Origin of the sequence: Streptomyces albidoflavus, assembly GCF_000719955.1 — a bacterium.
Lineage (GTDB): Bacteria > Actinomycetota > Actinomycetes > Streptomycetales > Streptomycetaceae > Streptomyces > Streptomyces albidoflavus.
The window spans coordinates 226,721-281,214 of the sequence record NZ_JOII01000002.1 but is presented as its reverse complement, the minus strand read 5'-3'; the positions used below and the strand labels follow the sequence as shown (position 1 = coordinate 281,214).

Sequence of the window (54,494 nt, the reverse complement as noted above, 5' to 3'; positions counted from 1 at the left end):
GTCAGCGTCTACGCCCTGGTCGGCGTGGTCATCGGCCTGGAGAGCCTCGGCATCCCGCTGCCCGGCGAGATCGTCCTGGTCTCCTCCGCCCTGCTCGCCTCCCAGCACGGCGACATCAACCCCTACGTCCTGGGCGCCTGCGCCTCTGCCGGCGCGATCATCGGCGACTCCATCGGGTACGCCATCGGCCGCAAGGGCGGCCGCCCGCTGCTGGCCCGGCTCGGCCGCAGGTTCCCGCGCCACTTCGGCGAGGCCAACATCGCCCTGGCCGAACGCTCCTTCCAGAAGTGGGGCATGTGGGCCGTCTTCTTCGGCCGCTTCGTCGCCCTGCTGCGGATCTTCGCGGGCCCCCTCGCCGGCGTCCTGCGCATGCCGTACTGGAAGTTCCTGATCGCCAACATCACCGGCGGCATCGTCTGGGCGGGCGGGACCACCGCCGTCATCTACTCGCTGGGGATCGTCGCCGAGGCGTGGCTCAAGCGGTTCTCCTGGCTGGGCCTGGTCCTCGCCGTGGTCGTCGGCGTCACCACCACCCTCGTCCTCCGGCGCCGCGCGCAGAAGGCGTCCGCCGCCCTGCCCGACTCCCCGGCCCTGGCCACGGAGTGACCCGGGCCGTCGCGTACGGTGCTCCCGGCGCGGGACGCGTCACGGCGTACGGAGTGAAGGAGTCGGCATGGCGGACGGCACCACGGTCCTCGCGATCGGCGGCAAGGAACCGGAGATCGACCCGGGGGCCTTCACGGCACCGGGCTCCGTGGTGATCGGGGACGTCGTCATGGCCGAGGGCTCCAGCCTCTGGTACAACGCCGTGCTGCGCGCCGACTGCGGGCCCGTCCGGCTCGGCGCCGGCAGCAACATCCAGGACAACGCCACCGTCCACGTCGACCCCGGCTTCACCGTCACCATCGGCACCGGCGTCTCCGTCGGCCACAACGCCGTGCTGCACGGCTGCGTCATCGAGGACGACGTCCTCGTCGGCATGGGCGCCACCGTGCTCAACGGCGCCCACATCGGCGCCGGTTCGCTCATCGCCGCCCAGGCCCTCGTCCCGCAGGGGATGCGGGTGCCGCCCGGTTCGCTGGTCGCCGGGGTGCCCGCCAAGGTCCGCCGCGAGCTGACCGAGGAGGAGCGCGAGGGCATCCGCTTCAACGCCGACGGCTACCGCGCCCTCGCCGAGGCCCACGCGAAGGCCGTCGCCGGGGAGTGACGGCGGGCCTGGGCGGGTGCCGCTGGGGTGAAGATCACAGGTCCGGGCGGGTCCCGGCGGCCCTACCGGTGAGTACGGTGGCCGGGTGCCGAAGAACCCCCTGACCCCGCTCACCCGCGGCCTCGCCCGCGGCGGCGCCCGCCTCGCGCACGCCGCCGTGCAGACCGGCCGCCGCTGGGTCCGCCGGGCGGGCACCGTCACCGCCGAGCACCCGGGACGGCTGCGGTTCGGCGCGCTCGGCGACGGCACCCGCATCGCCTACCCGCAGGGCACCATCTTCGGCGAGCCCTGGATACGCGTCGGCGCCTTCTGCATCATCGCCGAACAGGTCACCCTCACCGCCGGGCTCATGCCCGACCTCGACCTCGGCCCCGACCCGATCCTGCACATCGGCGACGGCGTCGTCCTGGGCCGCGGCAGCCACGTCATCGCCGACACCACCGTCACCATCGGCGACAACTGCTACTTCGGCCCGTACGTCTACGTGACCTCCACCAACCACAGCTACGACGACCCGCACGAGCCCATCGGCCGCCAGTGGCCCCGTACCGACCCGGTGTCCATAGGTCCCGGCTGCTGGATCGGGACGGGCGCCGTGATCCTGCCCGGCGCCCGGATCGGCCGGAACGTCGTGGTGGGCGCGGGCTCCGTGGTGCGCGGCACCGTCCCCGACCACGCGGTGGTCGCCGGCGCCCCGGCCCGCGTGGTCCGCCGCTGGACCGAGGAGGAGGGCTGGCAGCCGCCGCTGCGCACCCCGCCCCCGGTGCCGCTGCCCGAGGACGTGACCCCCGCTCAGCTGCGGGCGCTGGCCGCCTGGGAGGCGGAGAGCAGCGGCTGAGGGAGGCGAGCGGACCGTCCCCGCACCCCCCGGCCGGGAACCCCTGGTGCAGTAGATTGACCGCCTGCTCACCTCTCCCTGGACGGAATGTGTCGGATCTCGATCTGCTGACCCGGTCGCTCGCCCGCAACGTCAGACACTGGCGGGCCGAGCGCGGCTTCACCCTCGACGCGCTGGCCACCCGCTCCGGGGTGAGCCGGAACATGCTGATCCAGATCGAGCAGGCCCGCACCAACCCGAGCATCGCCACCGTCGTCAAGATCGGCGACGCCCTCGGCGTCAGCGTCACCAGCCTCCTCGACTACGCACGCGGGCCGCGCGTACGGGTCGTCCCGCCCGAGGCGACCGCGACCGTCTGGGACACCACCGCCGGCAGCCACGGCCGCCTCCTGGCCGGCGCCGAGGCACCCGGCCCCCTCGAACTCTGGGAGTGGCGGCTCATGCCCGGCGAGGGCAACAGCTCCGACCCGCACCCCCAGGGCACCTGGGAGATCCTGCACGTCACCGCCGGCACCCTCACCCTGACCGTCGACGGCGCGGCCCACCGGGTCCCGGCCGGCTCCAGCGTCGCCTTCGCCGCCGACGCCCCGCACGCCTACCGCAACGAGGACGGGGAGGCGGCGGAGTTCACCATGGCGGTGTCGGTGCCGGGCGTGCGCTGAGCCTCACCCCAGCGCCGGGATCTCGATCGCCGGACACCGGTCCATGACCATCTCCAGGCCCGCCGCCCGGGTCCGCTCGTAGGCGGCCTCGTCGACGACGCCGAGCTGGAACCAGACCGCCTTCGCGCCGGCCGCCACCGCCTGGTCGGCGACCTGTCCGGCGAGGGCGGAGTTGACGAAGACGTCCACCACGTCGACCGGGAACGGCACCGCCTCCAGCGACGGGTACCCCTGCTCGCCGTGGACCGTCTCGGCCTTCGGGTGCACCGGCACGATCCGCTTGCCGTACCGCTGCAGGACCCGGGCCACGCCGTACGCGGCCCGCTCCTCGTTGGCGGAGAGGCCGACGACCGCCCAGGTGTCGCCGCTCTCCCGCAGGATGCGGCGGACGGTCTCGCTGTCTCCGTAAGGCTCCGGCATGACGCTCTCCTCACTTCGTACGACGGCCGCCGGCCATGCGGCCTGTCCGGGCAACCCCGCACGCGGCGGAGCCATTCCCCGCCCTGCGGCCCGTCCCGGGTGCCACATAGGCTGGCCCGATGCAGGACGAGTACCGCACCGTGGCCCGTGAGGGCGTGCACGAGACCGAGATCAACCGTTCGCGTTTCCTGTGCACCCTGGCCCCGGCGGCCACCGAGGAGGAGGCCCAGGCGGTGATCGCCCGGGTCCGCCGCGCCCACGCCGACGCCACCCACAACTGCTACGCCTACGTCATCGGCGCCGACGCCTCCGTGCAGAAGGCCGCCGACGACGGCGAACCGGGCGGCACGGCCGGCGTCCCCATGCTCCAGATGCTGCTGCGCCGCGACATCCGGTACGCCGTCGCCGTCGTCACCCGCTACTACGGCGGGGTCAAGCTCGGCGCGGGCGGCCTCATCCGCGCCTACGGCGGCAGCGTCGGCGAGGCCCTGGACGCGCTCGGCACCCGGACCCGGCGCCGGTTCCGGCTCGCCTCGGTCACCGTCGGCCACGAGCGCGCCGGGCGCCTCCAGAACGACCTGCGGGCCGCCGGACGCACCATCCGGGACGTCCACTACGGCGAACGCGTCACCCTCGACATCGGGCTGCCCGACGCCGAGGTCGACGCCTTCCGTAGCTGGCTCGCGGACGCCACCGCGGGCGAGGCGGAGTTTCGGGCCGGCGGCGAGGCGTACGGCGACGCCTGAGCGCGTCCGGCGCCTCACACCCGGGGCAGCTCGGCGAGGAACGCCTCCGGGCTGACGGCGTACCCCATCGGGTTGATCACCGGCAGCGGCGTGCCGTCGAGCAGGACCGTCGGGGTGCCGCTCACCTCGCCGGCCTCGAACGCCGCCGAGACCTCCCGGGCCCACGGCAGGTACGTGCCCTCGCGGACCTTGCGGTCGAACTCCTCGCCGCGCAGCCCGTCCACCTCTCCGGCCAGGGTGAGCAGGGTGCCGGTGTCGGCGAAGGCGTCCACCTCCTCGGCGGGCTGCTCGGCGAAGAGCACGTGGAGGTACTGGGCGAACTGCCGCTGCCCCTCGTCGGCTGCGGCGCCGAGCGCGCTCAGCCCGGTGAGCGAGCCGCTGCCGCCCACTCCGTCGTCGATGACCGTCGCGAACCGGTAGTGCAGGGTGAACCGCCCCTGGTCGGCGGCGTCGGTCATGATCGTGCCCAGCCCGTTCTCCATCCGCTTGCAGAACGGGCAGCGCAGGTCGAGGTGGACCGTGAGCCGGTGCCGGTGGTCCGGCTCCCCGTAGACGACGACGGTGCTGCCGGGACCGGTGGTGTGCGAAGGAGCCATGGCTTCAGGCTGGGCAGCCGGGGCGCGGGGCGCAACGCGGCGGAGGGGCCGACCGGGTGAGCGCGCGCCGCTACCCGGCCCACCTGCCGGAGAGGAAGGTGACCGCGAGGATCGTCGTCAGCGGCCCGGCCAGGCAGAGGTAGACCGCCTTCGCCCGGGGTCTGCGCAGGCTCAGGGTGCCGAGCCCGATCCACAGCGGCCACCACAGGAGGGTGGACCGGGGCAGGGACATGTACCAGTACGAGGTGCCGAGGGCCGCCAGGGTGAGGGCCAGGTACACGGCCTCGGGCCACAGGCGCCGCCGCGCGAGGACGCAGAGGAGGACGATCCCCACCACCATGGCCAGCAGTTCGGCCTGGAACATGAGGGCGTAGCCGGTGGGGTGCCGGTCGCCGAAGGCCGCCTCCCAGGTGGCCGACCAGGCGTCCCAGGGCAGGTGGAAGCTCCGGTACCAGCCGCGTTCCTGGGCGCGTTGCCACGCCGCCCAGTCGCCGGTGTGCGCCGCCAGGTAACCGGCGTACGACACGAGGGGGACGGCCGGCAGCGCCAGCCAGGGAAGGGCGCGCAGCCGCCCGGCGCCGCGGGTGGCGATGACGAGGTGGACGGCGAGGGCGGCGGCGAGGAAGAGGCCGCTGACGCGCACGGTGGTCGCCAGCGCGGTCAGCAGGGCGGCGAGCGCCCAGTGGTGCCGCAGGGCCGCGAGCCACGCCGGGAGGGCCAGCGCGAGGAAGAGCGCCTCCGTGTAGCCGGCGGCCAGGAAGACCGCGCACGGCGACACCAGGAAGAAGAGCACCGCGCGCCGCCCGGCCTCCGCGTGGGCGGTGTACCGGCGCGCGGTCCGCCCCAGCGCCACCACGGCCACCGCCCCGGCCGCCAGCGAGATCAGCAGCCCCGCCGCGGTCCAGTGCGGGACGAGGGTGTGCACCGCGCGCAGCAGCATCGGGAAGCCGGGGAAGAACGCCTCCCGGTTGTCCCCGTACGTGGTGCCGCTCCCCGCCGGTCCCGGGAAGTAGCCGTCACGGGCGATGTGCAGGTAGTGGTGCCAGTCCCACCGCTCGAACGCGGTGAGCAGCGGGGCCGGTTCGCGGGCGCCGGGCCGGTCGGGGAAGAGCAGGCGGGTGCAGTAGGCCGTCCCCCACAGGGAGATCCGGGTCAGCAGGTAGAGCCAGAGCGCCTCGCGGTCGCCCCGGTCCAGCAGGCCCGCGCCGCGCCTCCGGCACCGCGCGGCCCACCCGGGGGAGAGCCCGGGCTCCGGCGCCGGTGCGTGCTCGCGCGTCGCGGGCGCGGGGTCGAGGGTCACCAGGGACATGCGGTCGCCTTTCAGGCAGCGCCGGGAGTGGTACGCGTCGGCGTCGGCGGCGAGGTCGTGGGAGTGCCGGGAGGCGTGGAGCCGTCGGTCGTCGCGGGCGGCGAGGTCCGCCCAGGGACCGGCGCGTCCGTGGGGCCCTGCGAGGGGCTCCGGTCCTGCGGCAGGGGAACGGGCGGAGCCGGCGACGGGACGACGGCCGGCGGTACGGGCGCCGGGGCCTGGGACCGCAGCGAGAGCGCGGCGGCGCCGCCGGTGCCGGCGGCCAGGCAGAGGCCGGCCACCGCCACCGCGAGCCGGCGCCGGTGCCTGTGCCGGCCGCGCTCGGCGATGTGGGCCACGGGAGCGGGCCGGGCCCGGCGTACGCCGTCCTGTCCGGCTTGCTGGAACAGGGACCGCAAGGGGTCCGGGGCGTCAGACAACGGGGCCCTCCTCGAAGTGGAAGTCGCGCAGGTGGCGGGCGAGCGCGGTCCGCCCGCGCGCCAGGTGCGTCTTGACGGTGCTGAGGGAGAGCCCCGCCTCGTGGGCGATCTGCTCGACGGTCAGGTCGCAGAGGTAGTGCAGCGTCAGGGTGCGCCGCTGCTGGGCGGGCAGCTCCCGCAGGGCGTCGACCAGCACCACCTGTTCCGGTCCTGGCTCGGGCACCTGGGCCGGCGGCGCGCCCCGGCGTCGCCAGGCGTCGGCCGTCCGGCGGCGCCCGCGCCAGCGGCTCACCGCCAGCCGCCAGGCGACCGTCCGTATCCATGCCTCGGGGTGGCCGTCGTGGTCCAGCTGCCTGCGGCGTGACCAGCCTTTGACGAACGCCTCCTGCACGACGTCCTGCGCCTCCTGGAGGTCACCGAGCATGACGTACAACTGGCCGGTGAGGGCGGCCGCCTTCTGGGCGTAGAAATCCTCGAACTCCTCGACGGTCAACGTGCTCTCCCGGGTCTCTTGCTTCACGGGGCATACGCCCGCCGAGGGGCGTTCGGGCGACAGCCGGACCGGGACTCCCGCGTGACGGTGATCACATGACGGGTCAGGCGCGGGGCGCGGGCCCCGCGAACCGGGACGGCGGTGTGCCGAAGCTCCGGGTGAAGGCCGCGGTGAACGCGGCGGGCGAGGCGTAGCCAGCGCGGCCCGACACCTCGGTGACCGACCGTTCGCGCAGCAGCGGTACGGCGGCCAGCAGGCGGGCCCGCCCGCGCCAGAGGGCGGGGCTGTCCCCGGTCTCGGCCCGGAACCGCCTGGTGAAGGCGCGTTCGCTCATGGCCACCCGGGCCGCCCAGGCGGCGTTGGTGGCACCGGCGTCGGGAGCCGCCAGGTAGGCGCGGCAGAGCCCGGCGAGATCGGCGGAGGCGGGGACGCGCAGGTGGAAGGGGAGCGGCGACCCGGCGTTGATCTCGTGCAGGAGCAGGGTGGCGACGGCGCCCTCCCGCCCCGCCAGGCTGTAGCCGGCCTCGAAGCCGACCGCCACGGCGAGGAGTTCCCGCAGCAGCGGGGAGACGTCGACCACCGTGCAGACGGCGGGCCACCAGGGCACGGCGTCCGGTTCGACGTACAGGCTGCGGGTGCTCACCCCCAGCATCCGCACCCGGTGCCGGGTGGCCGCCGGGATGAGGACGGCCCGTTCGGGCGGGACGGTCCAGGTGCCGTCGGCGGTGTCGACGACCATGACGCCGGTGGCGCCGTAGAGGAACTGCGCCCGCCGGTGCGCGTGCCAGTCCAGCAGGTGCCCGGGCGGGTAGTCGGTGCCGATCGGCAGGACGGCCCGCCCGACGTGGTCCACCTCGTCCAGGGGGATGTTCCTCACCGGGCCACCGTACCCGTGCTGGCCGGGTCGCGAAGGAATCGTGCCGGGCATCGCATGCGGGCACCCCCGCGTGGTTGGTGGGGTGGGGCCATGGATCTGCTGGTGCTGCTCGGTGTCGGGCTGCTGACGGGAACGACCACGGTGCTCTTCGGCTTCGGCGGGGGGTTCGTCACCGTGCCGGTCGTGGTCTGGGCCGACTCCGCGCTGGGCGGGGAGGCGACGCGGGTGGCGGTGGCCACCTCGGTGGTGGTGATGGTGGTGAACGCCGGATTCGCCACCGCCGTCACCCCGCGCCGGACCCTCGCCGCGCTCCGGGGCGGCGGCCCGCTCCTCCTCCTGCTGGCCGCCGGCGGCGCGGCCGGCGCCTTCGCGACCCGCCTCGCCCCGCCCGTCCTCACCCACTGGGCGTTCGTCGCCTACACCGCCGTCACCCTCGCCGACGTCCTCCTGCGGCCCGGCTTCCTGCGCCCACGCGGACAGGCCGCCTCGTCCGTGCCGCCCCGCGCCCTCCCGGCCCTCGTCGGCGCCCCCGTGGGCGCGCTCGCCGCCTTCCTCGGTGTGGGCGGCAGCGTCATGACCGTCCCCGCCATGCGACGGGCCGGCCACCCGATGCGCGTCGCCGCCGCCCTCGCCAACCCGCTCACCCTGGCCCTCTCCCTCCCCGCCGCCACCGTCCACCTCGCCACCGCCGCCGCCCCCGCCGTGGCCGACGGCACCCCGGTCGGTCTCGTCGGCCTCGTCGACCTCCGTGCCGCCACGGCCCTCCTCCTCGGCGCCCTGCCGGTCATCGCCCTGCTGCGCCGCCACCCGCCCCACATCCCGGACCGCGTCCACGCCTGGGCCTACGCGGGGCTGCTGGGGGTCGTCGTGGCCGCGATGGCCCTTTCGGGCCCGTAGCCGTCCCGCCGGATCAAAGGCGGCGGCGACTCTCACCGGAACCGGGCATTCCGCCCGGGTCCGTGACCGGGCTGTCGGTGGGCGGCGTTAGCGTGGTGCGTGCCGGTGGTCAGGCCGGTGAGGGCGGGACGGTTCGGGAGGCAGGGGTGCGGGTGGGCATGTGGGGCGGTGGGGCGCGGTGAGGATGCTGCACACCTCGGACTGGCATCTGGGGCGCTCCTTCCACCGGGCGAGCATGCTCGGCGCGCAGGCCGGCTTCATCGGCCACCTCGTCGAGACCGCCCGCGAGCGCGAGGCCGACGTGGTGGTGGTCGCGGGGGACGTCTACGACCGGGCGGTCCCGCCGCTCGCCGCCGTCGAACTCTTCGACTCCGCCCTGCACCAGCTCGCCGAGGCCGGCATCCCCACCGTGATGATCTCCGGCAACCACGACTCCGCCCGCCGCCTCGGTGTGGGCGCCGGGCTCATCGGCCGCGCCGGTATCCACCTGCGCACCTCGCCCGCCGCCTGCGGCGAGCCCGTCGTGATGGCCGACCGCCACGGCGACGTCGCCTTCTACGGACTCCCGTACCTCGAACCGGCCCTGGTCAAGGACGTGCTCGGGGTCGAGCGGGCCGGCCACGAGGCCGTGCTGCGCGCCGCCATGGACCAGGTCCGCGCCGACCTCGCCGGGCGCGCGCCGGGCACCCGCTCCGTCGTCCTCGCCCACGCCTTCGTGACCGGCGCCGCCGTCAGCGACAGCGAACGGGACATCACCGTCGGCGGGGTGGCCGCCGTCCCCCTGGAGGTCTTCGACGGCGTCGACTACGCCGCCCTCGGCCACCTGCACGGCTGCCAGACCCTCACCCCGCGCATCCGCTACGCCGGTTCCCCGCTCCCGTACTCCTTCTCCGAGGCGGACCACCGCAAGAGCATGTGGCTCGTCGACCTGGACGCCGAGGGGGAGGTGAGCGCCGAGCGGCTGGACTGCCCGGTGCCGCGCCCGCTCGCCCGGCTGCGGGGCGCCCTGGAGGAGCTGCTCGCCGACGAGAGCCTCGCCCGGCACGCGGAGTCCTGGGTGGAGGTGACGCTCACCGACGCCGTGCGGCCCGCCGACCCGATGGCCCGCCTCCAGGAGCGGTTCCCGCACACCCTCAGCCTCGTCTTCGCCCCCGACCGGAGCGAGGAGGAGGCCCTCGACTCGTACGCCCGGCGGCTCAGCGGCCGTGACGACCGGCAGATCGCCGAGGACTTCGTCGGCCACGTTCGCGGCGGCGTCGGCCCCGACACCGCCGAACGGGCCCTGCTGCACGAGGCCCTGGACGCCGTCCGCACCGCCGACCACCTGGGCGAGGTCCACCGATGAGGCTGCACCGGCTGGGCATCACCGCCTTCGGCCCCTTCGGAGGCGCCCACGAGATCGACTTCGACGCGCTCAGCGCCGCCGGACTCTTCCTCCTCCACGGCCCGACCGGCTCCGGCAAGACCTCCGTCCTGGACGCCGTCTGCTACGCCCTCTACGGCTCCCTGCCCGGCGAACGCGCCACCGGGGCCCAGGGCACCGGGCTGCGCAGCGACCACGCCGCACCCCACGCCCGCGCCGAGGTCGTCCTCGACCTCACCGTCGCCGGACGCCGCCTGGAGGTCACCCGGCAGCCGGCCTGGGAACGCCCCAAGAAGCGCGCCGCCGGCACCACGGTCGACAAGGCACAGACCTGGCTGCGCGAGTACGACCCCGCCACCGGCACCTGGCGCGACCTCAGCCGCTCCCACCAGGAGACCGGCGAGGAGATCACCCAGCTGCTCGGTATGAGCAAGGAGCAGTTCTGCCAGGTCGTCCTGTTGCCGCAGGGGGACTTCGCCCGGTTCCTGCGCGCCGACGCCGAGGCTCGGGGGCGGCTGCTGGGACGGCTCTTCGACACCCGCCGGTTCGCCGCCGTCGAGCAGCACCTCGCCGAGCTGCGCCGGGCCGCCGCCGACCGCGTCCAGGAGGGCGACCGGGTGCTGCTCGCCGCCCTCCAGCGGATGCGGCAGGTCGCGGGGGAGGCCACCGGCGTGCCGGTCCCCGAGGCCGAACCGGGCGAGCCGGGGCTCGCCGCCGACGTGCTCGGCTGGGCCGCCACCGCCCGCGCCGACCTGCGCGAACGCCGGACCGTCGCCCGCCTCGCCCTCACCGCCGCCGAACAGGAACAGACCGCCGCCCGGCGCGCCCTGGACGAGGCCCGCGAACTCCACCGCCTCCAGCAGCGCGCCGGACAGCTGCACGCGCGCCGCGAGCGGCTGGCCGCCACCGCCGAGGCCCACGAGGAACGGCTCACCCGCCTCGCCCACGCCCGCAAGGCCGCCGCCGTGCAGGGGGCGCTCGACCTCAGGCACGCCGCCGAGCGGGCCCACGCACGCGCCCGCCGCGCCGAGGAGGCGGCCCGCGCCGCGCTCCCCGCCGAACACACCGTCCCCGCCTCCCGGCTGGCCGCGCTCGCCCGCACCGCCGTCGAGGAGCTGGGCGCCCTCGCCTCCGCCCGCCGGGCCGAGCGGCGCCACGCCGAGCTGACCGGCGAACTGGACCGCGTCGACCGCGACGAGCACGCCGACGAGACGCTGCTGGCCGAGACCGCGGAGTGGCTGGAGCGCTGGGACACCGCCCGCTCCGGGCTCCAGCGCGAGGAGACCGAGGCCCGCGACGCCGCCGCCGACGCCGACCGGCTCGCAGCCCTCCTCGGCCCCGCCCGCGAACGGCTCGCCGCCGCCCGCCGCCGGGACACCCTGGCCGCCGACGCCGACCGGGCCCGCGCCGCCGCGCTCACCGCCCGGGAGGAAGCGACCGCCGCGCAACGCCACTGGCTGGAGCTGAAGGAGACCCGGCTCGCCCACATCGCCGCCGAACTCGCCGACCGCCTCACCGACGGCGAGCCCTGCGAGGTCTGCGGCGCCACCGCCCACCCGCACCCGGCCACCCGCGCCGACGGCCATGTCGACCAGCGCGCCGAGGACGCGGCGCACGCCGCCTACCGCCGGAGCGATGCCGGGCGGGCCGAGGCCGAACGCGCCCTGGGCGTCGTACGGGAGGAGCTGGCCGCCGCGACGGCCGCCGCCACCACCGCCGAGGTGGCCGGGCTGGCGGCCGAGGCGGCGCGGCTCGCCGGGGAGTACGAGCGGGCGAGGGCGGCCGCCGAAGGGCTGCACGCCGTCCGGCACCGGCTCGACGCCGCCGGGCGGGAACACGAGCGCCGCCTCGCCGAACGCCACGCGGCCGAGCGCCGGGCCGCCGCCCGCGCCACCCTCCGCGACAGCCTGGTACGGGAACAGGCCACCCTCGACGAGGAGTTGGCGCAGGCGCGCGGCGGCGCCACCGGGGTGGCCGCACGCGCTCGCCAGCTGGAGGAGCGGGCCGCGCTGCTCACCGAGGCCGCCGAGGCGTCCCGCGCGGCCGAGGAGAGCGCCGGCCGGCTCAAGGAGGCCGACGCGCGCCTCGCCGACGCCGCCTACCGGGCCGGTTTCGACACCCCGGAGCAGGCGGCCGCCGCCGTCCTGGACGACGCGGACCACCGTGAACTCCAGCACGCGGTCGACGCCCGCCGGCTGGAGGAGGCCGAGGTGCGCTCCGCCCTCGCCGACCCGGCCACCGCCGACGCCGCGGCCCTGCCGCCCGCCGACCCGGACGCGGCCACCGACCGGGCCCGCCGCGCCGACCTGCGCCTGCGCGCCGCCGCCGCCACCGACGAGGCGGCCGGCCGCGACACCGCCGCGCTCGACGCCCTCTCCCGGCAGGCCACCGCCGAGGCCCGGCGCCTGGGACCGCTGCGCGCACAGTACGAGCGGGTGGCCCGGCTGGCGCAGCTGGCCGCCGGGACCTCCACCGAGAACGAACGCCGGATGCGGCTGGAGTCGTACGTGCTGGCCGCCCGGCTCGAACAGGTGGCGGCGGCCGCGACCGTGCGGCTGCACCGCATGTCCGGCGGCCGCTACACCCTGGTGCACACCGCCGACCGCTCCGGACGCGGCCGTTCCGGGCTCGGGCTGCGCGTCGTGGACGCCTGGACCGGCCGCGAGCGGGACACCGCGACGCTCTCCGGCGGCGAGACCTTCTTCGCCTCCCTCGCCCTCGCGCTCGGCCTCGCCGACGTGGTCACCGACGAGGCGGGCGGGGTGCGGCTGGACACCCTCTTCATCGACGAGGGCTTCGGCAGCCTCGACGACCAGACCCTCGACGACGTCCTCGACGTCCTGGACACGCTGCGCGAGCGGGACCGCAGCGTCGGCATCGTCAGCCACGTCGCCGACCTGCGCCGCCGCGTCCACACCCAGCTGGAGGTGGTGAAGGGCCGGGACGGCTCCGCGCTGCGCGTCCACGGCACCGGCGGCTGACGGGTCAGGGGCCGATCGCCCGCCGGGCCAGCGGCGAGGAGTAGACGATGCTGGTCGTCACCGAACCCAGCCCGGCGATCCGGCCCGTCACCTCCTCCAGGTGGCGCATCGACCGGGCCGCGACCTTGAGCAGGAAGCAGTCGTCCCCGGTCACGTGGTGCGCCTCCAGGATCTGCGGGGTGGCCGCCACCAGGTCGTGGAAGGGCTTGTAGTTGCCGTTCGGGTAGCGCAGCCGGACGAAGGCCAGGATGGCGTACCCGAGCCGCTCCGGATCGACCACCGCCGTGTAGCCGCGCACGATCCCCGCTTCCTCCAGCCGCCGCACCCGCTCGGTCACCGCGCTCGCCGACATCGACACGGCCCGCGCCAGCTCGGCGAAACTCGCCCGCCCGTCCCGCTGGAGGGCCTCCAGGATGCGCCAGTCGGTGGCGTCCGGGGAAAACTCGGTCATGCGGCATCTCTAGCAGGCGCATCCCCGGCGGATCAACCAGTTCGCCGGGGATCACTCCTTCAGGGTGCGGTCGCCCGAATCTAGATTCGACCCCATGAACCAGCAGTTCAGCGCCGCCCCGCAGCCCACCTCGTCCGTACCGGCGGCCACCGGGGATTCCCCCTCCGCCGTCCTCGCCGTGCCGCCCGCCCCGCCCGCCGAGGCGGCGGCCCTCCTGCGTGCCGCCCTCGCCCGCCACACCGACGTCTCGGACGTCGCCGCCGACCTGGCCACCGGCACCCCCGGCTTCACCCTGGTCGACTCCCGCTCCACCGCCGCCTGGGACCAGGGCCACGTCCCCGGCGCCGTCCACCTGCCCACCGCCTCCGTCCCCGCCCTCGCCGGCCGGCTCCTGGACCCGGCCCGCCCCGTCGTCACCTACTGCTGGGGCCCCGGCTGCGACGGCGCCACCCGCGCCGCCCTCGCCCTGGCCGAACAGGGCTTCCGCGTCAAGGAGATGCTCGGCGGCTTCGAGTACTGGGTCCGCGAGGGATTCCCCTACGACACGGCCGACGGCCCGCGCACCAGCGCCCCCGACCCGCTGACCGCACCCCTCCGCGCCGCGGACGACTGCGGCTGCTGAAGCCCCCGGAACCTTCGGCCCGCCCCCGGGCCGGAAATCCTCCTGGACCCGGGGGAGTCCGGCCGCGATCATGGCGCCCATGCCCGAACTTCCCGTGCCCACCCCCGCCGACCTCGCCCGCGACCCGCTGCCGCTGCGCGGCCGTACCGCGCTCGTCACCGGTGCCGGCCGGCGGAGCGGCATCGGCCACGCCGTCGCCCGCAGGCTGGCCGCGTACGGTGCGAGCGTCCACCTCCACCACCACGTCCCGCACGACGCCGCCCAGCCCTGGGGCGCCGACGACCCCGAGGACGTCGCCGCATCCGTACGCGAGGCCCTCGCGGCGCCCGGCGCCCGCGTCACCCACGGGCCCGCCGACCTCGCCGGCCCCGAAGCCCCGGCCCGGCTCCTCGCCGACGCCGTGGAAGCCCTCGGCGGGCGGCTCGACATCCTCGTCGCCAACCACGCCCGCAGCGGCGACGACGGCCCGCTCGACGCGATCGACGCCCGTGCCCTGGACGCCCACTGGGCGGTCGACACCCGCTCGGTGATCCTGCTGATCCAGGCGTACGCCCGGCACCGCGCCGCGCTCGACGACGAGGCCCCGCCCGGCCGCGTCCTGATGATGACCTCCGGCCAGGACCACGGGGGCGGCATGCCCGAGGAGATCGCCTACAGCCTCCAGAAGGGCGCCCTGGCCTCCGCCACCCGCTCCCTCGCCACCACGCTCGCCCCGCTCGGCGTCACCGTCAACACGGTCAACCCCGGCCCGGTCGACACCGGCTACCTCACCGGCGAGGCACATGCGCACATCGCCGCGCTCTTCCCCGCCGGACGGTGGGGGAGGCCCGACGACCCGGCCCGGCTGCTCTCCTGGCTCGCCACCGACGAGGCGGCGTGGATCACCGGCCAGGTCATCGACTCCGAGGGCGGCTTCCGGCGCTGACCGGGACCGGCGCGCCCCGGGGCCGGGCGCACGCGCCCGGCCCCGTACGCGTCAGAGCTTCGACAACTCGTCCACCAGGTCGTCCAGGCCCAGCGAACCCAGCGACAGCGCCGCCATGTGCCACGCCTTGGCGTCGAAGGACTCGCCGTGGGCCGCACGGGCGTTGGCGCGGCCCAGCAGCCAGGCGCGCTCGCCCAGCTTGTAGCCGATCGCCTGGCCGGGCATGGAGAGGTAGCGGGTCAGCTCGCTCTCCACGAACTCCGCCGGGCGGCCGCTGTGCATCCCGAAGAACTCCTGGGCCAGCTCCGGCGTCCACCGCTCGCCCGGGTGGAACGGCGAGTCGTCCGGAATGGCCAGCTCCAGGTGCATGCCGATGTCGACGATGACCCGCGCGGCCCGCATCATCTGCGCGTCCAGGTACCCGAGCCGCCGCTCGGCGTCGGTCAGGAAGCCCAGCTCGTCCATGAGCCGCTCCGCGTAGAGCGCCCAGCCCTCGCAGTTGGCGCTGACCATGCCGACCGTCGCCTGGTAGCGCGAGAGGCTCTCCGCCACGTGCGTCCACTGCGCCAGCTGGAGGTGGTGGCCGGGAACGCCCTCGTGGTACCAGGTCGACACCAGGTCGTAGACCGGGAAGCGGGTCTCGCCCATGGTCGGCAGCCAGGTCCGGCCCGGCCGCGAGAAGTCCTCGGAGGGACCGGTGTAGTACGGCGCGGCGGCCCCGCCGGGCGGCGCGATCCGCGACTCGACCCGGCGCACCCGCTCCGCCAGCTCGAAGTGGGTCCCGTCCAGCGCCTCGATCGCCTCGTCCATCACGCTCTGGAGCCAGTCGCGGACCTCGTCCACGCCCTCGATGTGCGCCCCGTGCTCGTCCAGGTGCTTCAGCGCCTCCCAGGGCGTCGCCGCCCCCGGCAGTACCTTCTCCGCCTCGGTGCGCATCTCGCCGAGCAGCCGGTGGTACTCCGACCAGCCGTACGCGTACGCCTCGTCCAGGTCCAGGTCGGTGCCGTTGAAGTAACGGGACCAGCGCTGGTAGCGCTCGCGGCCCACGGTGTCCGGCTGACCCTCGACGGCCGGCGCGTACACGTCGCGCATCCAGTCCCGCAGCGCCGCCACGGCCGCGCTCGCCCCGGCCGCCGCCGCGTCCAGCTCGGCGCGGAGCGCCTCGGGGCCGTCCGCCGCGAAGGTCTCGAACCAGCCCGGCCGGCCCTCCCCGCCCGCCCACTCGGTGAGCTGCCCGACGAAGGTGGCCGTCGGCCGCGGGCCGCCGTACAGCTTGCGCTCCAGGCCCAGTTCCAGGGACTGCCGGTACCCCTCCAGCGTCGCGGGCACGGCACGCAGCCGCTCCGCCACGGCCGCCCACTCCTCCTCGGTGCCGGTCGGGGTCACCGTGAAGACCTCGCGGACCGAGTGCGCGGGGGAGTGGATGTTGCTGACCGCCCGCAGGTCCTCGTCGGCCTCGTGGACCGCCAGCTCGGCGGTGAGCCGCTCACGCAGCAGCCGCGCGCAGCGCCGCTCCTCCTCGCTGTCACCGCCGGGGCGCCGCTCCGCCTCGTCCAGCGCGGCCAGCGTCGCGGACGCCAGGCCGGCCGCGGCCTGCCGTCCGGCCGGGGAGAAGTCGGGCAGCTTCCCGGAACTCTCCGCCACTCCGAGGTACGTACCGGTGATCGGGTCGAGGGCGATGAGGTCGTCGACGTAGGCGTCGGCGACCTGACGGGGCAACGGGTTCTTCAACTCTGACATGAGGCCCATCCTCGTACGATCGGGCCCCCGGCGTCACTACCTTCCCGTCCCGGCCGTCCCGGGCGGCAGCATCGGCCCGCACTCCCACTGCTGGAAGATCAGCCGCGTCTCCACCCGCGCCACCTCCCGCCGCGAGGTGAACTCGTCCAGCACCAGCCGCTGGAGATCGGTCATGTCCGCCACCGCGACGTGGACCAGGTAGTCGTCCGGGCCCGTCAGGTGGAAGACCGCCCGCGACTCCGGCAGCGCCCGGATGCGGTCCACGAACGGCCCGACCAGCTCCCGCCGGTGCGGCCGCACCTGCACCGACAGCAGCGCCTGCAGCCCGCGCCCCAGCTTCGCCGGGTCCAGCTCCAGCCGGTGCCCGAGGATCACCCCGGACCGGCGCAGCCGCGTCACCCGGTCCAGACAGGTGGAGGCGGCCACCCCGGTCGCCTCGGCCAGCTCGCGGTAGGTCGCCCGTGCGTCGTTCTGCAACAGCCGCAGAATCCGCAGATCCACCGTGTCCAGTACGACAGATTCGGTCATCCGGCGAACGTAACACGGGACTTGGCCGCCGCCGCCGGACGGCCCCGCACCCTCGGGCCATGACCACCGACGCCGCGCACACCCCCGCCACGCCGCCGCCCGCATCCCGGGCCCTGGCCACGGAAGCCGTCCACGCGGGCCGCGACGACCTCGCCGCCCTCGGCCTGCACGCGCCGCCGCTCGACCTCTCCACCACCTACCCCTCGTACGACAGCCGCGCCGAGGCCGCCCGCCTCGACGCTTTCGCCGCCACCGGCGCCGAGCTGGAGGGCCCGCCCGTCTACGCCCGCCTCGGCAACCCCACCGTCGGCCGCTTCGAGACCGCCCTCGCCCGGCTGGAGGGGACCGAGGCCGCCGTCGCCTTCGCCAGCGGCATGGCCGCCCTCACCGCCGTCCTGCTGGCCCGCGCCTCCCTCGGCCTGCGCCACGTCGTCGCCGTCCGCCCGCTGTACGGGTGCAGCGACCACCTGCTGAACACCGGGCTGCTCGGCACCGAGGTCACCTGGGTCGACCCGGCCGGCATCGCCGACGCCATCCGGCCGGACACCGGCCTGGTCCTCGTCGAGACCCCCGCCAACCCCACCCTCGCCGAGATCGACCTGCGCGCCGTCGCCCACGCGTGCGGCACCGTGCCGCTGCTGGCCGACAACACCTTCGCCACCCCCGTCCTGCAGCGGCCCGCCCAGTCCGGCGCCCGCATCGTGCTGCACAGCGCCACCAAGTACCTCGGCGGCCACGGGGACGTGCTCGGCGGCGTCGTCGCCTGCGACGAGGAGTTCGCCCGCACCCTGCGCCAGGTCCGCTTCACCACCGGCGGCGTCCTGCACCCGCTCGCCGGCTACCTGCTGCTGCGGGGCCTGGCCACCCTGCCCGTCCGGATGCGCGCCGCCTCCGCCACCGCCGCCACCCTGGTCGAACGGCTCCGCGCCGACCCGCGTGTCACCCGCGTCCACTACCCTGCCGTCGGCGGCGCCATGATCGCCTTCGAGACCGCGGGCGACCCGCACCAGGTCATCGCCGGCGTCCGGCTGATCACCCCGGCCGTCAGCCTCGGCAGCGTCGACACCCTCATCCAGCACCCCGCCTCCATCAGCCACCGCGTGGTCGACGCCCACGACCGCCACGCCCACGGCGTCAGCGACCGGCTGCTGCGCCTCTCGGTCGGCCTGGAGGACGCCGACGACCTCTGGAACGACCTCGACTCCGCCCTCGGCGCGGAGGCCGGGAACGGAGCCGGGGAGGCGGAGCCGGTCAGCGCCCGGAACGGGCACTCCCGGGACGCAGGTCGTACGCGGGCCGGGAGCACACCGGAGTGACGTCCAGGCGGGCGGTGATCACCAGGGTGCCCTCCTCGATCTGGTAGTCGAGGGGGAGACCCAGGCCGCGCATGGCGGCGACCATCGCGGTGTTCGACGCCTGCGTCACGGCGTAGACGCTCTCACCGCCCGCCTCCACGGCCATCGCGACCAGCCGGCCGAGGAGTTCGCCGCCGATGCCCCGGCGCTGCCAGGCGTCCTCCACCAGCAGCGCGATCTCCGTCTCGTCGCCGTCCCACAGCAGGTGCCCGAGGGCCACGATGCGGCCCTCGGCGTCCCGCGCGGCCAGCGTCCGGCCGAACCGCGGGCTCAGCAGGTGGTCCAGGTAGCGGTCGGCGTCGCGGACCGGGCCGTGGTAGCGCCTGGCCAGGGTCTCGGGCGAGCAGCGCTCGTGCAGGGCGCGGGCCTCGGCCAGGTCGTCGGCGTCGGCGCGCTGCACCGTCACCGCCTCGCCCCGGTCCAGCGTCATCACGTGCCGGGTCCGCGGCAGCCGCGCCCCCAGCCGGCTGTCCAGCTCCACCAGCGCCCGCGCCCGCGCGAACTCGGTCGGGGTGAAGGCGAGATGGGGCCGCTCGATGGTGACCACCCCGTCCCCGGGGGCGCGCAGCCGCAGCACCGTTCCGTCCAGCACACCCTCCACCGGCACCGCCTGCCCGTCCGCCTGCGCCCGGGCCGCGGGCACCGACCGGATCGTGCAGCGGCCCAGCAACTGACGCAGGGCCAGCGGCAGTTCGGCCGGGTCCAGCGCGGTACGGGTGGCGAGGCCCAGGACCCGCGTCGGGGCGTCGACCAGGTCGTGGGTGTCGGCCCGCTCGACCCAGGTGGAGCTGCCGCCCGCCCCGGCGACCGTACGGGTCAGCGTGACGGCGGCCAGCCCCTCGGGCGCCCGCAGCAGGAACTCGTCGACCGTCCCCTCCGCCAGCGGATGCGTCTGCAGGCTCAGGATGTCGACCTTCCGCTGGGCCAGGGCTCCGCACAGCTGCGCCAGCGAGCCCGGCTCGTCCCGCACGGTGGTCCGCATCCGCCACAGCGTCGTCGCGCCCGGCGCCCCCTGCGAGGCGGCGGCCAGCTCACCGGCGGTGCCCGCCGCGGGCCCGGTATCCGCCGGGGGCGGGGCGTGCGGATGGCGCCGCGCCCACCAGCAGTGCACCGCCGCCGTGACGAGCAGGGCCACCGCCGAGGCGAGCAGCATCACCGGACCCCTGGGGCCGTTCACCACGGTCTTGGCGATGGCGTCCGCCACCGCGACGGCCGTGAAGAGGCCGGCCAGCTCCACCAGGTCCCGCCGCCAGTGGTGGGTCCCGGGCGCCGGGGCGCGGCGGCCGGAGCGCCGGGCCCAGCGGGAGCGGCCCCGCACAGCGCTCCTGGCGGGCGCCGCGGAGCCGGCTCCCGCCTCCGTCCCCGTCTCGGCCGCGGGCGTCGTGTCAGTCGTCTCCATCGTCATGCCTCCACTGTGGAGGAGCGGTGTTGCCTGATCACGAACGTGTTGTGACCGACTGGTTAAGCGTGCTTAGGTCCCTTTCGCCGGGACTGCGCCCGCCGCCCCGGGCGGCTCACTGGCCCACCAGCCCCGGCTGGAGCGTCTTGCGGAACAGCGTCCGGCCGCCCTCCGCGCGCAGCCGCACGGTCAGCTCCCCACTCCCGGCGTCGATGCCGACCTCGCCGAAGTACTGCGGGGACTCGGCCGGGGAGACGTTGGCCCGGTCCGGCGCCTGGACGAAGACCTGGTCGGGCCCGAAGGTCGCGTCCAGCCCGACCGCCGGGAAGCCGCCGGCCGCCAGCGGGCCCGTGACGAACTCCCAGAACGGCGCGAAGTCCCGGAAGGCCGCCCGCTCGGGCCGGTAGTGCTGGGCCGAGGTGTAGTGCACGTCGGCGGTGAGCCAGAGGGTGCCGGTGATCCGCCGGTCCTTGATGTGCCGCAGCAGCTCCGCGATCTGGAGTTCCCGGCCCAGCGGCGCCCCCGGGTCGCCCTGAGCCACCGCCTCCACGTGCTTGTCGGCGTCGAGGACGACCAGGCCGAGCGGCATGTCGGAGGCGATCACCTTCCAGACGGCCCGCGAGCGGGACAGCTCCCGCTTGAGCCAGGCCAGCTGTTCCGCACCGAGGATGCCCACCGTGTCGTCGGCCTCCCGGCCGGGCGAGTTGGGCCGCCGGTGGCTGCGCATGTCGAGCACGAAGACGTCGAGCAGGGGCCCGTGCCGCAGGACCCGGTAGACCCGGCCCGCCCGGTCGGCGGTGCCCGCCGGCAGCGTGGAGACGGGGAAGTACTCGCCGAAGGCCCGCAGGGCCCGGGCGGCCAGCACGTCGGCGCGCTTCTCGGTGTAGCGGTCGTCGTCGAGGAGCTGCCCCGGGTACCAGTTGTTGTGCACCTCGTGGTCGTCCCACTGCACGATCCACGGCACCCGCGCGTTGAACCGCCGCAGCGGCGCGTCCAGCAGGTTGTAGCGGAAGTTGCCCCGGAACTCGTCGAGCGTCTCGGCGACCTTCGCCTTCTCCTCGGTGGTGATGTTCCGCCAGATCCGGCCGTCCGCCAGGGTCACCCGCGGCTCGATCGGGTTGTCGGCGTAGATGGTGTCCCCGCTGCACAGGAAGAAGTCCGGGTCCAGCGCCGCCATCTCGTCGAAGACCCGGTAACCGCCCCGCTCCGGGTTGATGCCCCAGCCCTGTCCCGCGATGTCCCCGGACCAGGTGAACCGCACGTCGCGCCGGCGCGGCGAGGTGGTGCGGAAGGTGCCGGTGACGGGTTCGCCGCCGCGCCGCGGGTCGTCGGGGTCGGCGAGCAGGACCCGGTAGTGGATCTGCTGCCCGGAGGGGAGCCCGCGCAGCCGGGTGGTGCCGGTGAAGTCGGTGCCCGGGCCGAGCAACGGCCCCCGGAAGCGCCGGGGATGGCGGAACGACTCGGTGGCCGAGGTCTCCACCACCATGCGGGCCGGACGGTCGGACCGCACCCAGACCAGACCCCCGTCCGCCCCCACGTCACCGGCCTGCACGCCCCAGCGGGCGGCCGGACGCCCCGACCGGGCGAAGGCCGGGGCCGCGCCGGCGGCGGGCAGCGCGAGGGCGGCGGTCGCCGCCAGCGACCCGGTGAGCAGCCGCCGCCGGTCGACGCCGGCGGAGCCCGCGCCGCTGGGGGAGTGGTGGTCGGGGGCGGGGGTCATGGGGCCTCCTGCTCGTCGGTACCGGGGCGAGTGTCCGGGCGCCACTCTGCTGCCGTACGGGGTGGGACGAGCGGCGCCGACGCGAACCCCCAGTGAACATCCGCCGTTCGGCGGGGGCTGCCCCCGGGACCGAAGGGGCTGGATCTGACCCCTCGGCCGACGCCGGGCGCCTACGCGCCGTCGTCGGCAGGGTGGAGGGCGCCGGGTCCGGCGGTGGTGCTGAACGAGATCCAGACGTCAGGTGCCAGGTCCGGCCGGTTCGGCACCGGCCTGCGCTCCTCTGTCCAGGCGTCCCCGGCGATCTCCGTGGCGACCCGACGCCAGAACCGCACCGCGCCCGCGTTGGCATCCTGGAACGCGATCTCCCACGGCCCCGGATGCCGGGCCACGACGCCCTGGGCGGCGTGCGTACCGGCGCCCGCCCGTCGCGCCCCGCGCACCACGAAGAAGCTGTTCATCACGCGCGTCGGACCGAGCAGACCGCGGACGAACGCGAACCCGACGGGCCGGTCACCGACGGTCAGGAGGTACGGCGCCCGGTCGGGTTCGGAGAAGGCCAGGTGAAGCCAAGCGTCCGGGAAGGATCCGTCAGGGCCGGGCAGGTCACCCTCCACCTCCGACATGTCGTGGCGGAACATCAGCCACAGGCGTTCGGCCGTGGGCTTGTCGGCAAGCTCCGCGAGGCGCAAGGAGAGGTCCGGCACGTGACTCCGTGGTGAGGGTGGTCGGGGTCGGCCGGGGACGGTCCGCTCCCACCGGAGCGAACGGGCCCTGAGGGGCCGGGGTGGCGCGCCCCGGCCCGTCCGGTGTCCTCAGCGGGTGGCGTCCAGGATGACACGGGCGACCAGGGCCGGGTCGTCGTTCATCGGGACGTGCCCGCAGCCCGGGAGGCGGATCAGGCGGGCCTTGGGGATGACCTGCTTGGCCCGTACCCCCTGGCGGCGCAGGAGGATGCGGTCGCGGCTGCCCCAGGCGACGGTCACCGGGACGTCCGGTACGTCATGGGTGAACAGGGCGTCGCGGCCGGCCGCCAGGGTCGGTTCGAAGCCGGTGCACTCGCGAAGCGCCAGTGTCTCGGCGACCACCGCCGCCGCCGGGCGGCGCCCCGGGCGGGCGTAGATGGTGCTGGTGAGGGCGGCGCGCCCGGCGGCGGTGCGGGCCGCCCGCTCGACCACCGGGAGCGGCATCGCCAGGGCCGCCTGCCGCATCGCGCGCAGCGTGCCGAAGGCGTACCGGCGTTCGCCCTCGCTCCAGAATCCGGCCGGCGAGAGGGCCGTGACCGTCCGCGCCAGTCCCTGGCGGCCGAGTTCGAGGGCGAGCAGGCCGCCCAGGGAGTTGCCCACCACGTGCGGACGGTCCAGCCCCAGCGTCTCGCAGAGCCTGCCCAGGGTCCGGGCGACGGTCGGCAGGTCGTAGGGGACGCCGTCCGGCAGGGCGGGGGAGGCGCCGAAGCCGGGCAGGTCCACGGCGACGACGTCCCGTTCGGCGGCGAGGATGCCGGTGACCGGCTCCCACGCCTGGAGGTGGTGCCCTATGCCGTGCAGCAGTACCACCGGCTCCCCGGAGCCGTGGCGTTCGTGGACGGCGCTCACCTCGCGGGAACCGGCGGGGGTGTCGATGCGGAAGGAGACGGTGGCGGTCATGCAGCTCCTCGACGTGAACGCGCGGGGTCCGCGCTGGACTTGGCCTGTGCTGCTGGACAGCTTGTCAGTAAGCCCTACCGATCGGTAGCCCTTGGCCGCCCCGCGTGCCGCGCGCCGGGCGGCCGTCACGTGAACGGCGCGGTGCGGCGTACGTCCCCCTGTGTGGCGCATACGAACGATGCGTGAACGCTGTACGGCGATGTGCCGGGGCGCCCCGGGTTCACCGCAGGATTGGTCTTGACCAAGTTCCCGGCGCCCCCTATCGTCGCTAGGGTTAGTGAAGGAACCTTTAATAAACAAGGGCACGGAAAACACCGCCGGGACAAGGCGATTGCGGAGGATCAGGGTGGGGACCACGCAGCTGGAATCGGTGCCGGAGCCGAAGTACTGGCACCTCAGGACCGTGCTCAGTGAGGCACTCGACTCCGAGTTCGCCGTCGGCCAGGTACTGCCGAACGAGCGGGACCTCGCCGCGCGCTTCGGCGTCGCGCGGGCCACGCTCCGGCAGGCGCTGGAGCAGCTGGAACTCGAAGGGCGCCTCCAGCGCCGCAGGGGCGTCGGCACCACCGTCGCGCCGCCGCGCGTCGGCGTGGCCGTCGGCTCGGCCGAGCTGGGCTGGCCGGGCGCGCCCGGCGACGCCTGGCAGGCCGAGGAGAGCGACCGCGCCACCGCGCCCGCCGCCGTCGCCGAGCTTCTGGGCATCGCCAAGAACGAGCCGGTCCACATCGTCCGCCGCACCCGGGTGACCGGCGGCCAGCCCGTCGCCGCCGACCTGGTCCACATCCCGGCCTCCTCGGTGCCGGACCTCACCGCCATAGACGCCCCGGCCGGCCCCGCCCGCGCCCGCGCCGTCCTGCGGGAGCTGCGCAGGATGGAGTTCGAGGGCCAGGACCGCTCCGTCGAACTGGGCTCCGCCCGGGCCGACGACGCGCGTGCCCTGGACCGGCTGCCCGGCGCGCCCGTCCTCGTGGTCACCACCCGCTACTTCGGCGCCGGTGGCACCGCGGCGGTCTCCCTGGCCACCTACCGGGCCGACACCTGCCGCCTGACCTTCGGCGCGGACGGCGTCGAGATCCACCACACCCCGGAGCGCCAGGCCTCCTGACCCGCCCCCTCGCCCCTCCCGCCACGGCCGCCAGGACTCGTCCCGGCGGCCGTGCGCCGTGGCGCGGGTGGGCCGCTCAGCGCCGGGCGGTCACCGTGGTCTCCACCGCGAACAGCTGCTCCTCGACATGGTCCAGCGCCAGCCGCAGCGCCCCGGTGGCCACCGCGGCCTCGCCGAGGACGGAGAGCGCGACCCGGGGCGTCCGCAGGCAGTACCGCGCCAGCTCCTTGCGCAGCGGCTCCAGTACGCCGTCCAGTCCGGCCGCCCAGCCGCCGATCACCACCACCTCCGGGTCGAGCGCCAGCACCAGCGCCGCCACGTCGTGCACCAGCCGCCGCACGAAGCGGTCGAGGGCCGCCTGCGCCTGGGCGTCGCCGTCGCGGGCGTCGGCGAAGACCGCGGCCACCGCCTGCTCGTCCAGCGGATGCAGCGGCTCCCCGTTGGTCGACAGCAGGGTCTCCGGGGTCTCCCCGCGCCCCAGCAGATGCAGGGCGCCGATCTCCCCGGCCGCTCCGCCGAACCCCCGGTGCAGCCGGCCGCCGATCAGCGAACCGGCGCCGGGGCTCAGCCCCGCCATCACGTAGATCACGTCGTCCGAACCGGCCGCCGCGCCCTTCCAGTGCTCCGCCACGGCCGCCGTGTTGGCGTCGTTCTCGACCAGCACCGGGCAGCGGAACGACCGGCGCAGCCGCTCCCCGAGCTCCAGTCCCGTCCACTCGGGCAGCGCCGTGCCCAGCCGGACCGTCCCGTCGGCCTCCACGATGCCCGGACTGCCCACGCCGACCGCCCGGACCGCCTGCCGCGACACGCCCGTCCGGCGCAGCAGGTCCGCGACGGTGGCCCGCAGCCGCTCCAGCCGCTCGTCGGCGGGGGCGGAGGCGAGGACGGGCTTCTGGGAGGTGCCGAGAATGCGGCCGTCGAGGTCGGAGAGGACCGCCGACACGCGGTGCGAACCGATCTCCAGCCCCAGCAGGTAGCCCGCCTCCGCCCGGAACCGGAACCTCCGCGCGGGCCGTCCCTGACGCCGTGCGGCGCCCTCCTCGGCCGCCACCTCCACGACCAGACCTGCCTCGATCTGCCCCTCCACGACCCCCTCGACGGTCGGCCGGGACAGGCCGGTGACGCGGGTGATCTCGGTGAGCGTGGCGCACTCCGTACCGCGCAGCGCGTGCAGCACCACGGCCGAGTTGATGCGGCGCAGCAGCGAGGGGTCTCCGCCGGTCATGCGTCCCACCGCTGGTCCTCCCTGCTCGTGCGCGTGATGGCCGGATCGTACTGTGCCGGGCCCCCGGCTGCGAGGGCTGGTACGCGCCGTCCCCGCGGAAGCGGAGTCTGACACTGTGCCACCTTCCCGTCCCCGGCCCTCCTGCGGGGCCGCGCCGCTCCGGGAGCCGGTGGCCCGGCTGTCGGCGGCGACCGGTTTACTGGACCGTATGAGTACCGCTCGGCACCTGGCGACCCTGGAGCAGCTGTGCGCGCGGCCCTTCGCGGACGAGGGCTCCGTCCGCAGCGACCCCGAGGGGAGTACGGGGCCCGGCTTCCACCTCGCCCTGCTGGCCAGTTCGGGTGCTCCGGCGGGTGAACGGGCCGCCGTGGCCGAGGAGTTCGCCGCACTGCGGGAAGCCCTCGCGGTGGTGCTGGAGGTGCGCTGGGGGCCCGCCGAGCACGTCAGCCTCTGGAGCGCCTTCGTCCGGGCCGAGGAGGCGCGGATCGCCGGCACCGGCGAGGTGGTCGAGGAGCCCTGGCGTTCGCTGTGCGCCTCCGTGCCGGACGTGCTGCTCTGGCGCCGTGCCGACCGCTGGATCGCCCTCGGCACCGCCGAACGGGAGACCGAGCAGCCCCTCCGCCTGCTGGCCCTCGCCACCGCCGTCGACCCGCCCTAGAAGGAACCCACCATGACCGGCACAGCGAACAAGCCCGACCTCACCCACGGGGCGCTGGCGGCCGTGATCGGCCCCGTCAGTCTGCTCGGCGTCGCCCTCGGCTTCGCCGCGGTCCCCTTCGTCATGATCCTGGGCCTGATCGGCGGCGCCGTCGCGACGGCGTACGGCGCTGTCGGCCTGGCCAAGGGGGAGCGGGCCCGGGGCCGCTGCCTGGCCGGCCTGACGACCGGTGCCGTCGCCTTCCTGGTGCCCACGATCGCGCTGTTCGCCGTGATGGCCTCGGTGTGAGCCGCCCGGCGGTCAGCGGGCCGGGGCCGCGTCCACGGCTTCCCGCAGCCGCCCGTACTCCCCGGCCATCGCCTCCACCGACCAGTGGGCGTTGAGCCCGCTCGGGTTCGGCAGCACCCAGACGCGGGCGCCCCCGACCGTCCGCTCCTGCGGGCCCACCACGGCCCGGCGCTCGCCGAACGCCGCCCGGTACGCCGTGATCCCGACCACCGCGAGCCAACGCGGCGCCAGCCGGGCCACCTTGGCGGTCAGCAGGGTGCCGCCCTCGCGGTACTCCTCGGCGGTCAGTTCGTCGGCCCGCGCGCTGGGGCGTGCCACCACGTTGGTGATGCCGAGGCCCAGCGCCGGCAGGAGGTGCTGCTCGGCCGGGGCGAAGCGGCGCGGGGTGAAGCCCGAGCGGTGCAGGACCGGCCAGAAGCGATTGCCGGGGCGGGCGAAGTGGTGGCCCGTCTCGGCGGTGAGCAGGCCGGGGTTGATGCCGCAGAACAGCACCCGCAGCTCCGGTCCGACCACGTCCGGGACGCGGACGCGGGCCAGTTCCTCGGGGGTCGGGCGGGCGCCCGCCGGTCCTCGGGGTGCGCGGGCACCGGCCGGACCGGCGGGCGCGCGGGTCACAGGATCGCGCCGGGCGCGTAGCCGGCCGCCTCCGGGTGGCGCCGGGTGACCTTCTCCACGGCGGTGACCACCGCGTTCACCTGGTCGGCCGCGGCGCCGGTGAAGGAGAGCTTGTCGGCCATCAGGGCCGCCAGCTGCTCGCGGTCGAGCGGCAGCCGCGGGTCGGCGGCGAGCTTGTCGAGCAGCTCGTTGCGCTCCGCGCCCTGCTCGCGCATGGCCAGCGCCGAGGCGACCGCGTTCTCCTTGATCGCCTCGTGGGCGATCTCCCGGCCGACGCCCGCGCGGACGGCGCCCATCAGGACCTTGGTGGTGGCGAGGAAGGGCAGGTACCGGTCGAGCTCGCGGGCGACCACGGCCGGGAACGCGCCGAACTCGTCCAGCACCGTCAGGAAGGTCTCCAGCAGGCCGTCCAGCGCGAAGAAGGCGTCGGGCAGCGCGACCCGGCGGACCACCGAGCAGGAGACGTCCCCCTCGTTCCACTGGTCGCCGGCCAGCTCGCCGGTCATCGAGGCGTAGCCGCGCAGGATGACCATGAGGCCGTTGACGCGCTCGCAGGAGCGGGTGTTCATCTTGTGCGGCATCGCCGAGGAGCCGACCTGGCCGGGCTTGAAGCCCTCGGTGACCAGCTCGTGGCCGGCCATCAGCCGGATGGTCTTGGCCAGCGAGGAGGGAGCGGCGGCCAGCTGCACCAGCGCGGTGACGACCTCGTAGTCCAGCGAGCGCGGGTAGACCTGGCCCACCGAGGTGAACGCCTGGCCGAAGCCGAGGTGACCGGCGATCCGGCCCTCCAGCTCGGCGAGCTTGGCCGCGTCGCCGCCGAGCAGGTCCAGCATGTCCTGGGCGGTGCCGACCGGGCCCTTGATGCCGCGCAGCGGGTACCGCTCCAGCAGCTCCTCGACCCGGCCGTACGCCACCAGCAGCTCGTCGGCGGCGGTGGCGAACCGCTTGCCGAGGGTGGTGGCCTGGGCGGCGACGTTGTGCGAACGGCCCGCCATGACCAGCTCGCCGTACTCGCCCGCCAGCCTGCCGAGCCGGGCCAGGACGGCGACCGTGCGGTCCCGGACCAGTTCGAGGGAGAGGCGGACCTGGAGCTGCTCGACGTTCTCGGTGAGGTCGCGCGAGGTCATGCCCTTGTGGACCTGCTCGTGCCCGGCGAGGGCGTTGAACTCCTCGATACGGGCCTTCACGTCGTGCCGGGTGACCGCCTCGCGCTCGGCGATGGAAGCGAGGTCGACCTGGTCGAGGACCCGCTCGTAGTCCTCGATCGCGCCCTCGGGCACCTCCACACCCAGGTCCCGCTGGGCGCGGAGCACCGCGAGCCAGAGCTGCCGCTCCAGCCTCACCTTCTGCTCGGGGGACCAGAGGGAGGCCAGTTCGGTGGAGGCGTAGCGGCTGGCCAGGACGTTCGGGATGCGGGGCTTTGCAGTCACACCGGTCATCCTACTGGCGCAAAGTGTGAGGCTCGCGCCTGGCCGCTCTCGTAGGAAAGCCCAAGCGGCCGGGCCCGGAGTGCCCCGGGAGCCGGCCGCCCGGGCGTCCTCGCTCAGTCGCGCCGGGCGTCGGCCGGGTCCAGGCGGCGCCAGCCCTGGACCGGGCCCGGGGCCGTGCCCTCGGCGGGCGTGGCCCAGAAGGCGGTGGCCGTGGCCGGGTCCATGTGGGCGCCGTGGCGGCCGTCGCCGGAGGAGCGGCCGGTGAGGCGGCGGCCGATCCAGGGGGCCAGGTGGCGGCGGGTGAACATCACGTCGGCGCCCCGGCGGCGGAGCCAGCCCGGGGGAGTGGCGACGGGCAGGGCCGCCGCCCAGTCGCCGGTGGGCTCCAGCCCCAGGTCCTGCCAGACGGCTTCGGCGACCCGGCGGTGGCCCTCGGCGTTCAGGTGCAGCCGGTCCACGTCCCAGAGCCGGGGGTCGCTCAGCGAGGGCGCGCTGTAGAGGTCGACCAGGCGCGCCCCGTGCTGCTCGGCCAGCCCCTCCAGGTGGGCGAAGAGAGCCTCCATGCGGGGCCGGAACCGTTCCAGGACGGGGCCGTTGCGGGCCGGGCTGCGCATCAGCACCAGGGTGCCGCAGCTGGGGGCGAGCCGTTCGACGGCCTCGGTCAGCAGTCCGCAGACCCGGTCCATGTCGCAGGAGGGGCGCAGGGTGTCGTTGAGTCCGCCGACCAGGGTCACCACATCGGCGTTCATCGCGGCGGCGGCGTCCACCTGGTCCTCGACGATCTGGCCGATGAGCTTCCCGCGTACGGCGAGGTTGGCGTAGCGGAAACCGGGGGTCCGCTCGGCGAGGCGGGCGGCGAGGAGGTCCGCCCAGCCCCGGTAGGAGCCGTCCGGCAGCCGGTCGGACATGCCCTCGGTGAAGGAGTCGCCGATCGCGACCAGGCTGGTGTAAGTGGCATTCGTCTGCATGGCGCCAGCGATCGTACTGCGCGGTCCGCGGCGGCGCGCCACCGGCATACCCGTTGGTATGGGGCAGGGGGCGGAAACGCCGGTGCCGGGGCCCGCGAGGGACCCCGGCACCGGCGTACGGGTCAGGCCGGGGTGCGGCCGAACAGCTCCTGGAGGACGTCCTCCATCGTGACCAGACCGGCCAGCCGGCCGTCCGCGCCGAGGACCGCGGCCAGATGGGTGCGGCTGCCGCGCATCGCGGTCAGCACGTCGTCCATCGGGGTGGCCTCGCGCACCCGGGGGATGGGACGCATGTCCGGCACCCGGAACGGCAGGTCGCGCGGCATGGCGTCCAGCGCGTCCTTGACGTGCAGGTAGCCGACGATGCGGCGGCCGTCGTCCACCACCGGGAACCGCGAGAAGCCCGACTCGGCCGAGAGCCGCTCCAGCTCCTCGGGGGTGACCCCGATGTGCGCGTAGACGATCCGCTCCAGCGGCAGCACCACGTCCTTGACCGGGCGGCGGCCCAGCTCCAGCGCGTCGTGCAGGCGCTCGGTGGCCCGGTCGTCGAGCAGCCCGGCGTCCCCGGAGTCCTTCACCATGCGGGCCAGGTCGTCGTCGGAGAAGCTCGCCGACACCTCGTCCTTGGTCTCCACCCGCAACAGCTTCAGCAGCAGGTTGGCGAAGGCGTTGATGGCGAAGATCACCGGACGCAGCGCCCGGGAGAGCGTCACCAGCGGCGGGCCGAGCAGCAGCGCGCTGCGCACCGGCTCCGCCAGCGACACGTTCTTCGGGATCATCTCGCCGAGCAGCATGTGCAGGTAGGTCGCGGCCGTCAGCGCGATGGCGAACGACAGCGTGTGGCCCAGCGCGACCGGCACGCCCACCGCGTCGAAGACCGGCTCCAGCAGATGGGCGATGGCCGGCTCCGCCACCACACCCAGCACCAGGGTGCACAGGGTGATGCCGAGCTGGGCCGCGGCCAGCAGCTGCGAGACGTGCTCCAGGCCCCACAGCACGCTGCGGGCCCGCTTGTTCCCCGCCTCGGCGTGCGGCTCGATCTGGCTGCGGCGGACGGAGATCAGGGCGAACTCGGCGCCGACGAAGAAGGCGTTCACGACGAGCGTCGCGAGGCCGATCAGCAGCTGTACGACGATCATCGCTCGTCCTCCTCGGCGGACCCGGCGTCGGCGGGCATGTGCAGCAGCACCCGCGCGGCACGGCGCCCGGAGGCGTCCACCACGTCGAGGTTCCAGCCCTTGACGGTCAGGTGGTCACCGACGGCCGGGATGCGCCCCAGCTCGGTGGCGACCAGCCCGGCCAGCGTCTCGTACGGGCCCTCCGGGACCTTCAGCCCGATCCGGGCCAGGTGGTCGGTGCGGGCGGCGCCGTCCGCCGAGTAGAGCGTGCGGCCCTCCTCGTCCTCGCCGGCCGGGGCGAGCCCCGGTGTCTCGTGCGGGTCGTGCTCGTCGCGGACCTCGCCGACGACCTCCTCGACGATGTCCTCCAGGGTCGCCACGCCGGCGGTCCCGCCGTACTCGTCGATGACCACGGCCATGGTGCGGCGGCCCGAGAGCCGGTCCAGCAGCCGGTCGACGGTGAGCGACTCGGGGACCAGCAACGGCTCGCGCATCAGCTCCGTCACCGGCCGCCGGGCGCGCAGCTCGGCGGGGACGGCGAGGACGTCCTTGATGTGCGCCACGCCGACCACCGTGTCCAGACTGCCCCGGTAGACGGGGAAGCGGGAGAGTCCGGTGGCGCGGGTGGCGTTGGCGACGTCCTCGCAGGTGGCCTGGGCGTCCAGGGCCATCACCTGGACGCGCGGGGTCATGACGTTCTCCGCGGTCAGGTCGGCGAGGTTCAGGGTCCGGACGAACAGCTCGGCGGTGTCCGCCTCCAGCGACCCGGCCTTGGCCGAATGGCGGGCCAGCGCCACCAGCTCCTGCGGGCCGCGCGCCGAGGCCAGCTCCTCGGCCGGCTCGATGCCCATCCGGCGGACCGCCCGGTTGGCCGTGTTGTTCAGGTGGGTGATGAACGGCCGGAAGAGGGTGCTGAAGATCCGCTGCGGCGTGGCGACCTTCTTGGCCACGGCCAGCGGCTCGGAGATCGCCCAGTTCTTCGGGACCAGCTCGCCCACGACCATCAGGACCACGGTCGACAGGGCGGTGCCGACGACCAGGGCGATGGAGGAGGCGGTTCCGGCCGAGACGCCCATCGAGCGCAGCGGCCCCGCGAGCAGCGCCGCGATGGACGGCTCCGCGAGCATGCCGACGACCAGGTTGGTCACGGTGATGCCGAGCTGGGCGCCGGAGAGCTGGAAGGTGAGGTGCCGTACGGCCTTGAGAGCGCCGGCGGCGCCGCGTTCGCCGCGGTCCGCGGCCTCTTCGAGGGTGCTGCGCTCGACGGTCGTCAGCGAGAACTCGGCGGCGACGAAGGCACCGCAGGCGAGGGCCAGCGCGATGGCGAGCAGGAGGAGGAGCACTTCGGTCATCGGGTCACCACCGTCCCATGATCAGTCAGGGAGGCGGGGTGCGCGCGACGGGGAATGCGGAGGTACGTGGTACTGGGAGGCTCGCCCATGGGCGGACGCTCACACACCTTTCTTGAGGAAGAACCCATGATGCCCCGCGGCAGCGCTCCGAGCGGCTGGACCGGGGGAGATCGAACAACGTCCCCCATAGTAAAGCCCCAGCAAAAGCGGGAGAAAAGCTGCATAAGGTCTCAACTGCGGCTCCGGTCCCCCCGCTGCGGGCGTTCCCCGGCGAGCCGTCGGGAGGCAGGCTGCGGCGCCCACGGCCAGGAGCGCGCTGACGCCGCCCGCGAGCAGTACGCCGCCGAGGCCCAGGCCGGGCCGGGGAGTGGCCAGGGTGAACAGCAGCGCGGCGCCGCCGTGAGCGATGACGGCCGCGAGGACGGTGGCCGACTTCCCCCGAGGAGCGCGTGGCGCCGTCGGCGGATTCGCCAGGCCGACAGGAGCCGGTGGACGGCGAGAGGACGACGAGCCAGAAGACGAGGCCTGGACCGAGAGACCTCCGGACCGCCTTCGGCCTCTTCACCCAACTCTTACCGTGCGGATCGCTCCGGCCGCCGAACGCAGAGAGGCCCGGCTCCTCGCGAACTCGGTGGCCGATGCCTCGGTCCCCGTGATCGACTCTGGCCATGGAACTGATCACCCGTCCAGCGGCCGCACGGGACATCGACTCCGTCCTCGCTTTCTGGGGCAAGGCCGCTGAGGGGAAGAGCATCACCGACGATCCCGTCGGTGTGGCCCGGCTCATCGACCGGGATCCGGAGGCGCTGATCCTCGCGGAGAGGGACGGCGAACTCGTCGGCACGGTGATCGCCGGGTTCGACGGCTGGCGGTGTTCCGTGTACCGGCTGGCTGTCCACCCGGACCACCGGCGGCAGGGGATCGCAGGGCTGCTGCTGGAGGCAGCGGAGCGGCGCTTCCGGGAGCTGGGCGGGCGGCGGGTCGACGCCATGGTGCTGGAGGTCAACGAGCGGGCGCAGAAGGCCTGGGAGGCGTCCGGGTACCACCGCGAGGACCACTGGCGGCGCTGGGTGAAGTCCCTCTGACCCGGAGCCGGGCACCGGGCGCGCGCGGGCGGCGGTCCTGCGTCGGCCGCGCCCCTGCTGCTACGGTGGACGGGACTTTTCCGCAGGAGCCGCGCCATCCAGGCCGCGGCCCTCGCACCTCAGGGAGACCAGACATGGCGGGTGACGACGACATCTCCGGGTGATACCCGGAGCTGACGGCCACCGGCGGGCGCCTAGCGCCCTACCGCCGTGGTGGCCATGCCGTCGTTCCCTCCTCTCCGTTCTCCGCGGGGCAGCGCCTTCGCGTACCCGCGTCACATCCTTGAGGTCCGCCGCATGTCCGACGCCTTCGTCACCGTTTCCCACCTGTCCTTCGCCTGGCCGGACGACACCCCCGTCCTCGACGGCCTGTCCTTCACCGTCGGCGCGGGCCGTACCGGCCTCGTCGCCCCGAACGGTGCCGGCAAGAGCACCCTGCTCAAGCTGATCGCCGGAGAGCTGCGCCCCCGCTCCGGCAGCGTCCAGGTGAGCGGCACGCTCGGGTACCTCCCGCAGAGTCTCCCCTTCGCCGGGGAGCTGACCGTCGCCGAGGTGCTCGGTGTCGCCCCCGTGATCGCCGCCCTCGACGCCGTCGAGTCGGGCGACGTGAGCGAGGAGCACTTCACCACCATCGGCGACGACTGGGACATCGAGGAACGCACCCGCGCCCAGCTCGACCGGCTCGGCCTCGGCCACCTCGCCCTGGACCGGAGCCTCGCCACCCTCAGCGGCGGCCAGATCGTCTCCCTCGGCCTCGCCGCCCAGCTCCTGCGCCGCCCCGACGTGCTGCTCCTGGACGAACCCACCAACAACCTCGACCTCGACGCCCGCCGCCACCTGTACGGCGTACTGGAGGAGTGGAACGGCTGCCTGCTGCTGGTCAGCCACGACCGCGCGCTCCTGGACCGGATGGACCGGATCGCCGAACTGGACGGCGGCCGGGTGCGCTTCTTCGGCGGCAACTTCACCGCGTACGAGGAAGCCGTGCGCGGGGAGCAGGAGGTCGCCGAGAAGAACGTCCGCAGCGCCGAGCAGGAGCTGAAGCGGGAGAAGCGCGAACTCCAGCAGGCCCGGGAGCGGGCGGAGCGGCGCCAGAGCAACGCCGCCCGCAACCTCAAGAGCGCCGGACTGCCGAAGATCTTCGCCGGGAACATGAAGCGCGGCGCGCAGGAGTCCGCCGGACGCGCCGGACAGACGCACGCCGCCCGGCTCGGCGAGGCGAAGGCCCGGCTCGACGAGGCCGGGCGCGCCGTCCGCGACGAGCAGCGGATCGTCCTGGAGCTGCCGGACACCCAGGTCCCCGCCGGACGGACCGTCTTCCAGGGCGAGCGGCTGCGCGTCGGCCACGGGGACCAACAGCTCTTCGCCGGCGACGGCCTCGACCTGACGATCCGCGGACCCGAGCGCATCGCGCTGACCGGCCCCAACGGCGCCGGGAAGTCGACCCTGCTGCGCCTGCTCGACGGCACCCTGGAACCGGAGAGCGGCGAGGCGCGCCACGCCCAGGGCCGCGTCGCCCATCTCACGCAGCGGCTCGACCTGCTCGACCCCGACCGCACCGTCGCCGAGAACTTCGCCGCGTACGCCCCCGGCATCACCGAGGCCGAGCGGATGAACCTGCTGGCCCGCTTCCTCTTCCGCGGCGACCGCGCCCACCTCCCGGTCGGCGTGCTCTCCGGCGGCGAGCGGCTGCGCGCCACCCTCGCCTGCGTCCTGCACACCGACCCCGCCCCGCAGCTCCTGCTGCTCGACGAGCCGACCAACAACCTGGACCTGGTCAGCACCGGCCAGCTGGAGACCGCGCTCACCGCCTACCGGGGCGCGTTCGTCGTGGTCAGCCACGACGAACGGTTCCTCGCCGGGATCGGTGTGGACCGGTGGCTGCGGCTGGCCGGCGGCCGCCTCACGGAGACGGGCGCCCCCGGGGTGTGAGCCGCCGCCTGCCGACCGGCCCGCGCCGAGGCGCACGCCCCCCGGGCCCCGACCGCTCACGCAGGTGGAGAACCGAACCGTGCCAGAACCCGCCCTCCTCGCCCACGACCTCGTCCGCGTCCTCGGCGGCCGCCGCGTCCTCGACGGCGTCTCTCTCACCGCCGCCCCCGGCCGCCGTATCGGCCTCATCGGCGAGAACGGCGTCGGCAAGTCGACCTTGCTGCGCCTGCTCGCCGGCACCGACCGGCCCGACTCCGGGCACGTCGTCCGCCCCGCCGACCTCGGCGTCCTGCACCAGGAGCTGCCGTACGACCCGGCCTCCACCCTCGCCGACGTGCTGGACGGCGCGCTGCGCGAGGCGCGCGCCGCCCTCACCGCACTCGACCGCCTCACCGGCCTGCTGGAGACCACACCGCAGGACACGCCGGAGTACGCGGACCTGCTGACCGCCTACGGGAGGCAGCTGGAGAACGCCGAGCGGCAGGAGGTCTGGGAGGCGGACCGCCGTGCGGCGGCGGTCCTCGCCGGGCTCGGCCTCGGCGCGCTGGACCACGGACGGAGCCTCGCCTCGCTCTCCGGCGGGCAGCGGGGACGCCTCGCCCTCGCCGCGCTGCTGGTGCGGCGCCCCAGCGCCCTCCTGCTCGACGAGCCCACCAACCACCTGGACGACGAGGCCGCCGCCTTCCTGGAGGAGCGGCTGCGGGAGCTGCCCGGCACCGTGGTCGCCGCCAGCCACGACCGGGCGTTCCTCGACGCCGTCTGCACCGACCTGATCGACCTCGATCCGGCACCCGGCGGCCCGGTCCGCCACGGCGGCACCTACTCCTCCTACCTGGCGGGCCGGCGCGCCGAACGCGCCCGCTGGGAGCGGCGGTACGCCGAGGAGCAGGAGGAACTGGCCCTGCTGCGCCGGGCGGCCGACACCTCCGGCGGCCGTGCCGTCCCCGGCCGCGACCGGCCCGACAACGAGAAGATGGGGTACGGCCACCGCGCGGGCCGCGCCCAGACGCAGCTCGCCCGGCGGGCCCGCGACGCACACCGGCGCCTGGAGGCGGCGGAGCGCCGCCAGGTGGCCCCGCCCCCGCCGGTGCTCCGCCTGCGCTTCGCCGGGCCGGCCGCCACGGCGCCACCGGACCCGGCGGACGGCCCGCTGGTGACCGTGCGCGACCTGCGGGTGCCCGGTCGGCTCTCCCTTCCCCGGCTCGACGTGGCCGCCGGTGACCGGCTGCTGGTCTCCGGCGGCAACGGCACCGGCAAGTCCACGCTGCTGGCCGTCCTCGCGGGCCGCCTCGACCCCGGCGGCGAGCTGCGGCACCGCCCCGGCCTGCGGGTCGGCCTGCTGGCACAGGACACCCGGTTCCGGCGCCCGGAACGCACCGCGCGGACCGTCTACGCCGAAGCCCTCGGCGCCGAACGGGCCGAAGCCGTACCGTTGTCGCAGCTCGGCCTGCTGGCCGCCGCCGACCTCGGCAGGCCCGTCGCGGAGCTGTCCGTCGGCCAGCGGCGACGGCTCGCCCTGGCCCTGCTGGTCGCCCGTCCCCCGGAACTGCTCCTGCTGGACGAGCCGACCAACCACCTCTCGCCGCGCCTGAGCGACGAACTGGAAGCCGCCCTCGGTCCCGGCCCGGGCGCGGTGGTGATGGCCAGCCACGACCGCTGGCTGCGCGAGCGGTGGCGGGGGCGCGAACTCCGGCTGGGGAGCCGCGACTGACCTGGAGGGAACAAGCAGATGGAACGCATCGAAGCGCCGTACGGCACGTGGGAACCGGCTTCCGTCACGGAGGTGGCGGCGCTCTTCGCCCCCCTGCGCGCACCCTGGTGGATCGCGGGCGGGTACGCCGTCGAGCTGGCCGTCGGCCGTGCCTTCCGGGGCCACGCCGACATCGACGTGCTCCTGCTGCGCGAGGACCAACTGGCGGCGCAGCGCGCGCTGGCCGGGTGGGAGTGGTGGGCCGCCGACCCGCCCGGCACCCTCCGGCCGTGGGCGGCGGGCGAGATCCTGCCGCCCGGCGTCCACGACATCTGGTGCAGGCCGGGGCCCGACGCCCCCTGGCGCGTCCAGCTGATGCTGGACGAGGCCCAGGACGGCCACTGGGTCTCCCGCCGGGACCCGCGCGTCCGCAGGCCCCTCGACACCCTGGGTGCGACCACGGCCGAGGGCGTGCCCTTCCTCGCCCCCGAGGTGCAGCTCCACTACAAGGCCAAGGCGCGCCGCCCCAAGGACGAGGAGGACTTCACGGCGGCGCTGCCCGTCCTCACGGCCGGGCAGCGCCGCTGGCTCGCCGAGACGATCGAGCAGACGTACGGGCCGCATCCGTGGACGGAACGGCTGCGCGGATGACCGGCGTACGGCGAGAGGCGCGCCCGTTCAGCCCGCCGCCCACGTCTCCCGGAACCTCGCCGCGTCCCACCGCCCGTACAGTTCGGGGGCCAGCCACTTCGGGGCCGCCGCCCGGAACGCCTCGGGGCTGAGGGAGCCGGCGCCCCATGGGAGAGCACCCAGCAGGGGCGCGCCCGCCGCTTCGGTCAGGTCCTCGGTGTTGCAGCGTTCGGCCAGCCCCGGCTGCTCGGGCCAGCCGCCGATCACGGTCCCGGTCACCTCCAGGCCCCGGGCGCGGGCGGCCTCGGCGGTCAGGGCCGTGGCGTTGAGGGTGCCGAGCGCCGCCGGGACCACGACGAGGAGCGGGGCGGCGAGGAGCCGGGCCGCCTCGGCGAGGGTGCTGCCCCGCTCGTCGAAGCGGACCAGCAGCCCGCCCGCGCCCTCGACCAGCACCAGGTCGTGTTCGGTCGCCAGCTTGGCGGCGGCCTCCGCGACCTCCTCGGGGCCCACCGGCGCCGCCCCTGCCCGGCGGGCGGCCGTCGCCGGGGCCAGCGGGTCGGGGAAACGGGCCAGTTCGGCGGCGGTGACGGGACCGGCGAGGCGGGCCACCTCGTCGGCGTCCCCGCGCTCACCGGGCCGCAGCCCCGTCTGGGCCGGCTTGAGGACGGCGACGCTCCGCCCCGCCGCCAGGGCGGCCGCGGCCAGCGCCGCCGTCACCACCGTCTTGCCGATCTCCGTGCCGGTCCCCGTGACCACCTGTACCGTCATCGCTCCGCTCCCACCTGGCTGCTCCTCATCACGTACCTCCCACCGCGCCGGGGCGCGGCTCACCCCGCCCCGGCCGCCGCGCGGACCGCGCGGCCGATCCGGGCGACGTCCGCGTCCCCGGTCACGTACGGCGGCATCGTGTACACGAGGTCGCGGAAGGGCCGCAGCCACACGCCCTCGCGTACCGCCGCGCGGCTCGCCGCCGCCACGTCCACCTGGTGGTCGAGCTGGACCACGCCGATCGCGCCCAGCACCCGGACGTCCGTCACCCCCGGCAGGGCGGCGGCGGGCTCCAGTCCGGCACGCAGGCCGGCCGAGACGCGGGCCACCTCGCCCTGCCAGTCCTGGCCGGTGAGCAGGTCCAGGGAGGCGTTGGCCACCGCGCAGGCCAGCGGGTTGCCCATGAACGTCGGGCCGTGGGCCAGGACCGGCACCTCGCCCCGGGCGATGCCCGCCGCGACGCGGCCGGTGCAGAGCGTCGCCGCCAGCGTGAGGTAACCGCCGGTCAGCGCCTTGCCGACGCACATCACGTCGGGGGACACCCCCGCGTGCCCGGCCGCGAAGAAGGAGCCGGTGCGGCCGAAGCCGGTGGCGATCTCGTCGAAGACCAGCAGCACGTCGTGGGCGTCGCACGCCTCGCGCAGCACCCGCAGCAGGGCGGGGGAGTGGAAGCGCATCCCCCCGGCCCCCTGCACCACCGGCTCGACGACCACCGCGGCCAGCTCGTGGGCGTGCCGCTCCACCGTCTCCCACAGGTGGGCCGTGTACGCCTCGGAGGGCGGGGTGTCGAAGCCGTCCGGGGGCGCGTCGGCGAAGACCTGCCGGGGCAGCACCCCGGACCACAGGTCGTGCATGCCGCCCTCGGGGTCGCAGACCGACATGGGCTGCCAGGTGTCACCGTGGTAGCCGCCCCGCCAGGTCATCAGCCGGTGCTTCTCCGGCCGCCCCAGCGAACGCCAGTACTGCAGGCACATCTTGGCCGCCACCTCGACCGAGACCGACCCGGAGTCGGCGAGGAAGACGTGCTCGAGACCCTCGGGTGCCAGCTCCACCAACCGGGTCGCCAGCCGTACGGCCGGCTCGTGGGTGAGCCCGCCGAACATGACGTGGCTCATCCGCCCCAGCTGGTCGCGGACCGCCTCGTCCAGCACCGGGTGCCGGTAGCCGTGCACCGCCGCCCACCAGGACGACATGCCGTCGACCAGCTCCGTCACCCCCTCGACGGGCTCCGCCAGCCGCAGCCGCACCCCGGAGGCCGACTCCACCACCAGCGGGTCGGAGCTTGCGGGCATCGGGCCGTACGGGTGCCAGACGTGCCGCCGGTCCAGGGCGAGCAGCCCCGCCGGGTCCGCCGGGAAGGACCCGGCGGACGGCAGCAGGGCCTGGGTCGGCTCAGGCATTGGGGGCGACGTCCGTTCCCGCGCCCCGGCGCCGCACCGCCACCAGGTCGGTGCGGGCCCCGCCCGCCTCCCGCGCGGCCGGAACCTCGGGCTCCGCGTCCGCGCCGCCGCACGGGCCGCAGCCGCCGGAGGCCCCGGAGCCGCAGGCGTGCGCCGGTGCGCCGGCGTCCTCGGCCGGCCCGTGGCCGCCGCAGCCTCCCGCGAGCACGTCGGCGCGGTGCGCGGGCAGCGTCGTGGTGCCCGCGCCCTCCACCTCGAACCCGGCGTCCGCGATCATCTCCAGATCCGCCTGCCCGGCCTGGCCCTCACTGGTCAGGTAGTCGCCCAGGAAGATGGAGTTCACCAGGTGCAGGGCGAGCGGCTGGAGGGTGCGCAGGTGCACCTCGCGGCCCCCGGCGAGCCGCACCTCCACGTCCGGGCAGACGAACCGCACCATGGCGAGGATGCGCAGCGCCCGCTGCGGGGTCAGGTTCCACTCGCGGGCCAGCGGCGTCCCCTCGAAGGGGATCAGGAAGTTCACCGGCACCGAGTCCGGGTCCAGTTCGCGCAGCGAGAAGACCACGTCGACCAGGTCCTCGTCGCTCTCGCCCATCCCCGCGATCAGCCCCGAACAGGCCGAAAGGCCCGCGCCCTGCGCCCGCTGGACGGTGTCCACCCGGTCCGCGTAGGTGTGGGTGGTGGTGATCTCCCCGTAGGTCGCCTCGGAGGTGTTCAGGTTGTGGTTGTACGCGTCGGCGCCCGCCGCGCGCAGCCGCTCCGCCTGACCCTCCGACAGCAGCCCGAGGCAGGCGCAGACCTCGACGTCCTCGTGGTCCGCCTTGATCGCCTCGATGGTCTTCGAGACCCGGTCGACGTCCCGGTCGGTCGGGCCCCGGCCGCTCGCCACCAGGCAGACCCGCTTCGCGCCGCCCGCGAGCCCCGCGGCCGCCGCCTTGGACGCCTCCTCGGCACCCAGCCAGGTGTACTTGAGGATGCCCGCCGTGGAGCCGAGCCGCTGCGAGCAGTACGAGCAGTCCTCGGGGCAGAGCCCGGACTTGAGGTTGACCAGGTAGTTCAGCTTCACCCGGCGGCCGAACCACTCGCGGCGCACCCGGCCCGCCGCCGCCACCACGTCCAGCAGGTCGTCGTCGGAGGTGGCGAGCACCGCCAGCGCCTCGTCACGGGTCGGCAGCTCACGCCGAAGCCCCTTGTCCACCAGCGTCTTCAGGAGATCCATGCGGCTGATCCTGACGCACGGGATGGCCCCGGGCCAAGGAGACTTCCTACAACGCCCCCTGAAAGTGCTGTGGGTATTACCACACCATGCCCCCGCTTCCGACCGGCTAGTGTCTGTGCACTGCTCACAAACGGCGGCCCCGCCGCCCTGCCCCGGCGACGCTGAGGACGGCCCATGCCCCACCCCACCCCCGCACCTGCCGGACCGTTCGCCTGGACCGCCGAGGCGGCCGCCCGCCGTGAGGAGGCCGGGCTGACCCGCGCCCTGCGCCCGAGGCCCGCCGCCTCGGACACCCTCGACCTCGCGGGCAACGACTACCTCGGCCTCGCCCGCCACCCGGAGGTCACCGAGGCGGCGGCCGGAGCCGCCCGCCGCTGGGGCGCCGGTGCCACCGGCTCCCGTCTGGTCAGCGGCTCCACCGCGCTCCACGCCGAACTGGAGCGGGAACTCGCCGGCTTCTGCGGCGCCGAGGCCGCCCTGGTCCTCTCCTCGGGGTACGCCGTCAACCTCGCGGCGGTCACCGCGCTCGCCCCCGCCGGGACCCTGCTGGTCTCCGACACCTCCAATCACGCCTCGCTCATCGACGGCTGCCGGCTGGCCCGGGGCACCACCGAGGTGGTCGCCCACGCCGACCCCGACGCGGTCCGCAAGGCGCTCGCCGCCCACCGGGGCCCGGCCCTCGCCGTCTTCGACGCGGTCTTCTCCGTCGACGGCGACGCCGCCCCGCTCCCCGCGCTCGCCGCCGCCTGCCGGGAGCACGGCGCGGGCATCCTCGTCGACGACGCCCACGGCCTCGGGGTCCTCGGCGAGGGCGGCCGGGGCAGCGCGCACGCCGCCGGGCTGGCCGGGTCACCCGACACCGTCGTCACCGTGACCCTCTCCAAGTCGCTGGGCAGCCAGGGCGGCGCCGTCCTCGGCCCGGCCGCCGTCGTCGACCACCTCGTCAACACCGCCCGCACCTTCATCTTCGACACCGGCCTCGCCCCGGCCGCCGCCGGCGCCGCGCTGGCCGCCCTGCGCCTGCTGCGCGCCGAACCGGACCGCGCCGCCCGGGTCCGCCGCACCGCCCGCACGCTGTACGAGGAGCTGACCGCCGCCGGGTTCCAGGCCGCCCGGCCGGACGCCGCCGTCGTCTCGGTGCGCGCGCCCTCGGCCCAGGAGGCTGCCGACTGGGCCGCGCGCTGCCGTGAACAGGGCCTGGCGGTCGGCTGCTTCCGGCCACCGTCCGTACCCGACGGCGTCTCGCGGCTGCGGCTGACCGCCCGCGCCGACCTCACCCCCGCCGACCTGGACCGCGCCCTGTCGGTCCTCACGCGGACGGCCCCGCCTGCCGCCCGCTGAGCGGGGGAGGCGGGGCCGCGAGGAGCGGGGTGTCAGGCGGGGCCGGGGCCCTGGGCCGTGACGAAGCCCCGCCAGGCGGCGGGGGAGAAGAGCAGCGCGGGGCCGGGGGCGTTCTTGGAGTCCCGTACCGCGAGCAGACCCGCGTGGGGGCCCGAGGTGAGCCGGGCGGTCTCCACGCAGTTGTTCATCCCGGTGCTGCGGCTGCTGCGCCGCCACCGGACGCCTTGCAGTGAGCTGCTGACCGGGACGTACCGAGGCTGTGCGGTCACGGCGCCTCCTTACGGGCCGTCGTCGTGCCTCTCGGCGAGGAGAAGCAGCGAGTCCTCTGCTGACAACGCCCGCGCCTGAAGCGAGGCGAAGGCGTCGGCGTATGCCGAGAGGTCTTCTTTCCGCTCCAGATAGAGGCTACTCGTGAGGTGGTCAAGAACGACCAAATCCAGATCGTTCGTGTTCGGAAAAGAGAAGATAACGAAAGGGCCGGTGAGGCCGATGTGCTCACCGGAGGTGTACGGCAGCACCTGGAGCACGACATGGGGGAGCGCGGCCGCCTCCCGCAGCGCCGCCAGCTGGCCGCGCATCACCTCCGGGCCGCCGATCGTGCGGTGCAGCACCGACTCGTCGATCACCGCGCTCAGCTCCAGCGGCCGCTTGGTCCGCAGCACCTCCTGGCGCGCCAGCCGCACCTCCACCAGCGCGTCCACCTGCGCCTGGGGCACCCCGGCCAGCGAGGCCCGGGTCACCGCGCGGGCGTACCGGGGGGTCTGGAGCAGCCCCGGCACCACCGAGGTCTCCAGCGTGCGCATCCGCGTGGCCTGCGACTCCAGGCTGATGAAGTCCCGGTACTCCGGCGGCAGTACGCCCCGGTACCGGTGCCACCAGCGCCGGTGCTCGCCGTCCTGCTCGGTGCCGGCCAGCGCCACCAGCAGTTCGCGCAGCCTCGGATCGCGCACGTCGTAGGCGTCGAGCAGGCGGCGCACGTCCCCGGGCTTCACCCCGCTGCGGGCGGTCTCGATCCGGCTCACCTTCGACTGGTGCCAGCCGAGCAGTCCGGCCGCCTGGCCGCTGGTGAGTCCGGCGCGGCCGCGCAGGGCCTTCAGTTCGGCTCCGAGTTTGCGCCGGCGCACGGCGGGTCCGTTCGGCATGCGCGTCTCCTTCCGGTGGCGGATTCCATGCGGGCGACGCCGCCCATGGCACACCCGGGGGAGGGGCCGGATACGGCCGCCCGTCGCAGAGTTCACCGCATCGAGCGACAGATATATGCATATCTTGGGGGATCGGCCTACGTGACGGACGACACAGTGGCAGTCTGACGTGGAGGCAACCGGTCCCGCCACACCCCGAGTTCATCCGTCCTCGGGGCCGTGACCGGCTCCGAGGAAAGGGCGACGCAGCCATGGCAGACCACCACGAAGCAACCGTCACTCTGCCGAGCGATCCGGCCTCGGTCCCCGCCGCCCGCACCCACGTCCTGACCGTCCTCACCGAGTGGGGTCTCCCGGCGGACTCCGAGGCGGCGGACACCGTCCGCCTGATCATCTCGGAGCTGGTCACCAACGCCGTCCAGCACACCCAGGGCCACTCGCCGACCTTCACCGTCTCCATGACGCTCGACCAGGACGAGCGGCTGCGGCTCGGCGTCACCGACAGCCACCCGCGGTGGCCCAGACGGCTCCCGGCGGCGGTCCAGGAGGACAACGGCCGCGGCATGGCCATCGTCCGCTGGCTCACCGCCGAACAGGGCGGCCGGTTCACGGTCGTCCCGACCCAGGAGGGCGGCAAGACCGTCCGCGTCGACCTGCCCTGGCCCGCCACCATCGGCGGCTGACCCGTCCGCCCCCGCCCGCGGGCGCACGGGCCGGCCGCCGGCGTCCGTCAGTTCACGCGCCCGTACCGCACGCTGCCGGTCCAGATCTTCTCCAGCCGCACCACCGCGCCGCTCTTGGGGGAGTGCCAGATCTTGCCGCCCCCGGCGTAGATGCCCACGTGGTAGACGCTGCCGCCGGAGTGGAAGAAGACCAGGTCGCCCTTGCGCCGGTGGGAGGCGGAGATCCGTTTGGTCCGGTTGTGCTGCTGCGCCGCCGTCCGTGGCAGCTTCTTCCCGGCCTTCTTGTACGAGTAGAGCGTCAGCCCCGAGCAGTCGAAGCTGCGGGGGCCGGTCGCGCCGTACCGGTAGGGCGAGCCCTTCTTCGAGGAGGCGATCTGGAGCGCCTTGGCGGCGTGGGTGGCAGCCGCCGCCTCGGGCGCCGCGCCGGGGGCGACCAGGGTGGTGCTCATCGCGGCGAGGGAGAGGGCCGAGACCGCGCCGGCCCGGGAGAGCAGGGACGGGACTCGATTCCGCTCAGTCATGCGTAACCCTTCGTCAGCCGCCTGTGAAGGATGACCTGTCGGGTTCGGACCTGCGAAGTCGCCCGGCCGCCGCAGCGGCTTCACCCCAAGGGCCCCCGGAGTCCGTCGCCGGTCTCCTGGGCCCGCCGTGCCTGGGTCCTCCACTCCTGCCGATCCACTCGGTGTCGACCTGTCGTCCGGACGGCGGCAGGACTCGGCGTCCGCCCGGACCGCCCCGCCGCTGCGGCGGGGGCTTGTCGTCCTGACGGATCTTCACGTACAAGGGCGGCGATTTCGGGGAGGAAGCGGCAGTTTGTGCGTTTGGTCTCCCCTGCCCTGTTCGAGTGGACCTGGTGCGGCGCCCGGGCGTGTTCCGGGTGGGAGGGAGGTCCGGACCAGCGGTGGAGCGGTGCGCGCGCAGACGCGGGCGGACCGCGGGCGCAACCCGGAAGGGCCGGGAGGAGGGCTCGGGAATACACCGTCCGGGGGTAGTCCGTACGGGCCGTTCCGGGCGTGGCGCGCCGGGCGGGCGGCCCGGTGTGCGCTCCGCCGCGCGGGGTGCGGCGCTCGGCGGGGTGGGCGAGCGCGACGCTCCTTCCGCCCCGCGCTCCGGCGGGTCACTTCCCGCCGGCCGGACCCTTACGGCTGCCCACCAGGTGGTCGGCGAGGCCGTACTCCACCGCCTGCCGGGCGTCCAGGTGCAGGTCCCGCTCGATGTCCTGGGCGATGCGGTCCCGGTCGCGGCCGGTGTGGCGGGCGAGCAGCTCCACCAGGAGGGCGCGCATCCGCAGCAGCTCCTCCGCCTCGATGGCGAGGTCGCTGACCTGGCCCCGGGCCGGCTCGGTCAGTGCGGGCTGGCGGATGACGGCCCGCGAGCCCGGCAGCATCAGCCGCTTGCCCGGCGCCCCGGCCGCGAGCAGGACCGCCGCCGCCGAGTTCGCCTGCCCGAGGCAGGTGGTCGCCACGTCGCAGCTGACGTACTGGAGGGTGTCGTAGAGCGCCGTCATCGCGCTGAAGGAGCCGCCGGGGGAGTTGATGTAGAGCTGGATGTCCCGGTCGGGGTCGGCGTGTTCGAGGTGGAGGAACTGGGCCATCACGTCGGTGACACTGGCTTCGTCCACCGGCGTGCCGAGGAAGACGATCCGTTCCGAGAAGAGCTTGCTGTACGGGTCCTGCGTCCGGCTCCCCGCTGAGGTGCGCTCGGTGAACTCGGGGAGGTGGTGGCGGCCGGTGGCGCGCTGCATGGAGGACCCCATCTCGCTGGCGGCGCGGCATCCGGCGCCGTGCCATCTGTCAAAAATGTACAGGACGTACGTGACGTTAGAATGGGGGTATGGCGTACGAGATTCCGGTGACGCAGGCCCGGGCTGAGCTGGCCGAGCTGATCAACCGCGTCGTCTACGGCGGCGAACGGGTGGTCGTGACCCGCCACGGCAAGCCGCTGGTCGCCCTGGTCTCCGCCGCCGACCTGGAGCGGCTGGAGGCCGCCGCGAGCCAGGCCGCCGCCGGGGAGCCGGCCGAGGCGGAGGAGATCATCAGCACCGTCTCCCGCCTCGGGAACGGCGCCACCGGCGCCGGCTGGAGCGAGCCCGAGCGGTACGGCCTGACCGCCGAGCACCGCGACCCCGGCGCCGGCTGACCGCACCCCGGCACCGCGTTCCCCGTATACGGCCCGCCCCGCGCCGCCGCCCGCCGCGTCCGCGCCCGGTGCTGCGCCGACGGGTTGCTCCGTCCGGGCGTGACCTGCCGGTCCTTGACCCGCGAATTAACCAGGCTTAACGCCCTGGAAACGCCTCGTCATTACTGTGCTTGCGCGGGGAACGGCCAGGTGCGGCCGACGAGCCGGTCCCCCTCTCCAGCCCCCGCCCCGGCCGCCGCGCGCTCCGCGACGGCCCCTCAGGTGCCGCCGCCGGGACGAGACCTGTGAGGTGTGCACGCGTTGCAACTGACCCCGCACGAGCAGGAGCGTCTGCTCATCCACGTGGCCGCCGACGTGGCCGAGAAGCGCCGGGCCCGTGGCCTCAGGCTCAACCACCCCGAGGCGGTCGCCCTCATCACCGCGCACCTCCTCGAAGGCGCCAGGGACGGGCGGGGCGTCGCCGAACTGATGGCCTCCGGCCGCCAGGTCCTCACCCGGGACGAGGTCATGGAGGGCGTGCCCGAGATGATCCACGACGTCCAGGTCGAGGCGACCTTCCCCGACGGGACCAAGCTCGTCACCGTCCACGACCCCATCGTCTGACCGGTCAGGAGCCGCCGTGATCCCCGGAGAGATCCTGTACGCCGACACCCCCGTCCTGGTCAACGAAGGGCGGCCGGTCACCGAACTGACCGTCCTCAACACCGCCGACCGGCCCGTCCAGGTCGGCTCCCACTACCACTTCGCCGAGGCCAACCCCGGGCTCGACTTCGACCGGGCCGCCGCCCACGGCAAGCGCCTGGAGATCGCCGCCGGCACCGCCGTCCGCTTCGAACCCGGCATCCCCGTCGACGTGCGCCTCGTCCCGCTGGCCGGGGCCCGTGTCGTCCCCGGGCTGCGCGGCGCCGTCGCGGGCCCCCTCGACGCGGCCGACGAGAACGGAGCCCCCCGTGACTGAGCTGTCCCGCGCCGCCTACGCCGACCTCTTCGGCCCCACCACCGGCGACCGCCTCCGGCTCGCCGACACCTCCCTGTTCGTCGAGATCGAGGAGGACCGCAGCGGCGGCCCCGGCTCCTCCGGCGACGAGGCGGTCTTCGGCGGCGGCAAGGTCATCCGCGAGTCGATGGGCCAGTCCCGCACCACCCGGGCCGAGGGCGCCCCCGACACCGTCATCACCGGCGTCGTCGTCCTGGACCACTGGGGGATCGTCAAGGCCGACGTCGGCATCCGCGACGGGCGGATCACCGCGCTCGGCAAGGCCGGGAACCCGGACACCATGGACGGCGTCCACCCGGAACTGGTCATCGGGCCCGAGACCGAGATCATCGCGGGCAACGGCAAGATCCTCACCGCCGGCGGCATCGACACCCACATCCACTTCATCAGCCCCGGCATCACCGACGAGGCGCTCTCCTCCGGCATCACCACGCTGGTCGGCGGCGGCACCGGCCCGGCCGAGGGGACCAAGGCCACCACCATCACCCCGGGCGCCTGGCACCTGGCCCGGATGTTCGAGGCGATGGAGCACAGCCCGGTCAACGTCGGCTTCCTCGGCAAGGGCAACACCGTCTCGGCCGCCTCGATGCGCGACCAGGTCCGCGCGGGCGTCGTCGGCTTCAAGATCCACGAGGACTGGGGCGCGACGCCCGCCGCGATCAGCGCCTGCCTCGACATCTGCGAGGAGTCCGGCGCCCAGCTCGCCATCCACACCGACACCCTCAACGAGGCCGGGTTCGTCGCCGACACCTTCGCCGCCATCGCCGGGCGCACCATCCACGCCTTCCACGTCGAGGGCGCGGGCGGCGGCCACGCCCCCGACATGATCACCGCCGTCTCGCTGCCGCACATCCTGCCCAGCTCCACCAACCCGACCCGGCCGCACACCGTCAACACCGTCGAGGAACACCTCGACATGCTGATGGTCTGCCACCACCTCAACGCCGCCGTCCCCGAGGACCTCGCCTTCGCCGAGTCCCGTATCCGGCCCAGCACCATCGCCGCCGAGGACGTCCTGCACGACCTCGGCGCCATCTCGATCATGTCCTCCGACTCCCAGGCCATGGGCCGGGTCGGCGAGGTCGTCCTGCGGACCTGGCAGACCGCCCACGTGATGAAGAACCGCCGGGGCGCGCTGCCCGGCGACGGCGCCGCCGACAACCGCCGCGCCCGTCGCTATGTCGCCAAATACACCATCAACGCGGCCGTCGCCCAGGGCATCGACCGCGAGGTCGGCTCCGTCGAACCCGGCAAACTCGCCGACCTCGTCCTCTGGGACCCCGCCTTCTTCGGCGTCAAGCCCCGCCTCGTCGTCAAGGGCGGCCAGATCGCCTGGGCCCAGATGGGCGACTCCAACGCCTCCATCCCCACCCCGCAGCCCGTGCTGCCCCGGCCCATGTACGGCGCCCTCGGCAAGGCGCCCACCGCCAACTCCCTCAACTTCACCACCGCCACCGCCCTGGAGGGCGGCCTCGCCGAACGGCTCGGCCTCGGCCGTAAGTTCGCCGCCATCCGCTCCACCCGGGGCCTCACCAAGGCCGACATGCGCGAGAACGACGCCACGCCCCGGGTCGAGGTCGCCGCCGACTCCTTCGCCGTCACCATCGACGGCGAACTGGTCGAACCCGCCCCCGCCGCCGAACTGCCGCTCGCCCAGCGGTACTTCCTGTTCTGAGGAGCTGCCCATGAGCCGCGCGGCCCTGCTGGTCCTCGCCGACGGCCGCTTCCCGGCGGGCGGCCACGCCCACTCCGGCGGCGCCGAGGAGGCGGTGGGCGCCGGGCGGATCAGGGACGCCGCGGATCTCGGCGCCTTCTGCCGGGGCCGCCTGCACACCGCCGGCCTGGTCGCCGCCGCCCTCGCCGCGGCGGCCGCCGACGGCACCGACCCGCTCGCCCTGGACGAGGCGGCCGACGCCCGCACCCCCTCCCCGGCGCTGCGCACCGCCGCCCGCCGGCTGGGCCGCCAGCTGATGCGCGCGGCCCGGGCGGCCTGGCCCGACCCGGCGCTCGACGCGCTGGCCGCCGCCCGGCCGCGCGGCGCCCACCAGCCCGTCGTGCTCGGCCTCGCCGCTCGCGCCGCCGGCCTCACCCCGCTCGACGCGGCGCACGCCGCCGCCTACGAGAGCGTCAGCGGCCCCGCCACCGCCACCGTTCGCCTGCTCTCCCTCGACCCCTTCGACGCCACCGCCGTCCTCGCCCGCCTCGCACCCGAGCTGGACCAGGTCGCCGCCCGCGCCGCCGAGGCGGCCCGCCGCTGCGCCGCCGAGGGCCCCGGCGCCCTGCCCGCCGCCTCCGCCCCGCTGCTGGAGACCGGCGCCGAGGCCCACGCGGCCCGCCCCGTACGCCTCTTCGCCTCCTGACCCGCGACGCCCGCCCGGCCGCACCCGAAACGGAGTACCCCGTGCACCTCGACCACGACACGCCCTTCCAGCCGCACCACACCCACAGCGCCGACCCGCACCGCCCCGACGGCACCCGGCGTGCCCTGCGGATCGGGCTCGGCGGGCCGGTCGGCTCCGGCAAGACCGCGACCGTCGCCGCGCTCTGCCGCGCGCTGCGCGACAGTTACGCACTGGCCGTGGTCACCAACGACATCTACACCCGCGAGGACGCCGAGTTCCTGCTCCGCGAGGCCGTGCTGCCGCCCGAGCGGATCACCGCCGTGGAGACCGGGGCCTGCCCGCACACCGCGATCCGCGACGACATCTCCGCCAACCTGGAGGCGGTCGAGGACCTGGAGGAGAGCGTCGGCCCGCTCGACCTGGTCCTCGTCGAGTCCGGCGGCGACAACCTGACCGCCACCTTCTCCAAGGGGCTCGCTGACGCCCAGATCTTCGTCATCGACGTGGCCGGCGGCGACGACATCCCGCGCAAGGGCGGGCCCGGCGTCACCACGGCCGACCTCCTCGTCGTCAACAAGACCGACCTTGCCGTGCACGTCGGCTCCGACCTCGCCCGGATGGCCGCCGACGCCAAGGAGCAGCGCGGCGAACTCCCCGTGATCCTCCAGTCGTTGCGCTCCGGCGAGGGTGTCGGACCGGTCGCCGCCTGGGTACGCGAGCAGCTCACCGCCTGGCGGGCCACGGCGTGAGCGCCGGCGTCACCGCCCACGCCCGCGTCCGGGCCCGTCCCGACGGACGGGGCGGCACCGCCCTGCCCGTCCTCCAGGGGGACGGCCCGCTGGCACTGCGCCGGGTGCGGGGCACCCCGGACGAGGCGGGCGTGCTGCTGGTCGGCGCCATGAGCGGCCCGCTCGGCGGCGACCGCCTGACCGTGACCGCCACCGCCGGCCCCGGCGCCCGGCTGCGGATCGGCTCGGCCGCCGCCACCCTCGCCCTGCCCGGACAGCGCGGCGGCCCCGCCGAGTACGGCGTATCGCTCGCGGTGGGGCCCGGCGCCCGCCTCGTCTGGGCGCCGGAGCAGCTCATCTCGGCGTCCGGGAGCGACCTGCGGGTCACCACCCGCGCCGAGGTCGAGGGCGACGGCCGGCTCGTCCTGCGCGAGGAGCAGATCCTCGGCCGGACCGGCGAGCCGGCCGGCACCCTGACCAGCCGCCTGACGGTGCGCCACGACGGGCGCACCCTGCTCGACCAGGAACTCGCCTGCGGGCCCGGGGCCCCCGGCGGCTGGGACGGGCCCGCGGTGCTCGGCGGGCGGCGGGCGCTCGGTCAGCTCGTCGTGGTCGACACCGCCTTCGCCGACAAGCCGTTCGAGCCGGCGCTGTTCGGCTCCGCGGAGACCGGTTCGGCCGCGCTCACCCCGCTGGCGGGACCGGCCGTGCTGGTCACCGCGCTGGCCCCCGACGCCCGCCTCCTGCGGCGGCTGCTGGACGAGGCGGGGGCGGCGCTGGGGGCCGGCGCCTGAGGATGCCGGTGCGCCTCAGAACCAGTGCAGGCAGTGCGGGGCGCGCTCGGTGCGGAAGAGGGTGTCGGCGAGGGCGGCGGCGCCCGGCTGGTGGGCCGTGACGTGTCCGGCCCGTACGAGGGTGCTCGGCGCGGTGCCGCCCAGGTAGAGGGAGCCCAGGTCCCGGATGTCCAGGGAGAGGCCGGGCGCGCGGTCGGTCGGGGCGCAGTCGGCCTTGCCGTCCCGGACGGTCAGCAGGTACCGGCCGTGCTCGCCGAGGAAGGGGTCGTCCACGTCGAGGACGAGTTCGCCGTCGGCGGCCCAGTGGCGCGCGGTGAGCGCTCCGGGCACGTCCAGGAGCCGCACCCAGAGCCAGTCGGTGACTCCGCCCACCTCGGCGGCGCGGAAGTCCGCCAGCTGCCAGCGCAGCGGGTGGTCGGCCGGGACGTGCCGCAGGACCACCTTGGAGACCAGGTCGTGGCCGAGGACGTAGCGGACCAGGGCGGTGAACACGGCGTCGTCGGTGGTGATGATCTCGTCCACGGTCAGGGTGCCCGACTCGACCGCGTAGCTGGCGTAGCCGTCCGGGGTGCCCTCGGCGTCCCGGTGGACGGCGATGTGGCGCGGCGCCGGGGAGACGGGCGGCTGGCCGGCGCGCCGCTCCCACCAGCGGTGCGGGCGCGAGAGCGCGCCGGGCTGGGCGCGCCGGTAACGGTCGTAGACCTCCTCCAGGAGGTCGCCGCACCCGTCCCTGCGCACCACCTCGACCGAGCCGGTCTCCGGCGCGGACGCCGCACCGCGCGCCCGGGGGACGGCGAGCGTGGCCTCGTGGCGGGTGAGGGTCAGCTTGGAGGTGTAGGTCGCCGGGCCGTAGCCGAAGCGGCCGTAGATCGGCGCCTCGGAGGAGAGCAGGACGGCGACCGACTCGCCGCGCGCCCGCAGGTCCGCGAGCTGCTGCCGCATCATCGCGCTGAGCACGCCCCGGCGGCGGTGGGTGGGCAGGACGCCGACGGCGGTCAGCCCGCCGGCCGGGACGACCGTCCCCCCGGGCAGGGTCAGTTCGAAGGAGTAGGTGGCGGCGGTGCCGACGGGCCGCCCGTCCGCGGTGGAGGCCAGCAGGCAGCGGTCCGTCTCCAGCGCCGACCACCACAGCCCGCCGCCGTCGACCGGGGTCTTGGGGAAGAGCCCGAAGGCCGTGTGGAGCGTGTCGACGAAGACGTCGAGCTCCTCACCGGTCGCGGAACGTATCTGCATGGCTGGGGGTGCCTCCTCGGGATGCCGGACCCGCGTCGCGTGGTCCGCGGCCACAGTGCCGTGCCGACCCGTGGTGGGTGCAGGCGAATTCTACGGCGGGGCCGACGCTGTCCCGCTCAGTTCCCCCGCCGGACCCCGGCCCGTCTGCTCTCCTTGCGGCGCTGGTCCTCCTCGGCCTTGACCTCGGACGCGTACCGGTCCACGTACTCCTGGCCGGAGAGGGCGAGGACGGCCGTCATGATCTCGTCGGTGACGGCGCGCAGGACCGCCTTCTCGTCGGCGAGCCCGGCGTGCCGGGAGAAGTCCAGCGGCTCCCCGAAGCGGATGCGGATGCGGCGCGGGCTCGGGAACTTCTGGCCGGGCGGCTGCGCCTCGAAGGTGCCGATCATGGCGCACGGGATCACCGGCACCCCGGCTCGCAGCGCCATCGCGGCCACCCCGACCTTGCCCTTGTAGAGCCGCCCGTCGTGCGAGCGGGTGCCCTCCGGGTAGATGCCGAGCAGTTCGCCCTTGCCCAGGACGCCGAGCCCCTCGCGGATGGCGGCCTGGCCCGCCTCGCGGCCCGAGCGGTCCACCGGGATCTGCCCGGCGCTGCGGAAGAACGCGGCGGTCAGCCGTCCGCGCACGCCGGGCCCGGTGAAGTACTCCGCCTTGGCCAGGAAGGTGATGCGGCGGTGCAGGATCGCCGGCATCAGGAAGTGGTCGGCGAAGGAGAGGTGGTTGCCCGCGACGATCGCCGCCCCCTCCTCCGGCACGTGTTCCAGCCCCTCGACGCGGGGCCGGAACATCAGCCGCAGCAGCGGCCCCAGCAGGACGTATTTGAGCAGCTGGTAGAACACGGACGTACGCTCCCACACCGTCGGATCGGCTCTGGACGGCGGGGCGTTCGATGGTCGCACCGCGTCTCGAAGAAGCGAAGTCTAGGACGCGGGAGGCCCGTCGGGGGAGGGGGTGGCCGAGGTCAGCGGTTGCGGGTCAGCGCCAGCCGGCTGCGGCGGGGGGTGCCGCGGCGCAGCCGGACCTCGACCTCGCCGTCGGTGACCCGTACGTCGAAGGCGGGCTGCGGGGCGGTGGCGGGGCCCTCGACGTTCCAGCCGTCGGAGAGGCGGAAGACGCTGCCGTGCCAGGGGCAGGTGACGCAGCCGTCGCTGATCGTGCCCTCGGAGAGCGGGCCGCCGAGGTGGCTGCAGTGGTCGGCGATGACCGAGAGCGTGTCGTCGGCGTCCCGTACCACCAGGACCGCGAGGTCCTCGATCATCCGCCGCTCCGGGCGCCCCAGCGGGACGGTGGCCAGTTCGCCCAGGCTGTGCCAGCCGGGCGAGACCAGGTGCGGGAAGCTCTCGGTGTGGTTGGCGCCGGACGCCTGGCGGAAGGCGAGGTGACCGCCGATCGCCCCGCCCGCGCCGATCGCGGTGAGCCCGGCCAGCGCCAGCAACCGCCCGGTCTTCTCCCGGCCGATGAGCCGCGCGCCGAGTGAGCCCGCGTAGCAGACGACGCCGGCCTGGTTCAGCACGGCGTGCACGAGGCCGACCCGCAGCTGCTCCTTGTGCGTGTCCGCCCAGTCCACCCAGCCGGTGAGCGCCGCCGGTCCCGCCCCCGCCAGCCCCACCGCGATCAGCACCCGTGAGGGCACCTTCGCCCCCGGCACCAGGTCCAGGACGGCGGAGGAGAGCCAGGCGCCGACCGGGACCTGCACCATGACCGGGTGCACGGGGTGGCCGAGCCACTTGCCGTGCAGCGCGTCGCGGGTGGCGCGGGAGAGCGGTAGCGCCTGCACGCCGCGCCGCAGGGGCCCGGCGACGGCGTCCAGGACGGAGGCCCGCTCCAGCCGCCCCATGGCGCGCAGCACCAGTCCGGGGCGCTCGTTCTTCGGCAGGGCGCGGCGCAGCGCCGAGCGGACCTGTGCCGTCGTCGTCTCCGCGGTGATCATGTGGGGCTCCCTCGGGGTCGGCTGCGGCGCCGGGCGGCCCCGGCGGGCGCCGGACCGGCCCCTGGCCGTCGCGCCCATCCTGGGACGGCCCGCCGGGGCGCGCACCCCGGGCGCGGCAGGCGCGGCACCTTCCCGGAGCGGCGCGGGCGGGGGAGAAGCCACGGACGAGGCGGGAGAGATTTCCGGGGCCGGGTGCGATGAGAGCAGGGCCGAATGGGTACAAATACCCCATGAGTGCACATGCGATCACCGCGAAGCCGCGCGTCACCCCCGGAATGAGGGGCGGTGGCGGGCCACACCCGACGGAGACACCCCCGGCCGAGGACGGTGTGGGAGGCACCGGCCCCCAGGAGACCTGGAACCCCACCAGCGGCTGGGCGGCGGGGCCGCTCACGGCGATCATCGTCGTCAGCCTGCTGGTCGCCGGGTTCTTCCTGGCCTACGCGATCATCATCCTCTGAGGCGGGCGCGCCGGAAGGCTCCGGGGGGCGTGA

The 54,494-nt window shown here is 75.1% G+C and carries 56 protein-coding genes (1 of these 56 cut by a window edge); 28 read left to right on the top strand and 28 right to left on the bottom strand.

Annotation, left to right across the window (positions count from 1 at the left end; all coding sequences use genetic code 11):
• The 4 genes from IF45_RS0103050 to IF45_RS0103035 all read left to right on the top strand — a co-directional run.
• A protein-coding gene (locus IF45_RS0103050) for a DedA family protein (protein WP_008412815.1) crosses the window boundary here: on the top strand, positions 1-606 show its 3' portion. Its footprint begins 36 nt before the window's first position; the window shows 606 of its 642 coding nt (coding positions 37-642); its start codon lies beyond the left edge, outside the window; it ends in the stop codon at positions 604-606.
• A gap of 67 nt (positions 607-673) precedes the next feature.
• On the top strand, positions 674-1,207 hold the full coding sequence (locus IF45_RS0103045) for a gamma carbonic anhydrase family protein (RefSeq protein ID WP_003946865.1): 534 nt from the start codon (positions 674-676) through the stop codon (positions 1,205-1,207).
• An 85-nt stretch (positions 1,208-1,292) separates the two neighbouring features.
• Positions 1,293-2,045: an acyltransferase gene (locus IF45_RS0103040; RefSeq protein WP_008412820.1), complete on the top strand. Its 753-nt coding sequence runs from the start codon at positions 1,293-1,295 to the stop codon at positions 2,043-2,045.
• A gap of 89 nt (positions 2,046-2,134) precedes the next feature.
• A complete protein-coding gene (locus IF45_RS0103035) occupies positions 2,135-2,707 on the top strand; it encodes a helix-turn-helix domain-containing protein (RefSeq protein WP_008412823.1) in 573 nt (190 codons plus the stop codon).
• Positions 2,708-2,710: 3 nt separating this feature from the next.
• Here the strand turns inward: IF45_RS0103035 and IF45_RS0103030 are convergent, their stop codons facing one another.
• On the bottom strand, positions 2,711-3,127 hold the full coding sequence (locus tag IF45_RS0103030) for a CoA-binding protein (protein WP_010639762.1): 417 nt from the start codon (positions 3,125-3,127) through the stop codon (positions 2,711-2,713).
• A gap of 119 nt (positions 3,128-3,246) precedes the next feature.
• On the opposite strand from IF45_RS0103030, the gene IF45_RS0103025 reads away from it, so the two are divergent.
• The gene (locus IF45_RS0103025; protein ID WP_008413008.1) at positions 3,247-3,873 is read left to right on the top strand and encodes a YigZ family protein; all 627 of its coding nucleotides are present in this window, start codon (positions 3,247-3,249) and stop codon (positions 3,871-3,873) included.
• Between the two features lie 14 nt (positions 3,874-3,887).
• Here the strand turns inward: IF45_RS0103025 and IF45_RS0103020 are convergent, their stop codons facing one another.
• From IF45_RS0103020 to IF45_RS0103000, 4 genes are all read right to left on the bottom strand, one after another.
• Positions 3,888-4,469, bottom strand: coding sequence for a DsbA family protein (locus IF45_RS0103020; RefSeq protein WP_008413010.1), 582 nt, complete (start codon positions 4,467-4,469; stop codon positions 3,888-3,890).
• A gap of 70 nt (positions 4,470-4,539) precedes the next feature.
• Entirely contained in the window at positions 4,540-5,778 is a 1,239-nt protein-coding gene (locus IF45_RS0103015; RefSeq protein WP_030305313.1) for a mannosyltransferase family protein, read from the bottom strand.
• A 411-nt stretch (positions 5,779-6,189) separates the two neighbouring features.
• Positions 6,190-6,717 carry a SigE family RNA polymerase sigma factor gene (locus IF45_RS0103005; RefSeq protein WP_165395715.1) on the bottom strand — a complete coding sequence of 176 codons (528 nt, stop codon included), beginning with the start codon at positions 6,715-6,717 and terminating at the stop codon, positions 6,190-6,192.
• Positions 6,718-6,793: 76 nt separating this feature from the next.
• Positions 6,794-7,567, bottom strand: coding sequence for an AraC family transcriptional regulator (locus tag IF45_RS0103000; RefSeq protein ID WP_030305307.1), 774 nt, complete (start codon positions 7,565-7,567; stop codon positions 6,794-6,796).
• Positions 7,568-7,657: 90 nt separating this feature from the next.
• Here IF45_RS0103000 and IF45_RS0102995 point away from each other — a divergent pair, with 90 nt between their 5' ends.
• From IF45_RS0102995 to IF45_RS0102985, 3 genes are all read left to right on the top strand, one after another.
• Complete coding sequence (locus IF45_RS0102995; protein ID WP_015508221.1) at positions 7,658-8,464, top strand: TSUP family transporter; 807 nt, start codon at positions 7,658-7,660, stop codon at positions 8,462-8,464.
• Between the two features lie 178 nt (positions 8,465-8,642).
• A complete protein-coding gene (locus IF45_RS0102990; protein ID WP_030305304.1) occupies positions 8,643-9,809 on the top strand; it encodes an exonuclease SbcCD subunit D in 1,167 nt (388 codons plus the stop codon).
• Positions 9,806-12,808, top strand: a complete 3,003-nt coding sequence (locus IF45_RS0102985) for an AAA family ATPase (RefSeq protein WP_030305303.1) — start codon at positions 9,806-9,808, stop codon at positions 12,806-12,808. The genes IF45_RS0102990 and IF45_RS0102985 overlap by 4 nt, the downstream gene beginning before the upstream one ends.
• 4 nt (positions 12,809-12,812) lie before the next feature.
• On the opposite strand, the gene IF45_RS0102980 is transcribed toward IF45_RS0102985, so the two are convergent.
• The gene (locus IF45_RS0102980; RefSeq protein WP_018469681.1) at positions 12,813-13,259 is read right to left on the bottom strand and encodes an Lrp/AsnC family transcriptional regulator; all 447 of its coding nucleotides are present in this window, start codon (positions 13,257-13,259) and stop codon (positions 12,813-12,815) included.
• A gap of 94 nt (positions 13,260-13,353) precedes the next feature.
• Here IF45_RS0102980 and IF45_RS0102975 point away from each other — a divergent pair, with 94 nt between their 5' ends.
• Both IF45_RS0102975 and IF45_RS0102970 read left to right on the top strand, forming a co-directional pair.
• The gene (locus IF45_RS0102975) at positions 13,354-13,881 is read left to right on the top strand and encodes a rhodanese-like domain-containing protein (protein ID WP_030305300.1); all 528 of its coding nucleotides are present in this window, start codon (positions 13,354-13,356) and stop codon (positions 13,879-13,881) included.
• A 79-nt stretch (positions 13,882-13,960) separates the two neighbouring features.
• Positions 13,961-14,806, top strand: a complete 846-nt coding sequence (locus IF45_RS0102970; RefSeq protein WP_003946849.1) for an SDR family oxidoreductase — start codon at positions 13,961-13,963, stop codon at positions 14,804-14,806.
• 51 nt (positions 14,807-14,857) lie between these two features.
• Here IF45_RS0102970 and IF45_RS0102965 read toward each other — a convergent pair whose 3' ends face one another.
• Positions 14,858-16,546, bottom strand: coding sequence for a DUF885 domain-containing protein (locus tag IF45_RS0102965; protein ID WP_030305297.1), 1,689 nt, complete (start codon positions 16,544-16,546; stop codon positions 14,858-14,860).
• A 36-nt stretch (positions 16,547-16,582) separates the two neighbouring features.
• Positions 16,583-17,074, bottom strand: a complete 492-nt coding sequence (locus tag IF45_RS0102960; RefSeq protein ID WP_003946847.1) for an Lrp/AsnC family transcriptional regulator — start codon at positions 17,072-17,074, stop codon at positions 16,583-16,585.
• 59 nt (positions 17,075-17,133) lie between these two features.
• On the opposite strand from IF45_RS0102960, the gene IF45_RS0102955 reads away from it, so the two are divergent.
• A complete protein-coding gene (locus tag IF45_RS0102955; protein ID WP_030305295.1) occupies positions 17,134-18,390 on the top strand; it encodes a trans-sulfuration enzyme family protein in 1,257 nt (418 codons plus the stop codon).
• On the opposite strand, the gene IF45_RS0102950 is transcribed toward IF45_RS0102955, so the two are convergent.
• The 4 genes from IF45_RS0102950 to IF45_RS0102935 form a co-directional block, all read right to left on the bottom strand.
• Positions 18,326-19,747, bottom strand: a complete 1,422-nt coding sequence (locus IF45_RS0102950; protein WP_030305294.1) for a GNAT family N-acetyltransferase — start codon at positions 19,745-19,747, stop codon at positions 18,326-18,328. The two genes, IF45_RS0102955 and IF45_RS0102950, sit on opposite strands and share 65 nt — an antisense overlap.
• Before the next feature lie 196 nt (positions 19,748-19,943).
• Positions 19,944-21,548, bottom strand: coding sequence for an alkaline phosphatase D family protein (locus IF45_RS0102945; protein ID WP_030305292.1), 1,605 nt, complete (start codon positions 21,546-21,548; stop codon positions 19,944-19,946).
• Positions 21,549-21,718: 170 nt separating this feature from the next.
• Positions 21,719-22,252 (bottom strand): GNAT family N-acetyltransferase, encoded by a 534-nt coding sequence (locus tag IF45_RS0102940; protein ID WP_030305291.1) that lies wholly within the window; start codon positions 22,250-22,252, stop codon positions 21,719-21,721.
• 108 nt (positions 22,253-22,360) lie between these two features.
• The gene (locus IF45_RS0102935; protein WP_010639731.1) at positions 22,361-23,191 is read right to left on the bottom strand and encodes an alpha/beta fold hydrolase; all 831 of its coding nucleotides are present in this window, start codon (positions 23,189-23,191) and stop codon (positions 22,361-22,363) included.
• A 346-nt stretch (positions 23,192-23,537) separates the two neighbouring features.
• Between IF45_RS0102935 and IF45_RS0102930 the strand changes: the two genes are divergently transcribed.
• Positions 23,538-24,296 (top strand): GntR family transcriptional regulator, encoded by a 759-nt coding sequence (locus tag IF45_RS0102930; RefSeq protein WP_030305290.1) that lies wholly within the window; start codon positions 23,538-23,540, stop codon positions 24,294-24,296.
• A 76-nt stretch (positions 24,297-24,372) separates the two neighbouring features.
• On the opposite strand, the gene IF45_RS0102925 is transcribed toward IF45_RS0102930, so the two are convergent.
• Positions 24,373-25,530 carry an ROK family protein gene (locus IF45_RS0102925; RefSeq protein WP_030305287.1) on the bottom strand — a complete coding sequence of 386 codons (1,158 nt, stop codon included), beginning with the start codon at positions 25,528-25,530 and terminating at the stop codon, positions 24,373-24,375.
• 199 nt (positions 25,531-25,729) lie between these two features.
• Here IF45_RS0102925 and IF45_RS0102920 point away from each other — a divergent pair, with 199 nt between their 5' ends.
• Positions 25,730-26,179, top strand: a complete 450-nt coding sequence (locus IF45_RS0102920) for a hypothetical protein (protein WP_030305285.1) — start codon at positions 25,730-25,732, stop codon at positions 26,177-26,179.
• 12 nt (positions 26,180-26,191) lie between these two features.
• Positions 26,192-26,467, top strand: a complete 276-nt coding sequence (locus IF45_RS0102915; protein WP_008406140.1) for a hypothetical protein — start codon at positions 26,192-26,194, stop codon at positions 26,465-26,467.
• Positions 26,468-26,479: 12 nt separating this feature from the next.
• On the opposite strand, the gene mug is transcribed toward IF45_RS0102915, so the two are convergent.
• From mug to IF45_RS0102890, 5 genes are all read right to left on the bottom strand, one after another.
• Positions 26,480-27,082, bottom strand: coding sequence for a G/U mismatch-specific DNA glycosylase (gene mug / locus IF45_RS0102910; protein ID WP_008406142.1), 603 nt, complete (start codon positions 27,080-27,082; stop codon positions 26,480-26,482).
• On the bottom strand, positions 27,079-28,521 hold the full coding sequence (purB, locus tag IF45_RS0102905) for an adenylosuccinate lyase (RefSeq protein ID WP_030305282.1): 1,443 nt from the start codon (positions 28,519-28,521) through the stop codon (positions 27,079-27,081). Before purB ends, mug begins: the two co-directional genes overlap by 4 nt.
• Positions 28,522-28,625: 104 nt before the next feature.
• Entirely contained in the window at positions 28,626-29,480 is an 855-nt protein-coding gene (locus IF45_RS0102900) for an SGNH/GDSL hydrolase family protein (RefSeq protein ID WP_008406145.1), read from the bottom strand.
• Positions 29,481-29,602: 122 nt separating this feature from the next.
• Positions 29,603-30,619: a hemolysin family protein gene (locus tag IF45_RS0102895; protein ID WP_003946835.1), complete on the bottom strand. Its 1,017-nt coding sequence runs from the start codon at positions 30,617-30,619 to the stop codon at positions 29,603-29,605.
• Positions 30,616-31,950 carry a hemolysin family protein gene (locus IF45_RS0102890; RefSeq protein ID WP_003946834.1) on the bottom strand — a complete coding sequence of 445 codons (1,335 nt, stop codon included), beginning with the start codon at positions 31,948-31,950 and terminating at the stop codon, positions 30,616-30,618. The genes IF45_RS0102895 and IF45_RS0102890 overlap by 4 nt, the downstream gene beginning before the upstream one ends.
• Before the next feature lie 668 nt (positions 31,951-32,618).
• Here IF45_RS0102890 and IF45_RS0102885 point away from each other — a divergent pair.
• From IF45_RS0102885 to IF45_RS0102870, 4 genes are all read left to right on the top strand, one after another.
• A complete protein-coding gene (locus tag IF45_RS0102885) occupies positions 32,619-33,035 on the top strand; it encodes a GNAT family N-acetyltransferase (protein WP_030305276.1) in 417 nt (138 codons plus the stop codon).
• A gap of 297 nt (positions 33,036-33,332) precedes the next feature.
• Positions 33,333-34,967 carry a ribosomal protection-like ABC-F family protein gene (abc-f, locus tag IF45_RS0102880; protein ID WP_030305274.1) on the top strand — a complete coding sequence of 545 codons (1,635 nt, stop codon included), beginning with the start codon at positions 33,333-33,335 and terminating at the stop codon, positions 34,965-34,967.
• Positions 34,968-35,046: 79 nt separating this feature from the next.
• Positions 35,047-36,678 carry an ABC-F family ATP-binding cassette domain-containing protein gene (locus IF45_RS0102875; protein WP_030305272.1) on the top strand — a complete coding sequence of 544 codons (1,632 nt, stop codon included), beginning with the start codon at positions 35,047-35,049 and terminating at the stop codon, positions 36,676-36,678.
• 18 nt (positions 36,679-36,696) lie between these two features.
• Positions 36,697-37,308 (top strand): nucleotidyltransferase domain-containing protein, encoded by a 612-nt coding sequence (locus IF45_RS0102870; protein ID WP_030305270.1) that lies wholly within the window; start codon positions 36,697-36,699, stop codon positions 37,306-37,308.
• A gap of 27 nt (positions 37,309-37,335) precedes the next feature.
• Here the strand turns inward: IF45_RS0102870 and bioD are convergent, their stop codons facing one another.
• Genes bioD through bioB form a run of 3 tightly spaced genes read right to left on the bottom strand, consistent with a single transcriptional unit; the run spans position 37,336 to position 40,671 of the window.
• Entirely contained in the window at positions 37,336-38,055 is a 720-nt protein-coding gene (gene bioD, locus IF45_RS0102865; RefSeq protein WP_015508233.1) for a dethiobiotin synthase, read from the bottom strand.
• A gap of 59 nt (positions 38,056-38,114) precedes the next feature.
• A complete protein-coding gene (locus IF45_RS0102860) occupies positions 38,115-39,455 on the bottom strand; it encodes an adenosylmethionine--8-amino-7-oxononanoate transaminase (protein ID WP_030305268.1) in 1,341 nt (446 codons plus the stop codon).
• The gene (gene bioB / locus IF45_RS0102855; RefSeq protein ID WP_003946826.1) at positions 39,448-40,671 is read right to left on the bottom strand and encodes a biotin synthase BioB; all 1,224 of its coding nucleotides are present in this window, start codon (positions 40,669-40,671) and stop codon (positions 39,448-39,450) included. Before bioB ends, IF45_RS0102860 begins: the two co-directional genes overlap by 8 nt.
• Positions 40,672-40,845: 174 nt before the next feature.
• On the opposite strand from bioB, the gene IF45_RS0102850 reads away from it, so the two are divergent.
• Positions 40,846-42,012 (top strand): 8-amino-7-oxononanoate synthase, encoded by a 1,167-nt coding sequence (locus tag IF45_RS0102850; RefSeq protein WP_015508235.1) that lies wholly within the window; start codon positions 40,846-40,848, stop codon positions 42,010-42,012.
• A 32-nt stretch (positions 42,013-42,044) separates the two neighbouring features.
• On the opposite strand, the gene IF45_RS0102845 is transcribed toward IF45_RS0102850, so the two are convergent.
• Both IF45_RS0102845 and IF45_RS0102840 read right to left on the bottom strand, forming a co-directional pair.
• A complete protein-coding gene (locus IF45_RS0102845; RefSeq protein WP_003946824.1) occupies positions 42,045-42,281 on the bottom strand; it encodes a DUF397 domain-containing protein in 237 nt (78 codons plus the stop codon).
• A gap of 9 nt (positions 42,282-42,290) precedes the next feature.
• On the bottom strand, positions 42,291-43,154 hold the full coding sequence (locus IF45_RS0102840; protein ID WP_003946823.1) for a helix-turn-helix domain-containing protein: 864 nt from the start codon (positions 43,152-43,154) through the stop codon (positions 42,291-42,293).
• A 251-nt stretch (positions 43,155-43,405) separates the two neighbouring features.
• On the opposite strand from IF45_RS0102840, the gene IF45_RS0102835 reads away from it, so the two are divergent.
• Positions 43,406-43,837 carry an ATP-binding protein gene (locus IF45_RS0102835; RefSeq protein WP_003946822.1) on the top strand — a complete coding sequence of 144 codons (432 nt, stop codon included), beginning with the start codon at positions 43,406-43,408 and terminating at the stop codon, positions 43,835-43,837.
• 47 nt (positions 43,838-43,884) lie between these two features.
• Here the strand turns inward: IF45_RS0102835 and IF45_RS0102830 are convergent, their stop codons facing one another.
• Together IF45_RS0102830 and IF45_RS0102825 are read right to left on the bottom strand one after the other, a co-directional pair.
• Positions 43,885-44,358 carry a C40 family peptidase gene (locus IF45_RS0102830; RefSeq protein WP_003946821.1) on the bottom strand — a complete coding sequence of 158 codons (474 nt, stop codon included), beginning with the start codon at positions 44,356-44,358 and terminating at the stop codon, positions 43,885-43,887.
• Positions 44,359-44,954: 596 nt separating this feature from the next.
• Positions 44,955-45,581 (bottom strand): ATP-dependent Clp protease proteolytic subunit, encoded by a 627-nt coding sequence (locus IF45_RS0102825; RefSeq protein ID WP_030305266.1) that lies wholly within the window; start codon positions 45,579-45,581, stop codon positions 44,955-44,957.
• 89 nt (positions 45,582-45,670) lie between these two features.
• Between IF45_RS0102825 and IF45_RS0102820 the strand changes: the two genes are divergently transcribed.
• From IF45_RS0102820 to IF45_RS0102790, 7 genes are all read left to right on the top strand, one after another.
• Positions 45,671-45,976: a type II toxin-antitoxin system Phd/YefM family antitoxin gene (locus IF45_RS0102820; RefSeq protein ID WP_030305264.1), complete on the top strand. Its 306-nt coding sequence runs from the start codon at positions 45,671-45,673 to the stop codon at positions 45,974-45,976.
• 300 nt (positions 45,977-46,276) lie between these two features.
• Positions 46,277-46,579 (top strand): urease subunit gamma, encoded by a 303-nt coding sequence (locus IF45_RS0102815; protein WP_010639708.1) that lies wholly within the window; start codon positions 46,277-46,279, stop codon positions 46,577-46,579.
• A 16-nt stretch (positions 46,580-46,595) separates the two neighbouring features.
• A complete protein-coding gene (locus IF45_RS0102810) occupies positions 46,596-46,934 on the top strand; it encodes an urease subunit beta (RefSeq protein ID WP_003946817.1) in 339 nt (112 codons plus the stop codon).
• A complete protein-coding gene (locus IF45_RS0102805) occupies positions 46,927-48,648 on the top strand; it encodes an urease subunit alpha (protein WP_030305262.1) in 1,722 nt (573 codons plus the stop codon). The genes IF45_RS0102810 and IF45_RS0102805 overlap by 8 nt, the downstream gene beginning before the upstream one ends.
• A 10-nt stretch (positions 48,649-48,658) precedes the next feature.
• The gene (locus IF45_RS0102800) at positions 48,659-49,333 is read left to right on the top strand and encodes an urease accessory protein UreF (RefSeq protein WP_018471129.1); all 675 of its coding nucleotides are present in this window, start codon (positions 48,659-48,661) and stop codon (positions 49,331-49,333) included.
• A gap of 41 nt (positions 49,334-49,374) precedes the next feature.
• The gene (gene ureG, locus IF45_RS0102795) at positions 49,375-50,064 is read left to right on the top strand and encodes an urease accessory protein UreG (protein ID WP_003946814.1); all 690 of its coding nucleotides are present in this window, start codon (positions 49,375-49,377) and stop codon (positions 50,062-50,064) included.
• Positions 50,061-50,837 (top strand): urease accessory protein UreD, encoded by a 777-nt coding sequence (locus IF45_RS0102790; RefSeq protein ID WP_030305258.1) that lies wholly within the window; start codon positions 50,061-50,063, stop codon positions 50,835-50,837. The genes ureG and IF45_RS0102790 overlap by 4 nt, the downstream gene beginning before the upstream one ends.
• Before the next feature lie 15 nt (positions 50,838-50,852).
• Here IF45_RS0102790 and IF45_RS0102785 read toward each other — a convergent pair whose 3' ends face one another.
• The 3 genes from IF45_RS0102785 to IF45_RS0102775 form a co-directional block, all read right to left on the bottom strand.
• Complete coding sequence (locus IF45_RS0102785) at positions 50,853-52,070, bottom strand: GNAT family N-acetyltransferase (RefSeq protein WP_030305256.1); 1,218 nt, start codon at positions 52,068-52,070, stop codon at positions 50,853-50,855.
• Between the two features lie 116 nt (positions 52,071-52,186).
• Positions 52,187-52,909 carry a lysophospholipid acyltransferase family protein gene (locus tag IF45_RS0102780; protein WP_003946811.1) on the bottom strand — a complete coding sequence of 241 codons (723 nt, stop codon included), beginning with the start codon at positions 52,907-52,909 and terminating at the stop codon, positions 52,187-52,189.
• A gap of 122 nt (positions 52,910-53,031) precedes the next feature.
• Positions 53,032-54,000, bottom strand: coding sequence for a Rieske (2Fe-2S) protein (locus IF45_RS0102775; protein WP_008416811.1), 969 nt, complete (start codon positions 53,998-54,000; stop codon positions 53,032-53,034).
• A gap of 230 nt (positions 54,001-54,230) precedes the next feature.
• Between IF45_RS0102775 and IF45_RS0102770 the strand changes: the two genes are divergently transcribed.
• The gene (locus IF45_RS0102770) at positions 54,231-54,461 is read left to right on the top strand and encodes a DUF6480 family protein (protein ID WP_003946809.1); all 231 of its coding nucleotides are present in this window, start codon (positions 54,231-54,233) and stop codon (positions 54,459-54,461) included.
• Positions 54,462-54,494 lie beyond the last annotated feature (33 nt).

Bases quoted from the DNA above. Each gene is read 5' to 3' on its own strand.
- IF45_RS0103045 (WP_003946865.1), top strand. From the start codon at position 674: ATGGCGGACGGCACCACGGTCCTCGCGATCGGCGGCAAGGAACCGGAG.
- IF45_RS0103030 (WP_010639762.1), bottom strand. From the start codon at position 3,127: ATGCCGGAGCCTTACGGAGACAGCGAGACCGTCCGCCGCATCCTGCGG.
- IF45_RS0103025 (WP_008413008.1), top strand. From the start codon at position 3,247: ATGCAGGACGAGTACCGCACCGTGGCCCGTGAGGGCGTGCACGAGACC.
- IF45_RS0103020 (WP_008413010.1), bottom strand. From the start codon at position 4,469: ATGGCTCCTTCGCACACCACCGGTCCCGGCAGCACCGTCGTCGTCTAC.
- IF45_RS0103015 (WP_030305313.1), bottom strand. From the start codon at position 5,778: ATGTCCCTGGTGACCCTCGACCCCGCGCCCGCGACGCGCGAGCACGCA.
- IF45_RS0102995 (WP_015508221.1), top strand. From the start codon at position 7,658: ATGGATCTGCTGGTGCTGCTCGGTGTCGGGCTGCTGACGGGAACGACC.
- IF45_RS0102985 (WP_030305303.1), top strand. From the start codon at position 9,806: ATGAGGCTGCACCGGCTGGGCATCACCGCCTTCGGCCCCTTCGGAGGC.
- IF45_RS0102980 (WP_018469681.1), bottom strand. From the start codon at position 13,259: ATGACCGAGTTTTCCCCGGACGCCACCGACTGGCGCATCCTGGAGGCC.
- IF45_RS0102975 (WP_030305300.1), top strand. From the start codon at position 13,354: ATGAACCAGCAGTTCAGCGCCGCCCCGCAGCCCACCTCGTCCGTACCG.
- IF45_RS0102970 (WP_003946849.1), top strand. From the start codon at position 13,961: ATGCCCGAACTTCCCGTGCCCACCCCCGCCGACCTCGCCCGCGACCCG.
- IF45_RS0102965 (WP_030305297.1), bottom strand. From the start codon at position 16,546: ATGTCAGAGTTGAAGAACCCGTTGCCCCGTCAGGTCGCCGACGCCTAC.
- IF45_RS0102960 (WP_003946847.1), bottom strand. From the start codon at position 17,074: ATGACCGAATCTGTCGTACTGGACACGGTGGATCTGCGGATTCTGCGG.
- IF45_RS0102955 (WP_030305295.1), top strand. From the start codon at position 17,134: ATGACCACCGACGCCGCGCACACCCCCGCCACGCCGCCGCCCGCATCC.
- IF45_RS0102945 (WP_030305292.1), bottom strand. From the start codon at position 21,548: ATGACCCCCGCCCCCGACCACCACTCCCCCAGCGGCGCGGGCTCCGCC.
- IF45_RS0102935 (WP_010639731.1), bottom strand. From the start codon at position 23,191: ATGACCGCCACCGTCTCCTTCCGCATCGACACCCCCGCCGGTTCCCGC.
- IF45_RS0102920 (WP_030305285.1), top strand. From the start codon at position 25,730: ATGAGTACCGCTCGGCACCTGGCGACCCTGGAGCAGCTGTGCGCGCGG.
- IF45_RS0102915 (WP_008406140.1), top strand. From the start codon at position 26,192: ATGACCGGCACAGCGAACAAGCCCGACCTCACCCACGGGGCGCTGGCG.
- purB (WP_030305282.1), bottom strand. From the start codon at position 28,521: ATGACCGGTGTGACTGCAAAGCCCCGCATCCCGAACGTCCTGGCCAGC.
- IF45_RS0102900 (WP_008406145.1), bottom strand. From the start codon at position 29,480: ATGCAGACGAATGCCACTTACACCAGCCTGGTCGCGATCGGCGACTCC.
- IF45_RS0102895 (WP_003946835.1), bottom strand. From the start codon at position 30,619: ATGATCGTCGTACAGCTGCTGATCGGCCTCGCGACGCTCGTCGTGAAC.
- IF45_RS0102890 (WP_003946834.1), bottom strand. From the start codon at position 31,950: ATGACCGAAGTGCTCCTCCTCCTGCTCGCCATCGCGCTGGCCCTCGCC.
- IF45_RS0102885 (WP_030305276.1), top strand. From the start codon at position 32,619: ATGGAACTGATCACCCGTCCAGCGGCCGCACGGGACATCGACTCCGTC.
- abc-f (WP_030305274.1), top strand. From the start codon at position 33,333: ATGTCCGACGCCTTCGTCACCGTTTCCCACCTGTCCTTCGCCTGGCCG.
- IF45_RS0102870 (WP_030305270.1), top strand. From the start codon at position 36,697: ATGGAACGCATCGAAGCGCCGTACGGCACGTGGGAACCGGCTTCCGTC.
- bioD (WP_015508233.1), bottom strand. From the start codon at position 38,055: ATGACGGTACAGGTGGTCACGGGGACCGGCACGGAGATCGGCAAGACG.
- IF45_RS0102860 (WP_030305268.1), bottom strand. From the start codon at position 39,455: ATGCCTGAGCCGACCCAGGCCCTGCTGCCGTCCGCCGGGTCCTTCCCG.
- bioB (WP_003946826.1), bottom strand. From the start codon at position 40,671: ATGGATCTCCTGAAGACGCTGGTGGACAAGGGGCTTCGGCGTGAGCTG.
- IF45_RS0102850 (WP_015508235.1), top strand. From the start codon at position 40,846: ATGCCCCACCCCACCCCCGCACCTGCCGGACCGTTCGCCTGGACCGCC.
- IF45_RS0102840 (WP_003946823.1), bottom strand. From the start codon at position 43,154: ATGCCGAACGGACCCGCCGTGCGCCGGCGCAAACTCGGAGCCGAACTG.
- IF45_RS0102835 (WP_003946822.1), top strand. From the start codon at position 43,406: ATGGCAGACCACCACGAAGCAACCGTCACTCTGCCGAGCGATCCGGCC.
- IF45_RS0102830 (WP_003946821.1), bottom strand. From the start codon at position 44,358: ATGACTGAGCGGAATCGAGTCCCGTCCCTGCTCTCCCGGGCCGGCGCG.
- IF45_RS0102825 (WP_030305266.1), bottom strand. From the start codon at position 45,581: ATGCAGCGCGCCACCGGCCGCCACCACCTCCCCGAGTTCACCGAGCGC.
- IF45_RS0102820 (WP_030305264.1), top strand. From the start codon at position 45,671: ATGGCGTACGAGATTCCGGTGACGCAGGCCCGGGCTGAGCTGGCCGAG.
- IF45_RS0102800 (WP_018471129.1), top strand. From the start codon at position 48,659: ATGAGCCGCGCGGCCCTGCTGGTCCTCGCCGACGGCCGCTTCCCGGCG.
- IF45_RS0102785 (WP_030305256.1), bottom strand. From the start codon at position 52,070: ATGCAGATACGTTCCGCGACCGGTGAGGAGCTCGACGTCTTCGTCGAC.
- IF45_RS0102775 (WP_008416811.1), bottom strand. From the start codon at position 54,000: ATGATCACCGCGGAGACGACGACGGCACAGGTCCGCTCGGCGCTGCGC.
- IF45_RS0102770 (WP_003946809.1), top strand. From the start codon at position 54,231: ATGAGTGCACATGCGATCACCGCGAAGCCGCGCGTCACCCCCGGAATG.